This window comes from Anoxybacillus tengchongensis (assembly GCF_014201585.1).
Taxonomy (GTDB): Bacteria; Bacillota; Bacilli; order Bacillales; family Anoxybacillaceae; genus Anoxybacillus; species Anoxybacillus tengchongensis.
This window is the reverse complement of record NZ_JACHES010000014.1, coordinates 1-49,818: the sequence shown is the minus strand read 5'-3', so window position 1 is coordinate 49,818 and position 49,818 is coordinate 1. Positions and strand designations below refer to the sequence as shown.

Genomic DNA, 49,818 nt, shown 5'->3' with positions numbered 1-49,818 from the left:
CAGCGTTCGTCCTGAGCCAGGATCAAACTCTCCATAGAAAAGTTATCCTTAGCTTTTGTACACTTTTCGCTTCGTTCAGTTTTCAAGGAACATCTTTGCCGCTCTTTGAGCGACTTTTTTAATATAACATTTACTATTTTTCTTGTCAACAACTTTTTTATTTTTTATTTTTACATGTTACCTTTAATACGGACGCTTAGTAATATATCACATTTCATCATCTTTAAGCAAGATGTTTTTTTATTTTTTTAAGAAAAACTGAGTAAGGAAAAATACCTCACTCAGTTTTTCTCAAAATTATTTATGACGCATTTGAGGGAACAACAATACATCGCGGATCGATGGTGAGTTCGTTAACAACATAACAAGACGATCAATACCAATCCCTAATCCGCCTGTTGGTGGCATTCCATATTCTAACGCTTCAATAAAATCTTCGTCCATCTCATGCGCCTCGTCATTTCCTTGTTCTTTTTCTTTCAATTGCGCTTCAAATCGTTCACGTTGATCGATTGGGTCATTTAGTTCTGTAAACGCATTTGCATGTTCACGCGCAACAATAAATAGTTCAAATCGATCTGTGAAGCGTGGATCTTCTGGATTTTTCTTCGCTAAAGGCGAAATTTGAACCGGATGACCATAAATAAATGTTGGTTGAATAAGATGTTTTTCTACTTTTTGTTCGAAAAATTCGTTTACGATATGACCAAATGTCATATGTGGGGCTACTTCTACTCCATGTTCTTTCGCTAATTGACGTGCTTCTTCATCACTCATATGCTTCCAAAAATCAACGCCCACATACTCTTTGATCGCATCAACCATATGGAGTCGTTTCCATGATGGTGTTAAATCTACTTCATACTCTCCGTATTGAATTTTTGTCGTTCCAAGCACTTCTTGGGCAATGTGCGCGATCATATCTTCTGTTAATTTCATAATATCTGTATAATCAGCATATGCCTCATAAAGCTCAAGCATTGTAAACTCTGGATTATGGCGCGTTGAAATACCCTCATTTCGGAACACACGACCAATTTCATATACTTTTTCTAATCCACCAACAATTAAACGTTTTAGGTGTAGCTCAATTGCAATACGCATATACAACGTCATATCTAAAGCGTTGTGATGCGTAATAAATGGACGAGCGGCCGCTCCCCCAGCAATGGAATGCATCATTGGCGTCTCCACTTCTAAATATCCTTTTTGATCTAAATAGCGACGCATCGATTGAATAATTAAACTGCGTGTAATAAATGTTTTTTTACTTTCTGGATTCATAATTAAATCGAGGTAACGTTGACGATAGCGTTGTTCGATATCTTTAAGCCCGTGATATTTTTCAGGGAGTGGTCGCAACGATTTTGTCAACATTTCATACGAATGTGCCTTAATAGACAATTCCCCTACTTTTGTTTTGAATACGGTTCCTTGGACACCGACAATATCACCTAAATCTGATGTATCAAAAATTTCATACTGCTCTTCACCAACGTCATCTTTGCGCACATAAATTTGAATTTGTCCTGTTAAATCTTGAATATGCGCAAATCCCGCTTTCCCTTTGCCACGCTTTGTCATAATGCGACCAGCGATAGAAACATGAATTTGCTTTTCTTCCAACTCTTCTTTTGATAAATGACCGTATAACGTAAACAATTCTTCTGCGTGATGCGTACGCTCGAATCGTTTTCCAAATGGATCGATCCCTTTTTCGCGTAACTTATGTAACTTTTCACGACGAACCAACAGCTGATCATTTAATTCTTCATGCGACATAAGAATTCACTCCAATAACCGTTTATTTTTTTAAGAAATACTGCCAGCATAAGCTGCTGACAGTATGTTTTACGATTCTATTGCAACATGATGTTCTTTGGATTCAACTTCTTCGACAAAATTCATCAACAACGTCACAAGTTCATCACGCGTCTGGCATTCATTTATCGCATTGCGAACTTTGGCATTTCCACGAATGCCTTTTAAATACCATGCCGCGTGTTTACGCATCTCTTTTACAGCAATATATTCATTTTTCAAAGCAATTAAACGATCTAAATGCAAAATACACACTTCGATTTTTTCACGCACAGACGGTTCCGGAATGAGCTCACCTGTTTCCAAATAACGAACAGTACGATAAATCATCCATGGATTACCGAGGGCAGCACGCCCAATCATCACTCCATCGACACCTGTTTGTTCTAACATTCGTTTGGCATCTTGAGGAGTCTGCACATCACCGTTACCGATAACAGGAATGTTAACCGCTTCTTTTACTTGTTTAATGACGTTCCAGTCCGCTTTTCCTTCATACATTTGTACGCGCGTTCGTCCATGAACAGCAACTGCTTGTCCACCGGCCCGTTCTACTGCCTGAGCATTTTCGACAGCATAAATATGATTTTCATCCCAACCGATTCGCATTTTTACTGTGACTGGCTTCTCTACTGCATCAACAACGGCTGCTACCATATCGTAAATTTTATTTGGATCTAATAGCCATTTTGCTCCTGCATCACATTTTGTAATTTTCGGTACGGGACACCCCATATTAATATCAATGATATCGGCGTTTGTATGTTGATCCACATATTTAGCTGCTTGTACAAGCGTTTCTTTTTCCCCACCAAAGATTTGTAAGCTTAATGGCTTTTCACGTTCATCGATATAAAGCATACCCATCGTTTTTGGGTTATTAAATAAGATCGCTTTGTCGCTCACCATCTCCGCACAAACAAGTCCAGCACCGAACTCTTTTACAGTTAGACGAAAAGCCGAATTACATACTCCTGCCATCGGTGCAAGCACGACAGGGTTATTGATTTGTACATTCCCAATCTTGAACATTAACCCCCCTCCTTTCCTGAAGGCATAAATAGTTCCGCTACTGCTTCTCGACTCTTCCATATACGAACTCCTTGATCGGATAACTGTTCAACATACGAACGTAAAGGACGTTGAACAGATGGAATAATTAAAGATTCATCTATTTCAAACAACGGGATGAGTACAAACGCCCGTTCAAGCATACGCGGATGTGGAATAATAAGTTGCTCTGTTTCAATATTTTCATGATTATATAGCAAAATGTCAAGGTCTAACGTCCGTGGACCCCAATGCACTTCCCGCTTGCGACCAAACTGTTTTTCAATGTCCATCGCGGCTGCCAACAAAGCAAATGGAGATAACGATGTAACCACCTTGACAACCATATTTAAAAAGCAAGCTTGGTCAACATATCCAACGGGATCTGTTTCATAAATTGAGGATGTCGCTAAAACGGAAATATGTGTATGATCACGTAACGCCATTACCGCTTTGCGCAAATATTCAAAACGGTCACCGATATTCGAACCTAATGCAATATAAGAAATATGTTCCATTTATTAACGTCCTCTCGTAATTTCAACCGCCACATATGCATAGTGACCTTTAATTGGCGGATTTGGTTTCGTTACTTTGACAGTACACGATGACACCGTTGCATACGTGGATAAAATTTGCTCAGCAATGCGTTCCGCCACAGCCTCAATTAATTTAAATGGCTTTCCTTCGACAATATTTTGACATATGTCGTATATATGTGCATAGCTCACTGTTTCATTTAAATCATCGGTTATGCCTGCTTGTTTTAAATTTGTTTCGATGATGACATCAACATAAAAACGTTGGCCGAGTTTATTTTCCTCTGGGAACACTCCGTGATAACCGTAAAATTCCATTTGTTGAACGTAAATTTTATCCCTCATGCTGCACCCCTTTTCCTAGCATCGCATCCATCATTTTAGCCATTCTAGCAATCGGTAAAACATCATGTACCCGAACGATGTGCGCCCCTTTTGCAATACCGAGGCAAACCGTCGCTCCCGTTCCCTCTAATCGATCATATACCGGCAAGTCGAGTACATGCCCGATAAATGATTTTCGCGATGTCCCTAACAAAATGGGATAATGAAGAACTGCAAGTTCATCTAACCGACGCATCACTTCCAAATTATGCTCTACTGTTTTGGCAAACCCGATCCCTGGATCAATAATAATTTGTTCATCTTTCACACCAGCTTGTTTAACTATATGGATACTTTCTTTTAAATCGTTAATCATATCGGAAATGATATCTTTATATTTCCGATCGTGACGATTGTGCATTAATACAATTGGCACACCGTAATGAACAGCTACTTGAGCCATATTCGAGTCCGCTTTCGCTCCCCAAACATCATTAATTATCGTCGCCCCAGCTTCGATGGCTTGTTTGGCTACTTCCGCCTTATACGTATCAATTGAAATTGGCACATCCACCGCTTTAGCGACTGCTTCTACAATTGGAATGACGCGACGCAACTCCTCTTCAAGTGATACTTTTTCAGCTCCAGGACGAGTCGATTCTCCCCCAATATCAATGATGTGCGCTCCTTCAACTACAAGTTGCTTGGCACGTTCAACAGCTTGCTCTACATGATTATACTTTCCTCCATCAGAAAAAGAGTCGGGGGTAGCATTTAAAATCCCCATGATGATCGTTTGTTTTCTCAAATCAAGTTTATGCTTTCCGCAATAAATAATATCGCTCAATTGACGTACCCATCCTTTCTTTCATACCTTGTCCATAAATGTGTAGTAAAAGAGGCATACGCACGTTGGAGACGACTCGTCATTTCCCCACATTTCCCGGGATATACATCGCCATCTAGCCGACAAACGGGCACGATTTCTTGAATGGAATTTGTTAAAAATATTTCATCTGCTTTTTTGAGTTGTTGTAGTGAATAATATCCTTCTTGTACATCGACTCCCCATGAACGCAACAAGTCAATGATAAACAATCGTGTTACACCGTTTAAAATACCTGTTTCTAGCGAAGGAGTGTACACGGTGCCGTCTTTTGCCCAAAAAACGTTGGAGACAATACCTTCTGCTACAAATCCTTCTTTTGTAAGAAAAATACCTTCTACATTCGGTTGATGACCAATTTCTTGTTTACCTAAAATATTGTTTAAATAATGGTGAGACTTTAAACGAATCGGGCCTTCCGGTGTATTCCGTCTCACTTGTAATGTTTTACATACTTTTTCTTCTGAAAACGTCGGAATCGGTTTCATATACATAATAATCGTCGGATTTGTATACGGTTCTACTTGCAGTCCAACGTCTCCGATTCCAGCAGAAATATTTAGGCGAACATACGCATCACGATAACCGTTAGCCTTTAACAGTTGAGAAAGAATTGGCAACACATCATTTCGGGTGATGGAAAATGAAATATTTAACATATCAAGCCCATTTTGAATACGTGTCAAATGATCGTCAAGTAAAAACGGATGTCCATCGTATATACGAAACGTTTCAAACACTCCAAGCCCATACATAAACCCGTGATCAAACGGAGAAATGCGTGCATCTTCTTTTTTTACGATTTGTCCGTTGACATAAATAAACATATATCATCACTTTCATCTGTATAATGTAATAAAGTTTTTAAGCATTTCTAACCCATGCTCCGTCATAATTGATTCTGGATGAAATTGAACCCCTTCAATTGGCAATGTTTTATGACGAATAGCCATAATCTCTCCTTCTTCTGTCCATGCAGAAATTTCAAAGCAATCTGGTAACGTCTCTTTTTTTACAATTAACGAATGATAACGAGTAGCGACAAACGGATTAGGGATGTGAGTAAAAATGGTTTTCCCATCATGAAAAATCGATGATGTTTTGCCATGCATTAAGCGTTCAGCGCGGACAACTTCCCCCCCAAACACTTGTGCAATCGACTGATGACCAAGACATACACCAAAAATCGGAATCTTCCCAGCGAAATATTCAATAGCTTCCATGCTAATACCCGCTTCGTTCGGACTGCATGGGCCAGGTGAAATCATTAAAAAATGCGGTTGAAGTTGTTCAATTTGCTCAATCGTCACTTCATCATTTCGTTTGACAATTAGCTCTTCTCCTAATTGCCCTAAATATTGAACGAGGTTATACGTAAACGAATCATAATTATCAATCATTAAAATCATTTGGCTCACCTCATGCTTAATTGTACGTGCTCTTCTTCGCTCAGCTCTTTTGCCTTCCATAAGGCAAATGCTTTCTTTAAACATTCTTTATACTCGTGTTGCGGTTGTGAATCAATGACAATTCCTGCTCCTGCTTGCACATACGCAAGACCGTCTTTCGCAATCATGGTCCGAATCGCAATATTTAACTCCATATCACCATTAAATCCGATCCAACCGATGGAACCTGTATAAATGCCGCGGCGAACAGGCTCAAGCTCCTCGATAATTTCCATCGTTCGCACTTTCGGAGCTCCCGTAATCGTTCCGCCTGGGAAAGTAGCTGATATGACATCGAATGCATCTTTTCCGGCTGCAAGCTGACCAGAAACATGAGAGACGAGGTGCATGACATGAGAATATTTTTCAATAACCATAAACTCATCTACTTTCACCGTTCCGTATGCACATACACGTCCAAGGTCATTCCGTTCTAAATCAACAAGCATTAAATGTTCCGCGCGTTCTTTTTCATTTGCTAATAGTGACTGCGCAATTTGTTCATCTTCTTGAATCGTTTTACCACGTGAACGTGTTCCTGCAATCGGGCGCGTACTTACATACTCACCTTTCTTTTTTACAAGTAGTTCCGGAGAACCGCTTACGATTTGAAATTCAGGGAAATGCATATACGCCATATACGGCGATGGGTTTAATGTGCGCAATTTTTCATAAATCGTAAGCGGGTGTGTAAGTAAGCGTTTCGATTGTCGTACAGACAAGTTCACTTGAAAAACATCACCTTGCGCAATATACGACCGCACTTTTTCGACAGCTTCCATAAACTGTTTTTCGCTCATGGACACCGTTTCTTCTTTTTCGTAGTTCGGAATAAACGGACGGGAAACGCCGGAAACATCGGTTGTCCATAGTTGCTCGTATCGCTCGAGGCGCTCGCTCGCTTGTTGTTCTTCCCCTTCTACATAATGAGTAATGAAATAAAGGGAAGATTCACAATGATCATATACGAACACATCATCAAATACTAAAAAATATAAATCCGGCATATTCAAGTCATCACATGCAATAGAAGGAAGATTTTCAATATAACGAGCACAATCGTAACTAATATAGCCAATGGCCCCCCCTTGAAAATCAGGTCCTTCTTCTAACTTGTCTGTTTTCCATTGATTGAACCATTTTTTCAACGATTGCAATATGTTCCCGTCAAATGTTTCGGTACGATGCTTTTGCCATACTGTCAGTTTGTCGTCTTTACCAATGATCACTGCAAATGGTTGCAAACCGACTATGCTATATCGGCCGTCTCGCCCGCTTTCAAGCAAGACATGATGCAACTGTTGCCGCGATAAATCTTTATATTGCGAAAACCAATCGCGTTGTGCGTATGTGACTTTTTTGATCATTGCTCTTCGCCTTTGCTTGCTCAAAGATGCCACTCCTCTCCATCAGTCCATACGCTTATTGTACAACGAACATATAGAAACAATCACGAAAAAAAATTCGGCAAGAATGTCCTTGCCGAATTACTCCTCAAACTGATACAATGGTGTGCTTAAATAACGTTCACCGTTACTCGGGATAATAGCTAATACTTTCTTTCCTTTTCCTAATTTTTTCGCTACTTGCAATGCGACATGAATGGCTGCGCCTGATGAAATCCCTCCTAAAATACCTTCTTGGCGAGCGGCTAGACGAGCGGCAGCAAATGCTTCTTCTGTCTTTACAGTAACGACTTCATCGTAAATAGATGTATTTAAAATATCAGGAACGAAACCCGCTCCAATTCCTTGAATTTTATGTGGACCTGGCTTTCCACCAGAGAGCACAGGAGAATCGGCTGGTTCAACAGCATAAATTTTAATGTTTGGATACGCTTGACGCAACACTTCTCCAGCCCCTGTAATTGTTCCACCTGTTCCGATTCCAGCTACAAATGCATCTAGTTGGTCACCCATTTGCTCAACGATCTCTTTTCCTGTTGTTAAGCGATGCACTTCTGGGTTTGCTTCATTTTTAAATTGTTGCGGCATAAAATATCCGTGCTCTTGTGCGAGCTGTTCCGCTTTTTGAATCGCTCCACGCATTCCTTCGCTTCCTGGCGTTAAAACAAGTTCTGCCCCGTAAGCACGAAGTAAGTTACGACGCTCTAAACTCATCGTATCAGGCATAACGAAAATGGCTTTATATCCTTTTGCAGCGGCAACCATTGCCAAACCAATTCCCGTATTTCCACTCGTCGGTTCAATAATTGTGTCACCAGGCTGAATTTTTCCTGCTTTCTCGGCTGCTTCAATCATCGCCAACGCAATACGGTCTTTCACGCTGCTTCCTGGGTTCATAAACTCCAACTTTAAATATACATCTGCACTATCTTCATCAACGATGCGATTTAACTTTACTACCGGCGTTTGACCAATTAACTCTGTAATAGATTGTACTACACGTGCCATCTCATTCACCTCTAATCCCGAGTATTTTTATAGAATTTGTAACCAATTTATCAGTTATTTTCGAAATTGTCAATCATTTATTTTTGTTTTGCTAACTTTTTTAATTCTTCGAGATCTTCAGCTGAAAATGCATATGTTTCATTACAGAAATGACAGGACGCCTCGGCTTTTCCTTCTTCATCAATTATTTGTTGAATTTCTTCCGCCCCTAAGCTAATAATCGCATCAGCTACACGCTCACGCGAGCAACGACAAAAGAATGAAACCGGCATTGTTTCAAGAATTTTTACATTTTGCTCGCCGCCAAGCAATGCATATAAAATTTGTTCCGGTGTTAAGCCACTTTCAATCATTTTTGAAATTGGTGGGATGGTAGCTAAATTTTTTTCAATATGTGCAATTGTTTTTTCTTCTGTACCCGGCATGAGTTGTAAAATAAAACCACCAGCCGCTAATATCGTATAATCTGGATTGACTAGTACACCAACCCCAACCGATGATGGCGTTTGTTCAGAGGAAACGAAATAGTATGTAAAATCCTCACCAAGCTCCCCAGATACAAGCGGAACTTGTCCTGTAAAATAGTCACGTAATCCTAAATCTTTTACAACAGTTAACGTTCCATTCGTTCCAACTGCCCGAGCAACATCAAGCTTTCCGTTTGCATTTAATTCAAAATGAACATGCGGATTAGATACATAACCACGTACATGGCCTTTGGCGTTACTATCAACGAGAATGTGTCCAATAGGTCCGCCACCTTCAATTTTAATTGTAATTTGGCTATCTCCTTTTAACATCGCCCCCATCATCACACCTGCTGTCATCGCACGACCAAGTGCTGCAGATGCTGTGGGCCATGTTTGATGTCTTCTCTGCGCCTCCCGTACTGTTTCTGTTGTGCGCACGGCATATGCACGCACTTGACCACCGTATGCTAGCGCTTTTACTAAATAATCTGCCATCGCTGTCACTCACCTTTCTTGTTTCGCTCATATAACAACTGTAATCCTTTTAACGTTAAAAAAGGATCGACGATATCAATGACATTCGATTCATGAGCAATTAAAGATGCTAATCCACCTGTCGCAATAACTTTTGGAGGAATGACACTTTTTTCTTTCATTCGCGACACAATTCCTTCCACTTGTCCGACATATCCATATAAAATGCCTGCTTGCATCGCACTGACTGTATTTTTTCCAATAATGTCATCCGGACGGGCAATTTCAATACGCGGAAGTTTAGCGGCTCGAGAATAAAGCGCTTCTGTAGAAATCGTAATCCCTGGCGCAATAGCCCCTCCCATATATTGCTTATGTTCATTAATATAGCAATATGTTGTCGCAGTACCGAAATCGACAATAATGAGCGGCGCACCGTACAAATGAATGCCTGCTACCGCATTAACGATTCGGTCCGCTCCGACTTCTTTCGGGTTGTCGTACTTAATGTTCAACCCCGTTTTAATGCCAGGACCTACAATAAGCGGCTTAATATGAAAATATTTTGTGCACATGCGCTCTAATGCAAACATAATTGGGGGAACAACAGAAGAAATAATAATGCCATCAATGTCAGAAAAGCGCAAGCCGACATCTTGCAATAACATTTTGATCATCATTCCATATTCATCTTCTGTTTTGCTTCGGCTCGTTTCAATGCGCCAATGAAACTTAAGCTCATCCCCATCATATACACCTAATACTGTGTTTGTGTTTCCAACGTCTAATACAAAAATCATCACTCATCCCCACTTTTTCACAATTTGTTCCTTTTTTCATCATATCATAATCGTTTAACCCAACGGTAAAAAAAGATGCCTCTTATAAAAAGAGACACCTTTATTCTTCTTTTTTCGTTTGAATATTTACTTTTACTTCTTCTTGTTTATTGTCATTTCGATTTGGTAACGTACCATGTTCGAACAAATGTTTAATTTGCTCGGCATCAAGTGTTTCCACTTCAAGCAATGTATTGGCAATCAATTCTAATTTGTCACGGTTTTCCGTTAGTAAGCGTCTCGCCTTTTCGTAACATTCTTTAATAATGCGTTGCATCTCAAGATCAATTTCATATGCGATTTGGTCACTATAATTTTGCTCATTATGCAAATCACGACCTAAGAACACTTGACCATGAGACTGACCAAACTGCATTGGTCCAAGCTTATCGCTCATTCCAAACTCTGTAACCATACGGCGAGCAATACTTGTTGCGCGTTGGAAGTCATTATGCGCTCCTGTGCTAACTTCGCCAAATACGATTTCCTCAGCCACCCGTCCGCCAAGAAGCCCTGTAATTTTATCAAGCAACTCTGGTTTCGTCATAAAATAACGATCTTCTTTCGGTAACATGACCGCATATCCACCAGCTTGACCGCGTGGCACAATCGTTACTTTGTGAACCATTTCCGCATCCGCAAGCACCATACCAATGACAGTATGACCCGCTTCATGATAAGCGACAATTTTTCGCTCTTTTTCAGAAATAACCCGACTTTTCTTAGCAGGACCAGCAATGACGCGATCCGTTGCTTCATCAATATCGCTCATATCAATTTTTTTCTTGTTCCGTCGAGCAGCAACGAGTGCAGCCTCATTTAATAAGTTTTCTAAATCAGCACCAGAAAAACCAGGCGTACGCATCGCAATCGCTTTTAAATCGACTGACTCATCGAGTGGCTTATTGCGTGCATGCACGCGAAGGACAGCTTCGCGACCTTTCACATCTGGGCGATCAACCGTAATTTGTCGGTCAAAACGACCTGGACGTAAAAGGGCAGGGTCTAAAATGTCAGGACGGTTTGTCGCAGCGATAATGATAATTCCTTCGTTTCCGCTGAATCCATCCATTTCAACGAGCAATTGGTTTAATGTTTGCTCCCGCTCATCGTGGCCTCCACCTAAACCAGCACCACGTTGACGTCCAACTGCATCAATTTCATCAATAAAAATAATACAAGGAGCGTTTTTCTTCGCTGTTTCAAATAAATCACGTACACGCGAAGCACCGACACCGACAAACATTTCAACAAAATCTGAACCACTGATGGAGAAAAACGGAACACCAGCTTCTCCAGCAACCGCCCTCGCTAGTAACGTTTTTCCCGTCCCAGGCGGTCCGACGAGAAGAACGCCTTTTGGAATGCGAGCTCCGAGTTCGACAAATTTACGAGGATCTTTTAGAAACTCGACAATTTCAACAAGTTCTTGTTTTTCTTCATCCGCACCAGCAACATCTTTAAAGCGAACACGTTTCTTATCTTCGTTATACAGTTTCGCACGGCTTTTGCCAAAATTCATGACACGACTGCCGCCGCCTTGCGCTTGGTTTAGTAAAAAGAAGAACAAAATAAAAATAATGATAAACGGAATAATGGACGTAAAAAATGTCACCCATCCGCTCGTTTCATCCGCAGGCAACACTTCTACTTTTGCCTGTTTTGCCGCCTCATCAATTCGCTGAAGAACTTGCGGGCTGTTGGCTACGTAAGTTGTAAAAAACTGTCCTTCTGCGTACGTTTTGAGTTGTCCACGAATTTCATAAACTCCTCGCTCTGGCTTCAACGAGACATACTTTACATCACCGTTTTCTAAATGGGTAATGAACGCATCGTACGTCATCCGCTCCGCCCGTTGATTGCCGCCATTCAAAAAGCTGACAACACCAATGACGACAAGAAAAATAAGTAAGTAAAAGATTGTATTACGGAAAATGCGGTTCATCTCCTACCTCCTCCCACACTTAAAACACGCTATAGTCAATAGTATCATAGAAAAACGTTCCAAAACAAACGATGTGCATGAAAAAATTATTTGCTGTACACTTCTGGTTTTAACACACCGATGTACGGAAGATTTCGGTATTTCTCACAATAGTCTAACCCATAACCGACAACGAATTCATCCGGAACGATAAAACCGACATAATCTGCCTCAATATTCGCTTTTCGACCAGACGGTTTATCAAGCAAAGTTACAATTTTAATCGATTTTGCTTTGCGATAACGGAATAAATCGGCTAAATAGCTTAACGTTAAGCCGCTATCAATAATATCTTCAATAATGAGTACGTCGCGCCCTTCAACCGATGTGTTTAAATCTTTTAAAATTTTGACTTCTCCTGATGATACCGTTGCATTTCCATAGCTTGATACATCCATAAAATCAATTTCTAAATATGTATCTACATGCTTAATTAAATCTGCCATAAACGGCATTGCGCCTTTTAGTACGCCAACCGCAAGCGGAAAGCGCCCTTCATATTCTTTCGTCAATAATGCTCCCAACTCTTTTACCTTTTGTTGAATTTGTTCTTCCGTAATTAAAATTTTTTCCATATCTTGATGCATACCCATATTCTTTCCTCCTACATCATTCATTGCTTTTTATAGTGTAATACAATATAGCGATTTTTTGTAATATTTGTTGCTGTATAAGCTGATTTTTTTACACCCGGAATCCATATAATGTTTCCGTTTGCATCTTCGACGATTGGCCATTGTGCCCGCTCGCTCGCTGGAATTTTTTCATCAATAAAAATACGCGATACTTTTTTCGGATGCTCCATTCCTTTTACTTTCATACGATCTCCATCATTTCGCGTTCGTACGCGAAGGGGTAGCCTTAACTGGTCAGCATCAAATACAACATAATTATCGCCTTCAACGAAAGGATAGTGATCAACCAACTGACTGATCAGTTGACATCCATTTGGTAATACGAGCGTATCAGGAACATGGAAAAGAAATTCATATTCATTCGTTTGTTCCTGTTGAAACGTAAATATACACACCTCATATTGACGAATAACTTTTAATCCGTTTGGAAAATGAAGCATACCTGAAGGATGTTGCCGTTTTAAAAATTGTAACGCTTGATTTATATGTATAGAAGATAATGACGATGGGACATTCCCATAAAGATAGTTTAATATTAGTTGAATCCCTCGTCTTTGTAAAGGTTTTGGCATGCTCATAAACGAAAGGATATCTATACGGACACATCCTTCTTTTTGGTCGGCAACATGTTTCAACGTTTCTTTTGTCAATTGTTCTAAAAACGCTTCATCTTCGCTCATCATCTCGCTAAACTGTTGAATATGTTCATGAACCCGACTGTTTTCCTGTTTAAAAAAAGGCAAAACGAAATGACGGAAACGGTTGCGCGTGTAATCATCTTTTTCATTGCTCGGATCTTGGCGAGGATGTAACCCGTTGTTTTGACAATATTGATCGATTCGCTGTCGATCAATACATAAAAAAGGACGAATAATATATCCATTACTAAACGGTCGCTTTACCGGTATGCCTGCATATCCTTTCGTTGTGCTTCCGCGTACTAGTCGCATAAGTACGGTTTCTATTTGATCATCACCGTGATGACCTAAAGCAACGTAATGCGCATGATATTTCGACATCACCTGCTTAAAGAAAGTATATCGACAGTCACGTGCTGCCTCTTGCACACCCTTCCCTGTTTGCTCCATATATGCCGGGACGTTCAGTTGTGTTGCCTCACATATAATACTGCGTTGTTCGCAAAAATGTTTCACAAAATGCATATCTTCTTCTGATTGTTTTCCTCGCAACATATGGTCGACATGTGCGACAACAAGTTGAATATCGTAACGCTCCTTCTCGCTCCATAAAAAATGAAGCAATGCTAACGAATCTGGACCTCCCGACACGCCAACAACAACAGTTGTACCACGCTGAAGCAATTGATGCTTTTCGATAAATTCATGCACAACTTCTAGCATACTCTCCCTCTTAGTAACGTCGTTTTTTACAATGGTACCATATCTTATTGCCCACACTCAAAGCGAATGCAAAAAATTAAAGAATTTGAACATACAAATAAACCACATACATAAATAAAAGACAAACAAACAAGAACATCGTCTCTAATAAGCGGAATTTTTTCTTTCCTTTTACGCGCACCGTTCTTCCTTCTCGTTTTTCTTTCTGCTCAGTCGGCTGTTGCATACATTGCAGCAAATCTTTCCTCATTTCATGAGCACAAGTATACTTCCCATCTAATGCACGCCATAATATCTTCTCATATTTTTTTAAATAAGGATGAGAGGAGATCATAAGCCGTAGCTGCTCCCGCCCATTTTCTTTTCTTTCAAATCGTTTGGGATAGCACATATTCATCATAATCATCGCAACTGCAAATAAATCATACGAAGGCTCAGCTTTTCTCGTTCCCATGCCCCAATAACCTCGATCAAAAAACTCTGTAAATTCTTTAATCGCTCGCCCACGAATTGTCGTGCCACCTACATCAATTAATCGTACTTTTGGGACCGCCCCGGAAACAATTAAATTGTCTGGTTTTAAATCACCAAACACCCACCCTTTTTCATGTAATTTATGCAAATCGCCTAGTAGCTGTAATATAATAACGATTATCCATTCTTTCCCACGTTTCTGAATAAAAGTTAACAAATCATCCCCTTCAATATATTCCATTACATAAAATGAATAAATCTTTTTTTCATGTGGATGAAGCCAATCATCTACGTCTAATAAACAAGGCCCGAGGGTAATTCCCTGGACCTCCGAAAATCGTTTCAATACATTTACTTCCGACATCATGGTCGTTGCTTCGTTGCTTATCTTCAGCGCCACAAACGCTCGTCCTTCTTTCGCTAAATAAACAACACCATTCGCCCCTTTACCGAGCGGTTTTATAATTTCATAATGGCGTTTATGCCACTTCCCTTGTATGACAGTCCCTGTTCGAATGTTACATAGATTGTTCGATGTATACATCGTCATCACCGTCATGGGTAAATAAACCTTTTAATGAACGTCTTTTCTGGAATTGTTGTACCGCTTCGCGAATGGCTGGACCGGTTGGCGTAATACCACCAGATGTTAGTTTTGGAAATACACTTGAAATCGACTCCATTTTCGGCGTCCAATCTAAAATGCGATCCACCTCTCCCTTTTTCCCGGGAAATACAAAAACAGAAAATTCATTATTTCCCAAACGAGCATTTAAACTAATCGATAAATCTAATAACGCCTCTTTTACTGTTTGTAGCTTTGTTTTCATACTTCCACTTGTGTCTACTAATATTAAAACTTGTAAGTTAACGGTTTCCCCTAATTCTTCAACAACTTCCATCACTTCCACTCTTTTTTCTGGCGAAAGGTGCTCGATTGAAGCATGAGAACCTAAAATTTGTTTTAACTCGCGGTTAATGACCCCCTGCAACGTCTGTGTCATCGCTTTTCTTGTTACCATCTGTACGGTTTGCGATAATTGTTTAGCATATACGACTTGACTAATTCCACCACCTGATTGAGCTATACCTTCAATTTCACGTAATCCTTGCTCATCAATAATATCTTGGTCAAGCACGCCGATCACATTAACTGTAATTCCTTGTTCTTTTGCTAATGCCGCCATAGCAATTGGATCCTCACCTTGATTAGAACAACCATCTGTAATTAATAAAATTTGACGCAACGTTCCTTTTCGCATATGTTTATCCCCTCCGAAAAAAGTAGTATACTTCCATCATCGACGCTCAGAGGGGATTTTATACCTTTTATTTCATATATTGATATGCTGGAATGACTGCCCATTTCGGTGTGTTATGTTTAATACGTGCAACAACGATCGTCATATCATCTTCAATTTCCCCACCATTAACACGGATCACTTCTTCTAAAAGCAATTCAGATACTTCTTGCGGATCATTTGTCTTTAATTCTTTAATTTTTCGTTTCATCCATACATCATGGTTCTCAATGTGGGAAACACCGTCAAAAATACCATCGCTCATCATAATGAGCAAATCGCCCGCTTTTAATTGTTCCTCAATCATCTCAAACTCTACCCCAGTAATAATTCCTATCGGCAAATTGCTCGACTCGATTTTCATGACGTTGCTTCCTCGTTTAATAAAGCTTGGCGATGAACCAACTTTTAAAAATTTTGTTGTCGCATTTTGCAAATCAACAATCGCTAAATCTAGCGTTGAAAAAATTTCTTCTGTCGTTCGCAAAGCTAAAATGGAGTTGATAGATTTAATTGCAATTCGTTCTTCAATCCCTGATTGTAAAATTTTTTGTAATAGTTTGAGCGTTTCTTTACTCTCATGGTGTGCCCGTTCCCCATTTCCCATCCCATCACTAATAGCTAACGCATATTTTCCACCGCCAATTTCCATCATCGCATAACTGTCACCCGAGATGAACCCTCCGCCCTTTGCAACATATGCAACACCTGTATCAATGACAAACGCTTTCGAAGAACTAAACGCAACACGACAATCCCCATTTGGATAGACAGAACAATCTTCTTTTTTTACAATGATCGTCTCACCTAAAATGTCAGATAGCATCGGTGCGATAAGCTTTTCGCATTCTCCCCTTCCATCGCAATATGGGATGACCATCTCAATGTCAACACTTCCTTTGTCCAAACTATAAATTTCTACATCGTTCACATCAACACCGAACTGTTGAAGGGCATGCAAAATCTGTTCTTCTTGCACATAATAATTTTCACGCTCTTTTTGAATTTCTTTTGCGAAATCTTCCATCACTTGCGACACACCTAATAACTGTTCGGCCACAAGCCTTCTACTTTCTTTCATTTGTTGCTTTAATTTTTTATTTGCTTTATAAAATGACACGTCTTTCTCAATGATCTGAACAACTTTATTTGCTTTCACACAATGTTTATTCCATTCGCGAAGCAACTTTGCGTTCGTCATTTGATCGTTTTCACTCGTCTCTTGCATAATTTTCTTCATGTAATCATATGTTTTATCAAAGTGGTTGAGCCAACATTGATCTTTCTTAAAACATGTTTGACATGTTTTAGCAGCAACATCGCTTAAGAAATAGTCAATTTCGCGCTCTTCTTCCTCTTCATGAGTAAGTACCCCATATGAAGAAAAACTTTTTGATAGCGCTTGAAACACGTGAGAAAATTGCTCGACTCGCTGAGCGGTAACATCGCGAATTTTCCGTACATATTGTTGTTGCTCATTCGTATGTTCAACCGTTCCTGGCACATATTTCGCCATCTTGCTCGTTAAAGATTGTGGAGTCATAAGAAACAGCAAAACAGCAAATAGAGACTCTACGATATTCGGGACAATGTCCGCTATTCCTTGACTATAGAGAGTGATTAACAATGTTGCAACGATGAGGCCAAACGAAACACCTAACTTTCTCCCTTCTTTCAAAAGGCCACCGAGCAACCCAGCAAACGCAAGCAAGCTCATTTGGTACAAATTCGATACATTCGCTAAACTTAAAATGAGGCCTGTAACGACACCAACAGTTGAGCCAACGGTCGCACCAGCGACAAAAGCAAATAACAACAATAAATAGCGCGACGCAACATGTTCTAACGAAAGGCCATAAACCGACCAACCAACCATTCCGGTCAACATCGAAGAAATGAGGATGACAAAAGAAATAACTTCTTCTGGTTTTAACGTTTGTTTATACTTTTGATGATCAAACAACGGGACACATTGCAAAAAAATGAGCGTTAAAATAGAGGCAAGACCCGCTTCAATAAACATCGTCATTCCTTCGTATAGCGTCCATTCATGATCCCAGACGTAAATCATACCCATCTTCGCGAAAATGGAGGAAAAAAATACGACAACAGGCAATCTTTTCGGCAGAGCATCAATCCAGAAAAACAGCCGATAAAAGATAAGAAACATCACGATTGAAGCAACGATAAATAAAGAAGTGTAAAAAGAAACGGTCAACGATCCTGCAAATAAAGCGATAAACACAAATCCCAACTTATCGCGTCGAAGTAAATAAACTGCTGCAAAAAAAGGCAAAGCAAACGGTGTCATCTTTGTTAAAATGAGAGCTCGTCCAAGTAAAAAACCGATAACTAGAAATAAAAAGCCTTGTTGAAATAATAAATGACTTAAACGAACTGTAAACCGTTGAAACCATTGCGACAACGTTGTTCTCGTTCCACTTAAAGGTACTTCCGCCATTTGATTGACTAACTTCCGCTCTAATCTCTCCATGTTCATCCTCTCCCCTTTTCCATATATCTGTTTATTACTTGATATTATACAGACTGAATTATCAAAATTTTGTCAAAAAAAGAAGATGAATCATATAAATTTTTCGACGGGATATCACAAAAAATGGCTTATATAAACAAAAAGCACCAATTTCATGACGAAATTGGTGCTTTTATGACCCGTACGGGATTCGAACCCGTGTTACCGCCGTGAAAGGGCGGTGTCTTAACCACTTGACCAACGGGCCGCTTATGCAATTTGGTAGCGGCGGAGGGAATCGAACCCCCGACCTTACGGGTATGAACCGTACGCTCTAGCCAGCTGAGCTACGCCGCCACGCAACGACACTTGTAATGTTACTATGTTCCTTCGATAAAGTCAATAGTTTTTTCATAAAAAGCAAACGAAAAAGCATCCACTGACGAAATGGATGCTTGTATAAACTGCCTCATGTCCCATTCGGCAGCAAGTTAACCACGTCGAGCACCACGTCCTCCTCGTTTTGATTCGGTATGGCGTTTAAGGGATGCTAAACGATCTTCACTTTCTTTTAAGAAACGGCTAATTTTCTGCTCAAAGCTTTCTTTTGAAGCGCGATCGTTTCCTTTATTGCGCGGACGTGAAGCTTGTTCCTTTGCCTTTTTGATCGATAAGCCAATTTTTCCATCCTTCTCAACATTAATGACACGAACTTCGACAACATCGCCTACTTTAAGATGTTCATTGATGTCTTTTACGTAGCTGTCGGCTACTTCACTAATGTGTACTAAGCCTGTCGCGCCTTCTGGTAACTCAACAAACGCTCCAAATTTTGTAATGCCCGTTACTTTTCCCTGTAACTTGCTGCCTACTTCAATTGACATAAAAAAAGTGCTCCTCCTTAAAATCTGAAAAATCGTTTCTTTCATTATACATAATGAAAAAAACAAGTGTCAATAAGCCTTCTGCCTATCTTACTTACTCCTCAGGAGTAATAAAAATGATTTCTCCTTCTTTCGACAAAAAATATTGTTTTCGAGCCAATTCGGCAATATATTTATCATCATTTAATTTTTCGACTTCTTCTTTCAATCTTTTTTCATCTTGTTGCAGCGTGCGTAACTTTTCTTCTAACTGTTCTTTCGTTTTCAGTTGTTCATCAATTGCAGAAGATTGTACCATCATCGTATATAAAAATAGCGAAGAAGCGGCTAACGCCACCGTTGCCACAATACTAAAACGCACCATCTTCTTTTTACGACGTCGCGCCTTCTTATGTTCTTGTTTTTCTTGTTGAATGACATACGACGTTTGTATTTTCTTCACTTTACTTCTCTGTGGGGCGCCCATATTTTTCACCGCTCCTTCTTTCATTACCCTTTTTTTCTAAATGTATTCGCTACTTTCAAGAAAAACCCTTTTCCCATATGAAAGAAACGACCTACAGCTGCTTGAAAGCGAAAAGGAGTTCTTTCCCAAATGAAACGTCCGATCCATATAAATGGTCGCAATAAAAATTGTATACATCCATAGATTACTTTATATAAAATTTTACCAACTGACAAAACAACATGACAAGTAGTGATGAATAAAAAAATACAAAAACGGTAAAGAAGTCGGAGCGGAAGGATGATGATATAATAAAACATTCGGACGATTAGACGATATAACGTTACAAAAATGTGAATAATTTTTTTCAACAAACGAACGTATATACGTTGGAATAAAGCTTGATAAGTAGCATATCCACATAATATGGAAAAAAAAATGTACAAGCGAACTTGCCCATTGTTAATGACTAATAATGTGTAAAATACATATAACGCTTGCACGACCCAAAAAAGAATGTCTGCAATCCATACGATGAACCGATGACGCTCGGAACGATTGAATATGTGCGCGTATGTGTCAAAGCATGCCCCAATGATCATTCCGGTTCCGATCATCGCAAGCAAAGTTGTAAACTGCATATGCAAACTCATTTAAACAACTTGCTAAAGAATCCTTTAGCTTTCTCCGTATGATGCTCGTCTAAATAAATGATTTCAAAAATTTTACCTTTAATTGAGACAATTCCTTTGTCTACATCTAAGTTTTTCATTTGCAAATTTTGCCCTTTCACAGACAAAAAACCCATTACCGTTTCTAGTAAAAATTCTTCGTTATCGAAACTTTCTACTTGTTTTACACCGGTAATTTCTAACGTGCGCCGACTGCGCATGATAATGTCGTGTTCTTGAATCGGCCCTTTACTTCCCATGTTTTGAGTCATCAACGTCTCCCCCTCACAACGATCGTTTGTACAAGTGTATGAGGGGGAGAAATAGTTTAGAACAAGCTATTGTACTCGCTCTTCTTTTACAATTTCATATAGCGCACTCGCATCTTCTTTTTTGGCATGTTCTTGCAATTCAACCACTTTCACTGTCACATGTTTTTGGCCAAATTGAATCATAATTTCATCGCCTATTTTTACTGTTGAACTTGCTTTCGCTTGCTGACCGTTAATAAATACACGCCCTTGATCAGCGACTTCTTTTGCTAATGTTCTCCTTTTAATGAGCCGAGAAACTTTCAAAAACTTATCGAGTCGCATATTACAGCCCCTCCCTTTTCGCTTCTTCCCATATTTCATCTAATTGGTCTAACGAATATGTGTTCCATTCTTTTCCTAACTGTTTCACTTTCTTTTCTATATATTGAAAGCGACGATAAAATTTTTCGTTCGCCATCGCTAACGCTTCTTCAGGATTGACTTTATAATATCGGCATACATTGATCAACGCAAATAGTAAATCCCCGAATTCTACTTTTAGTTTTTGTTCATCCATGTGATGAGCTTCTTGCTTTACTTCATTCATTTCTTCTTCCACTTTCAGCCACATCGACTCTACTTCCGACCAGTCAAACCCAACTGTTGCGGCTCTTTTTTGATATTCATATGCGCGCAACGTACCTGGTAACGCCTTGGCAACATCGTCAAGCAATGAATGCAATACATGTTCCTTTTCTGCCTGCTTGATTGCCTCCCAGTTACGTACGACCTGTTCCGCATGCTCGACATGAACATCTCCAAATACATGCGGATGACGGCGAATCATTTTTTCTGTAATGGATCGGATGACATCATCAATCGAAAACATTCCCTCATCTTCGCCAATTTGGGCATGAAGCATAACTTGCAATAATACATCGCCAAGCTCTTCAATCATATTTTCATCATCTTGCCGATCAATCGCATCAAGAAGCTCGTACGTTTCCTCAAGCAAATACTTTTTCAGCGATTCGTGCGTCTGTTTCCGATCCCAAGGGCAACCGTTAGGCCCACGCAACGTCGCGATCACACGTCTTAACGTAGTAAAATCATGATATAACAACTCATCATCTTCTACTTTTGGCACATAAACACTCGTTAAATTGCTTACGGTTATAACCCGATCTAGTTCGTATAGTGGAACTTTTTCGATGCGTTCTTGCTTGCTTCCTGCCGCATAAATAATAAAAACCGGATAATCGTGTGGTAATTTTTCTAATAAGGCTAATTTTACATCGGAAGCAATAAATGAATCATATACTTGGCAAAAAATGATATGATTTCTTAATTGAATTTCGTCCGGTTGAAACGAAGTAGCATCAATGAATTGAAACCCTTCAATCGGATCGAGACGAACAGCGGTAAATAACGCATCAAGAAAACTTTGTCCCCCCTCTACGCGAACAGAAATATGATCTTGTTTTTCAAGCAATAGCTTTACTGTGCGCTCAGCAACAAGCGGATGTCCTGGAACAGCGTATACAACATCCCCTTTTTTCACTTCTTCACATAAATATTCCACAATATGTTCGTATACTTGTTCAAACTGATCATATTTTTCATACACCTCGTCAAACGATTGAACGTGTATTCCTTCCTCCTCTAGTTGTGCGACAACAGGATGATCTTTTGTTCGTAAAAAGATGCGATTCGCCTGCTTTAGTGTACGGTACACCCCGAAAGACAACTGGTCTATATCTCCTGCCCCAAGACCGACGATTGTAATTGTACCCATGACTATCCAGCCTTTCTTTGTTTCATATTTATTAAATAACGCCCAAACGGAAAAGCTAATAAGTCGTTTTCCGCAAAAACTTCTTTTTTAACGATCATTATAATATAAACAAACGCCCCGATAAAAACGCCAATGACCGCTTGAAATGACGAAAATAAGCGCCCTTGATGAACTGGCAACTTGTTCGTCAATATGATATATCCAGCTAAAACTATTGCCATCATCATTGCAGCCTTTATCGTTTGAATGATTATAGAACGCGAAAGCAGAGGACGAGACATTCGCTTTTGTACATAAAAAAAGGCGATGGCGCACATGACAACATATGCAATAAATGTCGCTACAGCTGCTCCGATTGTATGCCATAAAGGAACGAACACGACATTTAGCAACCATTTTGCTATCATGCCGATACAAACGACGAGAAGCGGGCGAAATACATCTCCAAGTCCCTGCAAAATAGCAATAAACGTTAATGTTAAAGAAGTAAAAAGAATAGAAATAGATAAAATCGTCAGTTCGATTGCACCAACATGATCTTTAAACAACATCATATTCGCTTGTTTTAATATACAAACTAAACCAACTGCAGCCCCCATTCCGATGACAAACGCCAAGCGAACAGCCGTATATATTGCATGTCGTTCCTTTTGTTCGCTCGATAACATCGGCACAAGCGCTAATGAAAAAGATGTGGCCACTACGGTCCCAAGTTGAATAAATGGTTGACCGCGATCATAAATCCCCTTCGCCGTTTTAGCTAGCTCATGCCACCCCCCTTGTTGCAATAACGGGAGAAGCGTAAGTGAATCAACGAGCTGCATTAAAACGAGAACCATGTTAGCTAAACAAATTGTTACGCCATGAACGGCTAAAAATAAAAGCACTCTTCTTTTTTCTTTTATTGGAAGCCATAGCCGGGTATGAACATTCATTCGCTTTCGCAACATATATGCAACGAGTACAACGAGGGCCGCAAAACTCCCCATAAGTGAACCAACCATCGCCCCAGCCCCTGCTTCATAAACGGTAAATCCACGATGAAGCAAAAGGGAAGCAAGGAATAAAATAAAAAACACACGTACGAATTGTTCCACTACTTGTGAAACAGCTGTCGGAACCATCTCCCCTACCCCTTGGAAATAGCCTCGAGAAACAGAAGTAAACGGGAGAAGTAAAAAGGCAAATGAAATGGCTCGAATGAGCGAAGCTAATTGGTGATCCCCCATGACCATCGCTAGCGATGAAGCCCCAAAATAAAGAATAGAAAACATAATAACACTCATACATGATAAAAAATAAAAAGAAAGCCGAACGACAGCAAACGTATATGTTGATTGTTTATTTTCAGCAATAAGTTTTGAAATCGCAACTGGATAACCATACGTTGACAAGGCGATAAAAATGCCATAAAAGGGATAAACTTGTTGATAAATATAAAATCCAATATCACCTACAATATTTTGATACGGAATTCGGTAAAAAGCACTTAATATTTTTGTAAATAAGGCAGCGACCGTCAACACAAGCGCACCGCGCAACCAATCCCTTTTTTCCATATACTTCACCTTTTTTCGATTACATATAATTATACATCAAAAAAAGGTAGCGAGATGCTACCTTTATTGTTCCATTTGCCGAGCAAGGAAGCTCGCCGCAGTTTCTGCTGCTTTATGCTCTACTTCACCAAGCGTCTTATCTTTCGAGAAAATAATGACTGCTCCGATTGGATCTCCTCCAGCAATAATTGGTGCAACCACGTATGATTGCATATGTTCCTCATGACCTTGGGCAAATGATACACTTTTTTCTTCTGTATGCAAAATAGACTGACGATCTTCCATCACTTTCTCAACAAGCTCACTTACGCTCCTATTTAAATACTCCTTTTTCGATCCGCCTGCTACGGCAATAAATACATCGCGATCACAAATGAGAACAGGTTGTCCTAAACTGTCAAAAAGAGCCTCAGCGTACTCTTTTGCAAAATCACCTAGCTCACTAATCGGCGAATACTTTTTCAAAATGACCTCGCCATCTCGGTCAACAAATATTTCAAGCGGGTCTCCTTCACGGATGCGAAGTGTTCTGCGAATTTCTTTCGGAATTACAACTCGTCCTAAATCATCGATTCGTCGAACAATACCTGTTGCTTTCATCTATCGATGCCTCGCTTTCATCTAGTGATTAAAAATGGCACTGGTGAAGCAGTTGAATAATTCACCATTGTTGTGATTAGTATCCGTCACAAGCGAAGTTATATACACAGTGAAGGGGGATTTTTTTTAAAAAGTGAAAATCCCCCATCTTCATCATTGCCACTTATTTATAAACAATAAACATGAAGCAATCAATTATTTTTTAGCATATTTTAACCCTTTTAGCAACTCATAAACGATCATTAACCATTGTTGCGGTTTCATTCCTTTTACATGAACGACAATTTTGAAGCAATCTCCATCCATGCCGAAACCAACATCTCTTCCATACGGCTCACCGAGCTTAAACAATTGACTAACATCAATTTGCTTTGTCGTTTCTTGTGAAAATAAAATTGTAATTTCTTGCTTCGTCTGCTTAATGGACTGAATGAGATGCTGTTTCGCGTATATTTTTATTTCGGCAATTTGGAATAAATAGGCCACTTCGTCCGGATAATCACCGAAGCGATCTAACATTTCTTCCCGTAATTGCTCGAGTTCTTCTAACGAATCAAGCCCACGGAATCGCTTATACATCTCGATTTTTTGTTGTTCGTTTGTAATGTAATGCTCTGGGATATACGCATCAATTTCTAAATCAATCTCCACTTCAAACGGCTTTTCTTGCTTCGTTCCTCGTCGTTCTTCAATCGCTTCTTTCAACATTTGAGAATAAAGTTCAAAACCAACGGAATCAATAAATCCATGTTGTTGCGCCCCTAGCAAGTTTCCTGCACCTCGAATAGACAAGTCGCGCATTGCGATTTTAAAACCGGAGCCTAGCTCTGTAAATTCTTTAATGGCTTGCAATCGTTTTTCTGCTATTTCGTTTAACGCCTTATCTTTTCGATACGTAAAATATGCATACGCAATGCGATTAGAACGTCCTACACGCCCTCGCAATTGATATAGTTGGGAAAGACCCATTTTATCTGCATCATAAACGATCAACGTATTCACATTTGGAATGTCAACACCTGTTTCGATAATTGTCGTGCTCACTAATACATCATACTGACCTTCTAAAAACGCAAGCATGACCGCTTCGAGTTCATGTTCGGACATTCTTCCGTGTGCATATGTCACGCGAGCATCTGGTACGAGCGCTGAAATTTCTTCTGCCTTCCGATCGATGTCTTCAATGCGATTATAAAGGAAAAACACTTGTCCTCCGCGCGCCATTTCCCGTTCAATCGCTTCTCGCACAATGATCGGGCTATATTCCATCACATATGTTTGTACAGGAAAACGATTTTCCGGAGGTGTTTCGATAACAGATAAATCGCGGACACCGATAAGCGACATATGCAACGTACGTGGGATCGGTGTAGCGGTTAATGTTAATACATCGATATTTGTTTTTAGTTGTTTAATTTTTTCTTTATGAGCAACACCGAATCGTTGTTCTTCGTCAATAATTAATAACCCTAAATCTTTAAATGATACGTCTTTAGATAAAAGCCGATGTGTTCCAATAACCATATCAATCGTGCCGTCTTTTAAGCCTTGAATGGTTTCCGCCTGTTGTTTTTTTGTACGGAAACGGCTTAATAAACCGATGTTAATCGGATAACCCTGAAAACGTTCACGAACTGTTTCGTAATGTTGTTGCGCTAAAATCGTCGTTGGTACGAGAAATGCAACTTGTTTTCCATCCATAATTGCTTTAAATGCTGCTCGCAACGCTACTTCTGTTTTTCCGTAACCAACATCTCCACATAACAACCGATCCATCGGACGTTCGCTTTCCATATCGCGTTTAATTTCACGAATTGATCGAAGCTGATCTTCTGTTTCTTGATATGGAAACGCTGCTTCAAACTCTCGTTGCATTTCATTATCAGGTGAAAACGCATACCCTTTGCTCGCTTCACGCTCAGCATATAACTTCATTAAATCTTCGGCAATATCTTGAACAGATGACTCGACTTTCTTTTTTACTTTCTTCCACTCTGTTCCACCTAATTTATAAATTTTCGGCTCTTTTCCTTCTGAACCGACATATTTTTGAACGAGGTCCATTTGATCAACAGGAACGTATAACGTATCATTCCCTTGGTATTGAATATGAATGTAATCTTTATGAATGCCGTTAATCTCTAACGTTTCGATTCCTAAGTATTTTCCGATCCCATGATTGACATGAACGACATAGTCACCAACTTTTAAATCTGTATAACTTTTAATTCGTTCGGCGTTCGACAACTTTTGACGCCGTAAAGGACGCTTCATTCGCTTTTTAAATAGCTCTTCTTCTGTAATAACGGCTAGTTTTTGCATCGGCAATTCAAAACCTGCAACTAAACTAGACGAAACAACTTGACATTTCCCATGCAGCAATACATCGTCTTTCCCCATTTGGACGGCATCAATATCATAATCTTCTAACGTCTGTTTCAGTTTTTTCGCCCGTTCTTCATCTCCTGCTAGTAATACAACAGCATAATTCCCTTTTTGCCATCGCTCGATTTCTGCCTTCAACAATTGCATCTGACTATAAAACACTTGCATTTGTTTGCAAGATACATTGACAATATTTTGAGGATGTGTATATGGAATGTGACGTAAAAATAAAGATAAATAAATCGTTGATCTCATCCGCTTTTGCAATACTTCGGGGAACGAATGAGAAATCGAGACACTTTGCACAATTTTTCCTTCTTCTAATAAATTCGTGTACCATTCTGCCTCTTCTTGCTCCAGTTTTTCTGCTACTTCTTGAATACGACTCATTTCATCAATGATAATAACACCGTTTTCTGGAATATAATCTAGCAAACTTGCAGCCGAAGGATAGAAGAATGAGAAATATTTATACATTTCTTCAATTGATTTTCCGTTTTTTAACTGCTCCAATTCAAATGACACATGTTCAAATAAACGATTTTTTGTTTTTTCATTGTGAATATGTTGGAGCGTATGATGAAATTGTGCCTCTAACTGTTGAATTGCCTGATTTATATTTTGTTGTTCAACGATCAATTCTGTTGCCGGTCCAATTAATATTTCGTCCATTTCAGCAATTGAACGTTGATCGTCGACTGAAAACGTCCGAATCGACTCGATCTCCACATCAAATAGTTCAATACGATAAGGAAGCTCGGCTGTAAGCGGATAAATATCAATAATGCCTCCTCGGACGCTAAATTCCCCGGGAGTCGAAACAATAGATACACGTTCATATCCCATTGCAACAAATTGTTTCAAGCAATGTTCCACATCCATTTGCTCACCGACGCGAAAATGAAGTTGATAACGTTGCCATACATCTTTCGGTGGCAATAGTCGTCGGAGGGCAGCAATAGGAGTAATGACAATGCCTTTTTTTCGTTCACACCAATAGTTTAATACTTCTAAACGTTGCGCCCTTAATTCTGGACTAGCTACAGCTAGTTCAGCTGCAATTAATTCATTGACAGGATAAAGAAACACTTCTTCCTCATCAATTAATTGAATGAGGTCGTCATATATTTTTTGTGCTTGAAATAAATTGTGCGTCACGATGCATAAAGGACGTTCAGTATTCTCATACAAAGAAGAAATGAAAACAGAACGGGCAGAGCCAGATAAACCGGTTACAAGCTGCTCCTTTAGCCCATTGCGAATCCCTTCTGCAACCGATTGCATCTCCACATGATTAATAAAATATTGCCGTAACCCTCTCAAAAAATTCCCTCCTCCCCAAACATAAATACAAAAACGCTTTGGGTCCCCCAAAGCCAATCATTGAATAAATTTCTCATATTGATGAAGATCGGGATTCCGATCTAACGCCTCTTGACAATCTTCGCAAATCGACTTTACACAAATTTCCCCTGTCGGAAGATATTGAATCATATCTAACCTTTCTTCTTCTGTTAGTCGATGAAAGCCCAATTGTTCACTCTCTAGCTCAAGCGCATCAATGGTTCCAATTTTCACGCCACAATGACGGCAATAATAGTGTAATGCCATACTTGTCCCTCCCAAATGGTTGTTTTAATCGAATACATTTTGAACCATTTAGTCGGGAATTATTCATTACTTGTTGAATTCGTTCATCACTTGCGCAAACGGAATTTGCAACGATCGTTCGCATGCATCCGCCGCCTTTTGAACAGCTTGTTCGATTTGTATTTTTTCTTCAGCTGTCCATCGACCTAATACATAGTCGCTTACTTTCATCCCATTTTTCGGTCGATCAATGCCAATACGAATGCGTTTAAATTGCTCTGTTTTCAAATGATGAATAAGTGATTTCATACCATTATGACCGCCGGCACTTCCCTTTGGACGCAAGCGAACGGTTCCCGTTGGTAGATCTAAATCGTCATAAATAACAATGACTTCATCGACGCTAATACCATAATAATCAACTAACGGTCGAACACATTCGCCTGATAAGTTCATATATGTAAGCGGTTTGCATAATATAACCTTTTCACCTAAAACAATGCCGCTTGCAAATATACCTTGGAACTTTGTTTGGTTAAGCGCAAGCCCCCATCGACGGGCGAGCTCGTCTATCACCATAAATCCTACATTATGTCTCGTTTGCTCGTAATCTTTCCCAGGATTACCTAAACCAACAAACAGTTTTGTCATTTCTCCTGCTCCTTCTCTCCATACTGCAAAAGACGTAACCAATGATGGCTACGTCCGTCACGGCGTTGTTTCCCGTCCCTCTTCCGATTCTGGTCTTCCCGACTCTTGTTCTTCACCGCTATGAATTTCTTCTTCTTGTTTTGGTGGCAAGATGGACGCAATCACTTCTGTCGGATCGTGATTGATTTCATAAGCACCGTTTGTTTGAATATGTGAAACTGTAATAACATCGCCTACTTGCAAATTCGTTATATCTACATCAATGGATGGCGGGATGTTTGACGGTAAGGCTCGAATGGATAATTGATGCATTGCCTGTTGCAATACGCCCCCATCTTTGACGCCAGCTGCTTCACCAATGAGATGAATAGGAACGTGAACATCTATTTCTGTTTTGGCATCAACAGCTAAAAAGTCAATATGAATAATATCTTGACGAATCGGATGTTTTTGCATATCACGAACGATGATACGAATGTGATTGTCATTCATTTTTGCGTCTAAAAGACCCGTACCGCCTGTAGCCCGAAACTGCTTCAAAAACTCAGCCGCATCAACAAAAACCGGTTGGCTATTCGTCGCTTTCCCGTACAAAACAGCCGGAATATGACCTTGCTTCCGCATTTGTTTCACATAAGAACGTCGATGGTCTGGACGTAATTGAAGTTGTAACAATGAAATCACCTTCCTATTTTAGAATCGCTCATAGCTTCCCCTAAAATAGGAAGGTCTAAACATCATTAATCGAACAACGCGCTAATCGATTGTTCTTCGTGTACGCGAATAATTGCTTCACCGATAAGAGGAGCAACGGACAGTTCAACAATTTTATTCGTTTTCTTTTCTTCAGGAATGGCAATTGTATTCGTGACAACAAGCTCTTTAATTTTCGAGTTTTGGATTCGTTCAATCGCTGGACCTGATAAAACTGGGTGCGTACAACACGCATACACTTCTTTTGCCCCATGCTCAGCTAATGCATTTGCTGCTAAAGTAATTGTACCAGCTGTATCAATAATATCGTCCACTAAAATCGTCGTTTTTCCTTGTACATTCCCAATAATGTTCATAACTTCTGCTACATTTGGTTTTGGACGACGCTTGTCAATAATGGCAATCGGTGCTTTTAAACGATCTGCCATTTTCCGTGCACGCGTCACGCCACCATGGTCTGGAGAAACGATAACGATATCATCAAGCTGCTTTTCTTTAAAGTAATCTGCTAAAATCGGAACTCCCATTAAATGATCGATTGGAATATCAAAAAATCCTTGAATTTGCGGCGCGTGCAAATCAAGCGTAATGACGCGAGACGCACCAGCTGTTTCTAACAAATTAGCAACTAATTTTGCCGTAATCGGTTCACGAGAACGCGCTTTGCGATCTTGACGAGCATATCCGTAGTACGGCATAACAATGTTTATTGTTTTAGCAGATGCTCGCTTTAATGCATCTATCATAATAAGTAACTCCATTAAATGCTCATTCACAGGGGCGCTTGTTGATTGAATAACATAAACATCGCATCCCCGAATGCTTTCCTCAATGTTAATTTGAATTTCCCCATCACTAAAACGAGAAACAGAGCACTTTCCTAATTCTACACCAATTACTTTTGCGATTTCTTGAGCTAAGATCGGATTAGAATTTAACGAAAATAACTTTAAATTAGAATTCAAATACTGAGACATGGGTCAATAAACCTCCATTAGGATTTTTTCTTCGCTTGTAAACGTTCAACATAATTTTCTTTATTTGTTTGTCGAGCACGAGCAATAGCTAGAGCTTGGCTTGGTACATCGTCGGTAATTGTTGAGCCGGCCGCTACATACGCCCCACTTCCTACTACAACAGGAGCAATCAAATTCGAATTACAACCAATAAACGCGCCATCTTCAATTTTTGTCACGTATTTATTCATACCGTCATAATTTACTGTAATGGTGCCACAGCCAATGTTGACATCCGCACCTACCTCAGCATCTCCAATATAGCTTAAATGCGATGCTTTACTTCCATTTCCAAACGTCGCTTTTTTAATCTCAACGAAGTTTCCAATTCTTACATCATCGCCAATTTTAGATAGCGGACGAATGTGAGCAAACGGTCCGACCGTTACTTCTGAACCTACTTCACTATCATGTACAACCGAATGCCGAATCGATGTGTTATGACCAATACGACAATTTTTAATTTCACTATTCGGTCCGATCATGCAGTTTTCACCGATCACCGTATGCCCCTCAATCCATGTCCCTGGATAAATGATTGTATCCTGTCCAATGCTTACATCAGGTGCTATATACGTATGCTCAGGATCGATGATTGTCACACCATTTGCCATATGTTTGCGATGAATGCGCGCCCGCATAATTTTTTCTGCTTGTGCAAGCGCAATGCGGTCATTTACACCTAGCGTTTCTTCAAACATCGGTGTTTCATATGCTGAAATGATTTCGCCTTGTTTTTTCAAAATTTCGATCACATCTGGTAAGTAATATTCTCCTTGCGCATTGTCATTTGATACTTTCGTAAGCGCTTCAAATAATGCACGATTATCGAAACAATACGTCCCTGTATTAATTTCCCGAATCTTTCGCTCTTCTTCTGTTGCGTCTTTATGTTCTACAATTTTTTCAACATGTCCATCTTTATTACGGACGATGCGACCATATCCTGTTGGATCCTCTGCAAGGGCGGTTAAAATCGTTGCTTTCGCTTTCGTTTGCAAATGATGATGTAAAAGCGCTTCCATCGTTTCTGAGGTGATCAATGGCGTATCCCCGCAAACAACGAGAGTCACACCATCTTTATCAGCTAAATGAGGTGCTGCTTGCATTACGGCATGCGCCGTCCCAAGCTGTTGTTCTTGAATGACGTATTCACTTTGATTGCCAAGCTGTTCTTTCACTCGTTCTGCTCCAAAACCAACAACGGTAATTAGTCGATCTACATGCAATGTAGAAATCGCATCCACTACATGTTGTACCATCGGCTTGCCACAGACAGGGTGCAACACTTTATACAGCTTTGAACGCATACGCGTCCCCTGCCCAGCCGCTAAAATGATCGCATATCGTTTCATCGTAAGGCCTCCATACCTCTCTTTATCCATATTGAATATATATCAATTATGTATGTATTTCAAGGAAACATTGTCATCTGCCAAAAAAATTCATCATTTTCATCATATGTTCTTTACGAATAGAGTAAACATGATTTTCCATATAAAAAGGACCCTTTTTTAAGCGAAAGGGTCCTTTCTTATGATTACGAAGCACCTGCTTCTTCAAGCTCTTTTTCCAACTCACCAGCACGGTGATATTCAGCTAAAACAGCCTCTTGGATTTTCCCGCGGGTTGTTGAGTTAATTGGATGAGCGATGTCACGGAATTCCCCGTCAGGAGTACGCTTGCTTGGCATAGCGACAAACAAGCCGTTATTGCCTTCAATCACACGGATATCATGAACGACGAATTCATGATCCAACGTAATCGAGGCAATCGCTCTCATACGTCCTTCGGTATTCACGCGGCGTAATCTCACGTCAGTTACTTCCATTCTGTTCACCACCTTTTCCCTATATAAGAACTTAAGTGAATTTATTCCACACTGTTTTTTATTTTCCTGCTAACATGAAAAAAATTTTTTACGATTGTTTGACAAGTGCAACCACTTCAATTTCAATTAACGCATCTTTCGGTAAGCGCGCAACTTCAACAGCAGAACGCGCTGGTTTATGATTGCAAAAATATTGTCCATATACTTCATTCATCGCCGCAAAATCGTTCATGTCTTTTAAAAATACTGTTGTTTTCACAACCGTTTCTAAGGACGCTCCTGCCGCTTCAAGCACTGCTTGTAAATTTTTGAACACTTGATGCGTTTGTGCTTGAATATCTCCTTGTACCATCTCTCCTTCTGGTGTTAAAGCAATTTGACCAGAGCTGTAAAACATGTTGTTAACAATAATGCCTTGTGAGTATGGTCCAATCGCTTGTGGAGCTTGATTTGTGTGTACAACTTTCATGCCTCTTCCTCCTGTATGTAAAAATCGTTTTATTTATTTGACAAAATGAAAGTAGTTTCCTTCTTCTACTGTAATTTGTTTTTCTTTTACATTAACCGATGTCAGTTTCACAAGGGAAACGTATTCATCGACAAGTCGTTCTTCTGCTTCTTCCGACTCGACGAGCACACCGATACCAACAACATTGGCACGAAATTCTGCAAGCAAACTAATCATGCCATTAATCGTTCCGCCCGCTTTCATAAAATCATCTACAATTAATACGTTGGCTCCTTCTTTTAAACTTCGCTTCGATAGCACCATCGTTTGAATACGTTTCGATGAACCAGATACGTAATTGATACTGACCATTGACCCTTCCGTCACTTTACTGTCGCGACGAATAATGACGACAGGTACATTTAAAAAGCTCGCAACAGCATAGGCTAGGGGAATCCCTTTTGTTGCAACTGTCACAACAAAATCAATTTGTTCATGCGCAAACGCAGAAGCATACAATCGTCCAATTTGGTTAACGATGCGCGTATCACCAAGTAGATCAGTCATATATAAATAACCTCCTGGCAATAAACGATCAGGATCTGCTAGGCGTGTACATAATTGTTGAATAAATTGTTTCGCTTCTGCTTCTGACATTTTCGGTACGTATTGTACTCCCCCTGCTGCCCCAGGAAGCGTGCGCAACAAACCGATCCCTTGTTGTTCAAATGTCTGCTTAATAATAGCCAAATCCTCGCTAATTGACGATTTCGCTGATCCGTATCGTTCCGCAAAAAAAGTAAGCGGGACGAGCTGATGTGGATGGTAAAGCAAATAATGCGTCATATCTACAAGCCGACTACTCCGCCTTAATTTCATGTAATAACCTCCTTATTGTTCGTGTCTTTCTCCAATTAATCGAACAGCATATACGTGTTCACAAAAACCGCGCAAACCGTTATATACTCGTTGTAAACGTGAATCGTGTTGAACGAGTCCAAATACGGTTGGTCCGCTTCCACTCATTAACGATACATCTGCACCGAAACGTTTCATTTGTTCTTTAATTTGCGCTACTTCAGGATGCATGTTTAATGTAACACTTTCTAAAACGTTCCCAGCAAGCGCACAAATTTTTTCATAATTTTTCTCTTTAATCGCCGCAACCATACCATCTACGTCTGGATGATGAACAGATTGTAATTGTAAATTTCGGTATACATCTGCTGTTGATACACCGATTGTTGGTTTTGCTAAAATGACCCAACATGGTGGAGGGGCCGGAATATGCTCAATTTTTTCCCCCCGTCCTCTCGCAACCGCTGTCCCCCCATATACGCAAAATGGAACATCCGATCCGATCTCCGCTCCAATTTCTGCAAGTTCGTCTAAACTTAAACCTAGTCCCCAAAGTTTATTCAATCCGCGCAACGTTGCCGCTGCATCGCTACTTCCACCTGCAAGACCTGCCGCAACAGGAACATGTTTCGTGATAGAAATCGCCACACCACGACGAACACCTAGCTTTTCTTTCAGAAGTTTAGCTGCTTGATATGCTAAATTTCGTTCATCATCTGGCACAAAGCGATTGTGTGAAATAATTTGAATCGTATCACTATACAAATCCGTTAACTCCACACGGTCAGCTAAATCAATCGTCGTCATCACCATATTTACTTCATGGTAACCGTCTGAACGCTTATGTAACACATCTAGAGATAAATTAATTTTCGCTGGTGCTTTCACTAACAACCTCAAACTGTTCACCTACTTTTCCGACTTCAAACTCCTATCGACATTTTACCACAAAAAATAGTGAACAAATACGTGCCTTTTCCATACACATAAAAAAAGAGACCACCGATATTGGTCGCCTCCTTAACCATCATGAATGTGAGCTGCTCATCGCTACTTGTTCATCATCTAAAAATGTCAGCTGTACCGTTTCCGTCAACACGTCTGCATAACTATATGATACACGTTCAAAAGCGTTTTCTTCTTGATCCAGTTCAACAACAAATACGGACGGATATGTTTGGGCTAACACGCCGCAACGCTCGATTGTCTTTCGACGCCCACCGTTCGCTTTTAACGTCAATCTTTTACCGAGATTCGAATCCAACACTTTTTTAATTTCCGACAATGTTTTTCCCATCGTATCCACCTCACTATTAAGTAGTATAACAAACGAAATGTAATAAGTCAAAAAATAAGAATTATATCAACAAAGAATATTTTATGTCAATACTTTTGTCTTTATTATGGACAATAATAAAAAAATTATGTACAAAAAGTGTTAAAAAATAAAATGATATTCTTGTCTTTTTACCACGATGGCAAAAAGACAAGAAGTATGTTATGTTTGCTCATCTATCGTCCGAAATGGCATTCCCGTTCGCAAGACGCCTCGCGTTTCGACACCGCCCAGTCCCTTCTCCCCCGTTAATGTATTTCGTAGCACATCCCATACGTTGACACGATCCATAAAAGGAGTGAAGCTAATGCGTGAAACGATATATACAGGGTCAAGTGCATGAATATTGACACGCGCAGGGGAGCTTGCAAAGTTAGCACCTGCTCGAATAAGTGATTCAAAATGAGATTGACACGCTCCAGCGAAAATCACAAGTTGGTCGAGATTCGGGATTTTTTTTCGGGCCTGCTTCACCGTCTGTACGAAATATTTCGAATGACGATACGCTTTTAAATCATCGATCGCTCCTTTTGATTTTGAATACGCATCATGCCCAGTTACAACTAAAATATCAGGACGAACTTGTTCAAGTAGTGGAATAATGCGATCAGGCATGTCTGTTTCGTGGCAATGGACACCATATACCGGAACTCCAATTCGCTCATACAACTGCATACATTTTCGTAAATAAAGCGGATCACCGTCTATATGAAGCACTCGGCCAGGAAGTTGAAAAAAATCCATTTTTACTTCGTATCCACCTGTTGATTCATATTCGCTTTTTTCCCGTAACAAACGATAATCTTGACGCAACAATTTGTAACATTGCTCAATATGTTGTTTTTCTTCTTCTTTCCGTCTCTTTTTTTCACGTTCATCAATAACAACTAAATCGGAAAAAGGAGCATCAGCTATGAGTCGAACATCTTCTCCATATAAGATCGCTTCTTTTTCTCCCTCTTTTTCTTTAATATCAATAACTCGAAACAAAACATCACATTCATACGATTTCCGCGCAACAATGTCCCCAACTTGAATCATACACGTCCGCCCTTTCGTTTGTTTTGTTTGTAACATATGCAACGAAAGGATAGAACGTGTTAAGAAAAGCGCAAAGCGCCCCCAATTTCGCCTAAAGGCAGCCCGCATCCTGCGGGCAACGGCGAAATGTCGCCATCCTTGGCTCCACGAAGATCGCACAAGCCTCACCGAGGAGGCTTAGCCACCGAAAGAAAGGGGCGGAGCGAATCACACCGATGGCGCTTGGAGCTAGACAGCGTTCCACCTAATCCTGAAATTTTATACTTTCTTACCTTTTTTTAAAAAAAAGAGGCATTATGCCTCTTGATAAAAAATGTGATATAGTTGTTCGCTTAATGTAGCAAATTCGGCAATGTTGAGCGTCTCTCCTCTACGTTTTGGATCAATACGAGCATTTTCAAGTGCTTTTTCAATTTGTACTTTTTTCTCCTTGCCATTTGGCAATTGACTCATTAAATTATTTAAAATCGTTTTCCGTCGTTGTCCAAAACTCGCACGAACGACCGTAAAGAAAAAATCTTCATTTGTAACAGAGACAGCAGGTTGTTCGCGCTTCAATAACCGAATGACTGCAGAGTCCACATTCGGTTTTGGCATAAATACAGTTCGTGGCACATGCATCACTGTTTCTGCGTGCGTATAATATTGCACAGCAATCGTCAAGGAACCGTAATCTTTCGTTCCTGGTTTTGCTGCCATGCGCTCGGCTACCTCTTTTTGTAACATAACGACCATACCGCGAATAGGAAGACGATCAGTCAACAGTTTCATAATGATCGGTGTTGTGACGTAATACGGTAAATTAGCAACAACCATAATATCGTCAACATCCATAAATTGTTCTGCAATAACTTGTTGCACATCTGCTTTTAAAACATCTTGATGAATAATGGACACGTTCGGATATGGAGAAAGCGTATCAGCTAAAATGGGAAGAAGCCGTTGATCAATTTCAAATGCGACTACTTTTTTCGCTCGTCGCGCTAGTTGCTCTGTAAGCGCCCCGATTCCCGGTCCAATTTCAATGACACCTGTTCGCTCAGAAAGCTCAGCAAAATCGACGATACGATGTAAAATATTTGGCTCAATCAAAAAATTTTGTCCAAGACTTTTTTTAAACGAAAACCCATATTTCTCTAAAATTTCTTTCGTGCGAGTCGGTGTAGCAATATCTTTATACATGTTGTTCCTCCTGCATGACGTGCTTCATCGCTTCTATAAATTGTTCTCTTGAAATTTGAAACATTTGTAACCGTTTATGCAGCTGTTTTCCATTTGTATATCCGATTTTTAATAATTGGCCTAACCGTTCACGGCGAGCGCGTGCTAGTGGACCACCGATTAATCCTGCATCGACAAGCTGTTGGAATGAAATTTCTTCTTTCGGATCAATCATTTCTTCATACACGCTTAATAGCGCTGTGCGGATCGCTTCAACAGAAGCATGCTCAACCCCTAGACCTTTACCGTGTTTCCCTCGCGCTTCTTCACGCGTTAAAAATGCATGTTTGCATCCCGGAACACGCTCAGCAATTGTTTTCCGAATTTTTTCACCCGGATAATCAGGATCCGTAAAAATAATCACCCCTCGCTGTTGTTGTGCTAAACGAATACGTTCGATCGTTTCATCATTAATGGCTGCTCCATTCGTTTCAATCGTATCAGCATCTACCGCACGACGAATCGCTACTGTATCATCTCGCCCTTCGACAACGATAATTTCCTTAATTTTCATAAAATCCTCCATCTTTCAGTTGTTCTTCACCCATTATAACGAAAAAAACAGAGGATCGTGAAATCCTCTGTAGTTATTTTATAATTTTTATTTTCACACGTTTTGTTCCCCAGCGATATGCAGCTGATTGATCTGGGAAAAATACATCGATTTTATATCCCTTCACATTTGCACCTGTATCGGCTGCAACAGCGTATCCATATCCTTCTACGTATACTTTCGTTCCAAGCGGAATGACCCGCGGATCAACCGCAATCACTTTTGCGTTTGGATTTGAACGCAAATTGACACCCGTTGCTGTTGTGCCAGAACATCCACCACAATATGCTGTATAAGCTGTAGCAATCACGTAAAGTTCTTCAGCTGCCTCATGACTTCCACGAGAAGCTAATATTTTCGGAGCTTGTTTCGTTCCAATTGCAACAATACGATTTTTGCTTGGCTTAATTGTCTCTGTTTTAATAAGCTTGCGCGATACTTCTTTGCCGTTTTCTAAAATGACTTCATATTGCTTAGCGACAAGCCCTTTTTCTCCTTCGCTAACTACTTTTTGTTTACCTTTTTCTAGTTGTGCATCTTTCTTTTTCACAATGATATAATTGACTGGTTCTTCCACTACATCGGTGACTTTTTCAACTCGAACAATGTTTATTTTTGTGTTTGGTTGAATCACTTCATTCAATTTTGGTTGAACGCGATCCATCTCCCGCAATGTAATATGTTGTTTAGCTAAAAAGTCAGCGACCGTAGTCGAAGTAGACCAAACTTGTTGCTGTTTGCCGCCGTCATTTAATGTAATCGGGAATGCTTTGCTTACAACAATTTTCATGTTTTCTTTCACTTTTTCATCGACGTTCGGTAATACTTGATCATATTCACGGAGCTGGATTTGCTGAACGTGTAACACATCTTTCACCGTTTTAGCTGTCGTTCTTAATTTTTTTTCTACCCCATCAACGACTAACACAATCGGTTTGCTTTCTTCCCACTTGACTGTTAAATGATCAACAATTTTTGCTTGTGGGGAGGGAGAGATAAAATCTTCTTGTTTCAGCTCAATGTTTTGTTCTTTTAATAGTTCAGCGACTGTATTCGCATGCGTGCGTACTTTCTGTTCCTTTCCGTTTGCATATAACGTAACTGTTTCTTTCGTCCATTCATAACTGGCATACCCCGTCATGCTAGATAAAGCTAAAAATCCTCCTGTGGCAAGCGCAATCTTTTTCTTTGATGCCGATTGCAATAATGTTTTTACATACGTAATCAAAATAAAAACGCCTCCTTTTCCGATAGATAACCGCGACGATCCTCCCTTTCTATGAAGCTTATTATCTATTATTAAAAATATTCTTTCATAAGGGAAGAAAGACTTGTCGACAAGCCTATTGTATGCTTGTGAAAAAAGATGTAGAACGATCAAGTTTCATCTTTTCTTTAGACAAGTCTTCCGATCAATCGACACGTTTCTCTATCAAATAATGCCGAATAATCGCTTGGCGTTGTCGGACGTTTTTTGAGCAACTTCTTCAAAAGATAACCCTTTTAATTCGGCGATCGCTTCAGCAACATACTTTACATAGCTTGGTTCGTTCCGCTTTCCCCGAAACGGATGTGGCGTTAAATATGGACAGTCCGTTTCAATAAGTAGCCGATTAAGCGGAATTTCTTTTGCCACTTCTTTTGGTTTTTTTGCGTTTTTAAACGTAACAGGACCGCCAAATGAAATATAAAAATTCATATCGATGCATTGACGTGCCACTTCTATACTTCCGCTAAAACAATGCATCACGCCTCCGACTTCCTCTGCATGCTCTTCTTGTAAAATGTGAACAATATCGGCTGTCGCATCGCGATTATGTATAATTATCGGCAATTTTACCTTTTTCGCTAAACGAATTTGTTTTCGAAATACTTCTTTTTGTACTTCTTTTGGCGATTGATCCCAATAATAATCTAGTCCCATTTCACCAAGTGCGACGACTTTCGGATGTGATGCTAAACGTTCAATCATAGTGAGATCTTCATCCGTCATATGAATTGCATCAACAGGATGCCATCCGACAGCTGCATAAATAAAAGAGTATTGCTCAGCTAATTTTATTGCCCGCTGAATGGTCGGGCGATCAAAACCGACAACGACAATATGTGACACACCTTCTGCACGTGCTCGCTCAATGACTTGTTCAACATCTTCGTTAAATTGTGTCGCATTTAAATGTGCATGTGTATCAAATAACATATGACCCCTCTTTTCTTCCGATGTTCAGTTTACCATACAATATCGTTACATAAATCACAGCTATATAACAATTGCATTACAAAATAGAAACAAAGAGGTGTCTTTGCAACACCTCTTTACTTTACTTTTGCTCCGTTTGGAAGTGATTCATCCACTGTTGCCAATGATAATACACCATCTTTTTCTCCTGCTAAAATCATGCCTTGTGATAACTCTCCGCGCAATTTCACAGGTTTTAAATTTGTCACGCAAATAACTTTTTTCCCGATCAAATCTTCAGGTTTGTAATATTTCGCAATGCCGGATACAACTTGACGTTTTTCATATCCTAAATCAAGTTGCAGTTTAAGCAGACGATCTGCTTTTGGAATCGGCTCAGCGTGAACAACTTGTGCCACACGCAAATCTACTTTCATAAAATCGTCAATTGTAATTTCTTCACTTGTTTCCTCGCTTTGTTCTTGTTTTTCTTCTGTATTTGCTACTGTCCCTTTCATTTGTGATTGAATGTATTGTACTTCCTCTTGAACGTCTAAACGCGGAAACAGTGGTGCACCTTTCGCAACCGTTCGCTCCTGTTGTGAAGCGCCAAACGTTTGTAAACTATCCCAACTCATCAGCTGTTCATCTTGAATACCAAGTTGGGCAAACATCTGTTTTGGCGTTGCCGTTAAAAACGGCCGCAATAAAACAGCTACATAGCGGAGAGATTCTGCTAAATGTGACATAACGGAAGCCAATTGCTCACGTGCAGCTTCGTCTTTTGCTAGTACCCATGGTTGTGTTTCATCAATATATTTGTTCGTGCGACTAATGAGCTGCCAAATAGCTGTTAGAGCTTGGGAAAATTGCATTTGTTCCATCGCTTCCTCATACTGTTTTACCGTATCATATGCCGTTTGCACAAGCTGTCCGTCAAATGATGTGTGCGTGCCGCTATATACAGGAATGCGACCGGCAAAATATTTTTCGATCATCGCTACTGTCCGATTTAACAAGTTTCCTAAATCGTTCGCTAAATCGTAGTTAATGCGTTCGACAAAACCTTCTGGTGTAAACACACCATCTGACCCAAACGGCACTTCACGAAGCAAATAATAGCGCAACGCATCCAATCCATACCGATCAATTAACGTAACGGGATCAACGACATTTCCTTTCGATTTCGACATTTTTCCGTCTTTCATAAGCAACCAACCGTGTGCAAACACTTTTTTCGGAAGCGGAAGATCTAAAGCCATCAACATAATTGGCCAATAAATTGTATGGAAGCGAACAATCTCCTTGCCAACGAGGTGAACATCAGCCGGCCAATACGTTTTATATTTTTCATCGCTGTCTGTTCCATATCCCAACGCAGTAATATAGTTTGACAACGCATCAATCCATACATAAATGACGTGCTTCGGATCTCCAGGAACAGGGATGCCCCAGTCAAACGTCGTTCGTGACACAGCTAAGTCTTCTAATCCCGGTTTGATGAAATTGTTGATCATTTCATTTTTCCGCGATTCTGGCTGAATAAATTGTGGGTTTTCTTCATAAAACGCTAATAAACGATCGACATATTTGCTCATGCGGAAAAAGTACGATTGTTCTTTTACTTTTTCTACAGAACGCCCACAGTCTGGACAATTCCCTTCAACTAATTGTCGCTCGGTGTAAAACGATTCACACGGGGTACAATACCATCCCTCATATTCGTCTAAATAAATATCCCCTTGTTCTAAAAGGCGAGCAAAAATTTTTTCAACAACTTGTTTATGACGTTGTTCCGTCGTACGAATAAAATCATCATAAGAAATATCAAGCTTTTTCCACAGTTCCTTAATCCCTGCAACAATTTCATCGACGTACTGTTGTGGAGTAACCCCTTTTTCTTCTGCTTTTCGCTGAATTTTTTGACCATGTTCGTCCGTTCCTGTTAAATACATCACGTCGTAGCCACGCATCCGTTTATATCGCGCCATTGCATCACCAGCAACTGTCGTATAAGCATGACCGATATGTAATTTATCGCTAGGATAGTAAATAGGTGTAGTAATATAAAACGTCTTTTTCGTCACTTTTACCCCTCCTTGTTGCACGTGTAGTAGAAACGCTCCCGCCCAAAGGACGAGAGCGATTACATACTTGTATTCTTGATCAATACATCTATTCCTCTTATCTCACCAAAATATACATAAAAATAGAGAGCGCTGTCAACTATTCGACATGAGATTGTCGGTAAACAGCTCACTTGTGTCGAATTTTGTCGAAAAAATAACGAGGATTTTGTCGAATTTATGTTGAATTTTGTCGAATAATCCTTATAATAAGGTTTGTATCGTCTTGAAAAGTAGTTAAAAACTGTTATGCATCTCTTGTAAAATCATTTGGTTTTTGTCATTTCAACTATAATTTTGTCGAATTTTATATGCAACGACATGTAAAACATACATTTTTTTTTATTGTTGCATATAAAAGGATTGACGCTTAATGGAAAAGTTGTTATGATAAATCCATAGAGATTTTGTCGAATATTGACGAAAAAAGATGAAAAAAGGAGAGGAGAAAGAATATGAAATCAACAGGTATTGTTCGTAAAGTCGATGAATTAGGTCGTGTTGTTATTCCAATCGAATTGCGCCGTACATTAGGAATCGCAGAAAAAGATGCGTTAGAAATTTATGTAGATGATGAACGCATCATTTTGAAAAAATACAAGCCAAACATGACTTGCTTAGTCACTGGGGAAGTATCTGATGACAACTTTAAACTTGCTGATGGAAAAATCATTTTAAGCAAAGAAGGCGCAGAAGCATTATTACAAGAAATTCAAAACCTTCTTCAACAATCAAAATAAAAAGTTTCTCTAGATTTTTCTAGAGAAACTTTTTTACTTATGATACGCTTCATATATATCCCGTTTTGGCAATTGTCGATCTTTCGCTACTTGTTTAATTGCTTCTTTCGAAGTATATTGTTTCGCTTCCATGTAATAATTGACATGTTCAACAATCGTTAAATCATCCCACCATACTGATTCTTCATCTGGCATATGATTCCCTTCCACAAGAAGGCAAAACTCTCCTCGTACTTCATGGTGTTCTGCCCAATGGATCACTTCTTCAATCGTTCCACGAATAAATTGTTCGAATTTTTTTGTTAGTTCTCGCGCCACAGCCATTTTTCGATTTCCAAATATATCATGCATGATCGTTAACGTTTCTTGAAGACGATGCGGTGCCTCATAAAAAATAAGCGTATCCTTTATATGTTTTAATTGTTCAAGCTCTTGCTTCTTTTCTTTTTTATGACGGGATAAAAATCCGTAAAAATAAAAATGAGTTGTCGGTAGTCCAGAAGCCGTTAGCGCCGTGATAGCTGCATTCGCCCCGGGAAGGGGCACAACTTTACATTGTGCTTGTAACGCTTCAACAACAAGTTCGTGACCTGGATCGGAAATAGTCGGCGTTCCTGCATCACTCACTAAAGCGACGTGTTTCCCTTGCAAAAGAGAGGCAATAATATGCTCACCTCTCGCTTGTTTATTATGTTCATGGTAACTTACAAGCGGCGTATGAATATCGAAATGACTGAGCAATTTTTTCGTTTGACGTGTATCTTCGGCCGCAATGAAATCAACCGTTCGTAACGTTTCGATCGCGCGCAACGTCATGTCTTCTAAATTGCCGATTGGCGTCGGGACAATGTATAAAATCCCTTTTTCATCTTCACCGATAAAACTTTTTTGTTCGTTCATATCGTCTCATTCCCCATATAAAATATGTTTTAACTCGCTCGTATACTCCCCGTTTTGTTCGTATACAATGAGGGGAGGTAATATTTTCAATCCTTTATTTCCGTCTTTCATTCCTTCAATTAAAATGGTATTTGCTTCTTTCCCTTCCTTTGGATAAACAAAACGTAAACGCTTCGGCTCTAAACGGTATTGTCTCATCAATGTCACGATATCTAACAACCGCTCCGGCCGATGGACAAAAGCAGCTTTCCCACCTTGTTTGAGCAATTGACTGCTGACGCGGATAACATCCTCTAGCGTGCAATAAATTTCATGACGTGCAATAGCAAAATGTTCATTTTTATTGATCTCTTCCTCATTTGGCGTTGGAAAATAAGGAGGGTTACACGTCACGACATCAAATTTACTATGTCCAACATAAGCCGGCATATGTTTAATATCTCCGTGAATGATTTCAATTTGCTCTTCTAATTCGTTGTATTGCACGCTTCGTTTCGCCATGTCATAAATCTTTTCTTGAATTTCCACACCTATAATTTTTCCTTTTGTTCGTTTACTTAATAGCAACGGGATGACGCCATTCCCTGTGCATAAATCAACTAAATTACCTTTTTGAATCGGGACATATACAAAATTCGCTAACAACACCGCATCAAGTGAAAACGCAAATACAGATGGGCTTTGAATAATTTTCATATCTTCTGCTAACAAATAGTCAAGCCGTTCGTCTTCACGCAACATATTTCATCCCTCTTTCTACAACAAAATAGCCTTCCAGACCATTCGTCAGAAAGGCTATTTTTTATTTAAAAATGACAAACAAAACAAGCAATCTCCATGGGTCCGCAAACTGCCGTAATGTACATTACAAATGTGAAAACCTTCTTGATACAGACGAGCTAAGTTGTCATATCCTTCACCGATATCAACTAATTTTGCCTTCGTTTGTTTTTTGCCTTGTTCCACTTTTTGCTCAGATAATTGTTCGAGACGTCTACGCAAATGGTCATTTTCAACTTGAAGATGATGATTTTCTTCGATTAGCTCTCCAAGATAACTTTTCAGCTCCCCTAGCTGTTTATACAAATGAGCAATTTGCTCCTCGATACTTGTTACAGATTGAAAAATCTCTTTTTTATTCACGCGCCATCCACCCCATCACTCTGTGGCTTGAGTAGGAAGAACTTTTTCTTTTATCAATTCGTCAATTGTATACTCGACCACCCGTTCTTTTTCAACTAACTCAACTTGTAGCACTCGTTCTAAAATATTTAGTCCAACCACTTTCCCTAATCCAAGGGGAGTTTCAATCATTTCTCCTAAATCAGGTAGCTGTTCTTTCGCAGTCTCATATTCGTCGTTTTCATATTTTAAACAGCACATTAATCGACCGCATAATCCTGATATTTTTGTCGGATTTAACGATAAATTTTGATCTTTCGCCATTTTTATAGAAACAGGATCGAAGTCGCCTAAAAACGTCGAACAACAAAGCATACGCCCACACGGACCGATACCACCTAACATTTTCGCTTCATCGCGAACACCAATTTGTCTTAACTCAATTCTTGTACGAAAAATAGCTGCCAAATCTTTGACAAGTTCACGAAAATCAACTCGTCCATCAGCAGTAAAATAAAAAATGATTTTATTACGATCAAATGTATATTCCACATCGACGAGCTTCATCTCTAGTCCGTGTTCTTCTACTTTTTTCAAACAAATGTCGTACGCTTCTTCTGCTGCTTTTTTATTTTCTTCTACAACAAGTTTGTCTTTTTGATCGGCCAAGCGAATAACTTTTTTTAACGGTAAAACAATATCTTTTTCATCGACTTGTTTTTTAGCTACAACAACTTTTCCAAATTCAATACCACGAACCGTTTCAACAATAACATAGTCACCGTTTGAAATTGGTAAGTCTCCCGGATCGAAATAATAAATCTTTCCTGCTTTTTTAAAACGAACGCCTACAACTTCATACAAACGCAGATCCCTCCCGCAACTGCAATACTAACTGTTCCATTAAAAGCTGCGGATTCATATTCGTATGCAACCGCGCTTTTGCCTGTAAAATCGCTCTCATATGTTGAGCAATTTGCTTTTCAGAATAAAGAAAACGCGACTGCTGAAATTCAGTCATGCAATCATCATATGCAATTTGTTGTTCTTCTCCAAGTAATACATATAACAAGTCTTTATATAAATATAATAATAAGTCTAATCCTATATTCATTTGCTCTTTATTTGTAAAATGAGTGAGCCAATGTTGCTGAATGACAAGCAACGCTTGTACATATTGCTTGTTTAATGCTTCATATAATTGTACCACTATTTTTCGTGCTTGTGCAAACCAATCATCTTGGCTTAGCTGAAGTGCTTCTTCCAAACTGTTCGTTACTCTTGCAGCCAATATAGCTAACCCCCGCGCTACACCTTGTTGTTGTAAATAAGCGTATATTCGCTCTGTTGGCAATGGATGAAAAGAAATCACTTGGCAACGTGAAACAATTGTCGGAAGTATGCGATGAAGCTGCTCTGTTAACAAAATCGCTACCGTTTTCGCTGACGGTTCCTCTAAAAATTTCAATAAACTATTGGCTGCTTGAACAGTCATTTGATCAGCATGTTCAATAATATATAATTTACGGCTCGATTCAACAGCCGTTTTTGTAAACTCCTCTTGTAACTGTTCAATTTGTTGTTTTTTGATGGAGTTTCCATCTGGGGAAACAAGATGAACATCTGGATGATTACCAGATTGAATGCGTCGACAGTTGACACATGCTTCACAAGGCTCATCATATACATTTGCTAAACAAAAAAGGCGTTTAGCAAATAAAAGAGCCGCTTCCTTTTTGCCTGTCCCTTTTTGTCCTTCAAATAAATAGGCGTGAGCCACTCTTTCTTTTCTAATGCTGTTAACGATCATTTTTGCTACATGCGGTTGATTTGTTTCAAGCGTTTTCCAAGACATAACAACCCCCTCACTTTCTAATCAAAGGCTCAATCAGTGCCCATACGTCTTCAAACACTTTTGTTACCGATTGGGTGGCATCGACTTTTTTTATACGGTTTGGAAAACGTTCCATTAGCATCATATATCCGTCACGTACTCGTTCATGAAACGCTAGCTCCTCTAAATCAAGTCGATTAACTTCACGCAATCCATTTTCGCGAATGCGCGCTAATCCAAGCGCTGGGTCAATATCGAAATAAATCGTTAATGTAGGCATCCAATTCTCAACGGCAAACGCATTAATAGCTAATATCTCATCTATCCCTAAACTACGCGCTACACCTTGATAAGCTAGAGAGCTGTCAATAAAGCGGTCACAAAGAACTATTTTCCCCTCTTTCAACGCAGGAATTACTTTTTCAACTAAATGTTGTCGTCTCGCTGCAGCATAAAGCAAAGCTTCTGTTCGGGCATCCATTCGTTCATTATGAGGATGTAAAATGATTGCACGAATTTGCTCAGCAATATCGATTCCTCCTGGCTCACGTGTCGCCACAACATCAACATGTTGTTCCGTTAAATAATCCTTTAGCATGTGGACGATCGTTGTTTTCCCTGCCCCCTCGGGACCTTCAAATGAAAAAAATAAATAGTTCATATCATACCTCCTGGAACACTTCGATGTAATCTCCGTCTATATCTGTTTGAAAATAGGCATCCGTTTTCTTCAAATGCTGAATGAGCTCAATATGCTGCTTTGTTACAATTTCCCCGATAAGTAAAATAGGAATCCCGGGTGGATAAGGGACAACCATTTGAGCGCAAACACACCCAATTGCATCGTGAAGCAAAATTTTTTTTGTTTGGCGACCTTTCGTCCATTCGTAACTTACCGCATGGCAATGCTTCGGTAACTGGAATTGCACTCGTTCATTTTTCGGCTTGCTACGAATAGATTGCAACGCACGCTTTATACGATCTGCGATGGCTGGTAGTTGTTTCATTTTCGCAAGCGGATAGACAAGCAATACATTATACGGATCAGCCATCTCTGTAAATATTCCATTTCTTTCTAATAATTGTTGTAACTCATATCCTGAATGTGCGCTACGTGTTTGTAACGTAATCTTTAATAAGTCTGTTCGAATAAGCGGATGTCTTGATTCCACAACATGAATCGCTTCAATTGTCCGCAATTCTTGTTTAAACAATTGAATTTGAACAATTATTTCATCAATCGTTTCACGCGTTTGTCGTGCTACATAAGCGCGTGCCAAATCGAGTGAAGCCATGATTGGATAAGACGGGCTACTCGTCTGGAAAACTTGCAAAAAGTATCTCAACATACGTTCATCGATAAGTTCGCTATTAAAGTGTAGAAAAGATCCCATCGTCATGGCTGGAAGTGTTTTATGGGCCGATTGTACAACAATGTCGGCTCCACACTCAACAGATGATTTTGGAAAAGGTTCTCCGAGCACAAAATGAGCACCATGTGCCTCATCAACTAAAACTGGTACTCGATAAGAATGTGCTAATTGAACGATTGTTGTTAAATCAATAGCCATACCGTAATAGTTTGGATTTGTTAAAATGAGTGCAGCAGCATCTGGGTGCTCGCGCAACGTATTACAAATTGTTTCAAAAGACACAAAAGACATCACTTGAACATCTTCATCAAATTCTGGGGAAATAAAAATTGGTGTTGCCCCAACAAGATGTAGCGCATGCAAAATGGATTTATGACAATTACGTTGTACAATGACTTTTTTATTTTTTTCACACGCGGCTGCAATCATAGCCAAATTACCAGCCGTAGAACCGTTAACTAAAAAATATGTGCGTTTTACCCCATACAAATTTGCCGCTAACTGTTGCGCTTGTTCAATTGCTCCTGTTGGATGATGTAAATCATCTAAATGTGAAAGCTCAGTTACATCTAAATGCAACAATGGCGCAAAAGAAAAAAGAGCTTCTTCATAAAACACAGCTCCATATTTATGCCCTGGCACATGAAATGAAATAGGTTGTTTTGAGGCATGTTCGCATAAAAGCGTATATAAAGGTGTGTTTGTCTGATCCATCTTTATCCGCTTCCTCACTCATGTTGTTTTATACATTTATATTAAAATAAAACAGGCCCTAATCATAGTAGGGGCCTTGAGTTATGAATATATTTTATTCTCTCCTATTTTTTTCAACCGATCAACGTAAAATTTATATTTCTCATCATTTGTTTCAGTTTGAATGAGATCGTTATGACAATTCATACATATGAAATGATGAAAAATATAAATTCCATTTTTATTTTGTTCGTTACATATCATACAAGTTTTACTATAAGACATCCGTTCTCCACCTCCCGCTAACAGTTTTCCCAGTTTCATATAACAATATACTTAAAAAACGATCATTTGGTGCGGGAAGGTAAAAAAAGATAAAAGACCAAGACAATTTAGTCTTGGTCTTTCTATTTGCCCGGCAACGTCCTACTCTCGCAGGCGGTGTCCCGCCAACTACCATCGGCGCTGGAGAGCTTAACTTCCGTGTTCGGGATGGGAACGGGTGT

At 39.6% G+C, this 49,818-nt stretch carries 50 protein-coding genes, 2 tRNA genes, 1 rRNA gene and 1 pseudogene; 1 reads left to right on the top strand and 53 read right to left on the bottom strand.

What is annotated here, in order from left to right:
* Positions 1–297: 297 nt before the first annotated feature.
* The 44 genes and pseudogenes from lysS to metG form a co-directional block, all read right to left on the bottom strand.
* On the bottom strand, positions 298–1,782 hold the full coding sequence (gene lysS, locus HNQ82_RS12975) for a lysine--tRNA ligase (protein WP_183250171.1): 1,485 nt from the start codon (positions 1,780–1,782) through the stop codon (positions 298–300).
* Between the two features lie 69 nt (positions 1,783–1,851).
* Positions 1,852–2,853: a tRNA dihydrouridine synthase DusB gene (dusB, locus tag HNQ82_RS12970; RefSeq protein WP_032101683.1), complete on the bottom strand. Its 1,002-nt coding sequence runs from the start codon at positions 2,851–2,853 to the stop codon at positions 1,852–1,854.
* Complete coding sequence (gene folK / locus HNQ82_RS12965) at positions 2,853–3,389, bottom strand: 2-amino-4-hydroxy-6-hydroxymethyldihydropteridine diphosphokinase (protein ID WP_055441853.1); 537 nt, start codon at positions 3,387–3,389, stop codon at positions 2,853–2,855. The genes dusB and folK overlap by 1 nt, the downstream gene beginning before the upstream one ends.
* Positions 3,390–3,392: 3 nt before the next feature.
* A complete protein-coding gene (gene folB / locus HNQ82_RS12960; protein ID WP_183250168.1) occupies positions 3,393–3,755 on the bottom strand; it encodes a dihydroneopterin aldolase in 363 nt (120 codons plus the stop codon).
* The gene (gene folP, locus HNQ82_RS12955; RefSeq protein ID WP_246349061.1) at positions 3,745–4,521 is read right to left on the bottom strand and encodes a dihydropteroate synthase; all 777 of its coding nucleotides are present in this window, start codon (positions 4,519–4,521) and stop codon (positions 3,745–3,747) included. Before folP ends, folB begins: the two co-directional genes overlap by 11 nt.
* Before the next feature lie 56 nt (positions 4,522–4,577).
* Positions 4,578–5,447: an aminodeoxychorismate lyase gene (pabC, locus tag HNQ82_RS12950; RefSeq protein ID WP_183250164.1), complete on the bottom strand. Its 870-nt coding sequence runs from the start codon at positions 5,445–5,447 to the stop codon at positions 4,578–4,580.
* Positions 5,448–5,459: 12 nt separating this feature from the next.
* Positions 5,460–6,029, bottom strand: coding sequence for an aminodeoxychorismate/anthranilate synthase component II (gene pabA, locus HNQ82_RS12945; protein ID WP_032101688.1), 570 nt, complete (start codon positions 6,027–6,029; stop codon positions 5,460–5,462).
* A gap of 5 nt (positions 6,030–6,034) precedes the next feature.
* Positions 6,035–7,435: an anthranilate synthase component I gene (trpE, locus tag HNQ82_RS12940; protein WP_183250175.1), complete on the bottom strand. Its 1,401-nt coding sequence runs from the start codon at positions 7,433–7,435 to the stop codon at positions 6,035–6,037.
* 120 nt (positions 7,436–7,555) lie between these two features.
* Positions 7,556–8,482: a cysteine synthase A gene (cysK, locus tag HNQ82_RS12935; RefSeq protein WP_055441859.1), complete on the bottom strand. Its 927-nt coding sequence runs from the start codon at positions 8,480–8,482 to the stop codon at positions 7,556–7,558.
* A 77-nt stretch (positions 8,483–8,559) separates the two neighbouring features.
* Complete coding sequence (hslO, locus tag HNQ82_RS12930) at positions 8,560–9,447, bottom strand: Hsp33 family molecular chaperone HslO (RefSeq protein ID WP_183250162.1); 888 nt, start codon at positions 9,445–9,447, stop codon at positions 8,560–8,562.
* A gap of 5 nt (positions 9,448–9,452) precedes the next feature.
* Positions 9,453–10,226, bottom strand: coding sequence for a type III pantothenate kinase (locus HNQ82_RS12925; protein WP_032101691.1), 774 nt, complete (start codon positions 10,224–10,226; stop codon positions 9,453–9,455).
* 100 nt (positions 10,227–10,326) lie between these two features.
* Positions 10,327–12,210: an ATP-dependent zinc metalloprotease FtsH gene (gene ftsH / locus HNQ82_RS12920; RefSeq protein ID WP_055441861.1), complete on the bottom strand. Its 1,884-nt coding sequence runs from the start codon at positions 12,208–12,210 to the stop codon at positions 10,327–10,329.
* Between the two features lie 86 nt (positions 12,211–12,296).
* Complete coding sequence (hpt, locus tag HNQ82_RS12915; protein WP_032101693.1) at positions 12,297–12,842, bottom strand: hypoxanthine phosphoribosyltransferase; 546 nt, start codon at positions 12,840–12,842, stop codon at positions 12,297–12,299.
* A 20-nt stretch (positions 12,843–12,862) separates the two neighbouring features.
* Positions 12,863–14,245, bottom strand: a complete 1,383-nt coding sequence (gene tilS, locus HNQ82_RS12910; protein ID WP_183250160.1) for a tRNA lysidine(34) synthetase TilS — start codon at positions 14,243–14,245, stop codon at positions 12,863–12,865.
* Positions 14,246–14,321: 76 nt separating this feature from the next.
* The gene (locus tag HNQ82_RS12905; RefSeq protein WP_183250173.1) at positions 14,322–15,269 is read right to left on the bottom strand and encodes a serine/threonine protein kinase; all 948 of its coding nucleotides are present in this window, start codon (positions 15,267–15,269) and stop codon (positions 14,322–14,324) included.
* Positions 15,238–15,993, bottom strand: a pseudogene (locus tag HNQ82_RS12900) (VWA domain-containing protein); the annotation flags it as partial. The gene HNQ82_RS12905 and the pseudogene HNQ82_RS12900, both read right to left, overlap by 32 nt.
* Before the next feature lie 55 nt (positions 15,994–16,048).
* Positions 16,049–18,514, bottom strand: a complete 2,466-nt coding sequence (spoIIE, locus tag HNQ82_RS12895) for a stage II sporulation protein E (RefSeq protein ID WP_183250156.1) — start codon at positions 18,512–18,514, stop codon at positions 16,049–16,051.
* 175 nt (positions 18,515–18,689) lie between these two features.
* Positions 18,690–18,761 (bottom strand) — tRNA-Glu (locus HNQ82_RS12890).
* Between the two features lie 12 nt (positions 18,762–18,773).
* Positions 18,774–18,850, bottom strand: a tRNA-Met gene (locus HNQ82_RS12885).
* Between the two features lie 134 nt (positions 18,851–18,984).
* Positions 18,985–19,377: a S1 domain-containing RNA-binding protein gene (locus tag HNQ82_RS12880; protein WP_006323664.1), complete on the bottom strand. Its 393-nt coding sequence runs from the start codon at positions 19,375–19,377 to the stop codon at positions 18,985–18,987.
* 94 nt (positions 19,378–19,471) lie between these two features.
* Positions 19,472–19,843 (bottom strand): FtsB family cell division protein, encoded by a 372-nt coding sequence (locus tag HNQ82_RS12875; RefSeq protein WP_055441864.1) that lies wholly within the window; start codon positions 19,841–19,843, stop codon positions 19,472–19,474.
* 23 nt (positions 19,844–19,866) lie between these two features.
* On the bottom strand, positions 19,867–20,463 hold the full coding sequence (gene yabQ / locus HNQ82_RS12870; RefSeq protein WP_246349053.1) for a spore cortex biosynthesis protein YabQ: 597 nt from the start codon (positions 20,461–20,463) through the stop codon (positions 19,867–19,869).
* 8 nt (positions 20,464–20,471) lie between these two features.
* Positions 20,472–20,765 carry a sporulation protein YabP gene (gene yabP, locus HNQ82_RS12865; protein ID WP_183250153.1) on the bottom strand — a complete coding sequence of 98 codons (294 nt, stop codon included), beginning with the start codon at positions 20,763–20,765 and terminating at the stop codon, positions 20,472–20,474.
* Between the two features lie 66 nt (positions 20,766–20,831).
* Positions 20,832–21,089, bottom strand: coding sequence for an RNA-binding S4 domain-containing protein (locus HNQ82_RS12860; protein WP_032101700.1), 258 nt, complete (start codon positions 21,087–21,089; stop codon positions 20,832–20,834).
* A 1-nt stretch (position 21,090) separates the two neighbouring features.
* On the bottom strand, positions 21,091–22,542 hold the full coding sequence (gene yabN / locus HNQ82_RS12855) for a bifunctional methyltransferase/pyrophosphohydrolase YabN (protein ID WP_183250151.1): 1,452 nt from the start codon (positions 22,540–22,542) through the stop codon (positions 21,091–21,093).
* Between the two features lie 2 nt (positions 22,543–22,544).
* Complete coding sequence (locus tag HNQ82_RS12850) at positions 22,545–24,101, bottom strand: putative polysaccharide biosynthesis protein (protein ID WP_183250148.1); 1,557 nt, start codon at positions 24,099–24,101, stop codon at positions 22,545–22,547.
* A gap of 63 nt (positions 24,102–24,164) precedes the next feature.
* A complete protein-coding gene (spoVT, locus tag HNQ82_RS12845; protein ID WP_183250146.1) occupies positions 24,165–24,701 on the bottom strand; it encodes a stage V sporulation protein T in 537 nt (178 codons plus the stop codon).
* Between the two features lie 195 nt (positions 24,702–24,896).
* Positions 24,897–28,409 (bottom strand): transcription-repair coupling factor, encoded by a 3,513-nt coding sequence (mfd, locus tag HNQ82_RS12840; RefSeq protein ID WP_183250144.1) that lies wholly within the window; start codon positions 28,407–28,409, stop codon positions 24,897–24,899.
* 57 nt (positions 28,410–28,466) lie between these two features.
* Positions 28,467–28,697: an anti-sigma-F factor Fin gene (fin, locus tag HNQ82_RS12835; protein WP_183250142.1), complete on the bottom strand. Its 231-nt coding sequence runs from the start codon at positions 28,695–28,697 to the stop codon at positions 28,467–28,469.
* A gap of 66 nt (positions 28,698–28,763) precedes the next feature.
* A complete protein-coding gene (gene pth / locus HNQ82_RS12830) occupies positions 28,764–29,327 on the bottom strand; it encodes an aminoacyl-tRNA hydrolase (protein WP_183250141.1) in 564 nt (187 codons plus the stop codon).
* Between the two features lie 57 nt (positions 29,328–29,384).
* Positions 29,385–30,011 carry a 50S ribosomal protein L25/general stress protein Ctc gene (locus HNQ82_RS12825; RefSeq protein ID WP_183250139.1) on the bottom strand — a complete coding sequence of 209 codons (627 nt, stop codon included), beginning with the start codon at positions 30,009–30,011 and terminating at the stop codon, positions 29,385–29,387.
* A 56-nt stretch (positions 30,012–30,067) separates the two neighbouring features.
* Entirely contained in the window at positions 30,068–31,018 is a 951-nt protein-coding gene (locus HNQ82_RS12820; protein ID WP_035021116.1) for a ribose-phosphate diphosphokinase, read from the bottom strand.
* 17 nt (positions 31,019–31,035) lie between these two features.
* The gene (gene glmU / locus HNQ82_RS12815) at positions 31,036–32,412 is read right to left on the bottom strand and encodes a bifunctional UDP-N-acetylglucosamine diphosphorylase/glucosamine-1-phosphate N-acetyltransferase GlmU (RefSeq protein ID WP_183250137.1); all 1,377 of its coding nucleotides are present in this window, start codon (positions 32,410–32,412) and stop codon (positions 31,036–31,038) included.
* A 185-nt stretch (positions 32,413–32,597) separates the two neighbouring features.
* Positions 32,598–32,888 carry a septation regulator SpoVG gene (gene spoVG / locus HNQ82_RS12810; protein WP_003398210.1) on the bottom strand — a complete coding sequence of 97 codons (291 nt, stop codon included), beginning with the start codon at positions 32,886–32,888 and terminating at the stop codon, positions 32,598–32,600.
* Positions 32,889–32,976: 88 nt separating this feature from the next.
* Complete coding sequence (locus HNQ82_RS12805) at positions 32,977–33,357, bottom strand: RidA family protein (RefSeq protein WP_032101709.1); 381 nt, start codon at positions 33,355–33,357, stop codon at positions 32,977–32,979.
* A gap of 33 nt (positions 33,358–33,390) precedes the next feature.
* On the bottom strand, positions 33,391–34,215 hold the full coding sequence (gene purR / locus HNQ82_RS12800) for a pur operon repressor (RefSeq protein WP_032101710.1): 825 nt from the start codon (positions 34,213–34,215) through the stop codon (positions 33,391–33,393).
* A 12-nt stretch (positions 34,216–34,227) separates the two neighbouring features.
* Entirely contained in the window at positions 34,228–35,094 is an 867-nt protein-coding gene (gene ispE / locus HNQ82_RS12795) for a 4-(cytidine 5'-diphospho)-2-C-methyl-D-erythritol kinase (RefSeq protein ID WP_183250135.1), read from the bottom strand.
* Between the two features lie 127 nt (positions 35,095–35,221).
* Positions 35,222–35,491, bottom strand: coding sequence for a biofilm formation stimulator Veg (veg, locus tag HNQ82_RS12790; protein ID WP_004888526.1), 270 nt, complete (start codon positions 35,489–35,491; stop codon positions 35,222–35,224).
* Between the two features lie 201 nt (positions 35,492–35,692).
* Positions 35,693–36,571: a sporulation peptidase YabG gene (yabG, locus tag HNQ82_RS12785; protein ID WP_183250132.1), complete on the bottom strand. Its 879-nt coding sequence runs from the start codon at positions 36,569–36,571 to the stop codon at positions 35,693–35,695.
* Between the two features lie 294 nt (positions 36,572–36,865).
* Entirely contained in the window at positions 36,866–37,753 is an 888-nt protein-coding gene (rsmA, locus tag HNQ82_RS12780) for a 16S rRNA (adenine(1518)-N(6)/adenine(1519)-N(6))-dimethyltransferase RsmA (RefSeq protein ID WP_183250130.1), read from the bottom strand.
* The gene (gene rnmV, locus HNQ82_RS12775) at positions 37,746–38,318 is read right to left on the bottom strand and encodes a ribonuclease M5 (protein ID WP_183250129.1); all 573 of its coding nucleotides are present in this window, start codon (positions 38,316–38,318) and stop codon (positions 37,746–37,748) included. Before rnmV ends, rsmA begins: the two co-directional genes overlap by 8 nt.
* Positions 38,319–38,379: 61 nt before the next feature.
* Positions 38,380–39,573, bottom strand: coding sequence for a resuscitation-promoting factor (locus tag HNQ82_RS12770; protein ID WP_183250127.1), 1,194 nt, complete (start codon positions 39,571–39,573; stop codon positions 38,380–38,382).
* Positions 39,574–39,777: 204 nt separating this feature from the next.
* A complete protein-coding gene (locus HNQ82_RS12765; RefSeq protein WP_183250125.1) occupies positions 39,778–40,545 on the bottom strand; it encodes a TatD family hydrolase in 768 nt (255 codons plus the stop codon).
* Positions 40,546–40,661: 116 nt separating this feature from the next.
* The gene (gene metG, locus HNQ82_RS12760; RefSeq protein ID WP_183250124.1) at positions 40,662–42,611 is read right to left on the bottom strand and encodes a methionine--tRNA ligase; all 1,950 of its coding nucleotides are present in this window, start codon (positions 42,609–42,611) and stop codon (positions 40,662–40,664) included.
* A gap of 494 nt (positions 42,612–43,105) precedes the next feature.
* On the opposite strand from metG, the gene abrB reads away from it, so the two are divergent.
* Complete coding sequence (gene abrB / locus HNQ82_RS12755; RefSeq protein WP_183244424.1) at positions 43,106–43,390, top strand: transition state genes transcriptional regulator AbrB; 285 nt, start codon at positions 43,106–43,108, stop codon at positions 43,388–43,390.
* A gap of 33 nt (positions 43,391–43,423) precedes the next feature.
* Here the strand turns inward: abrB and rsmI are convergent, their stop codons facing one another.
* The 9 genes from rsmI to rrf form a co-directional block, all read right to left on the bottom strand.
* On the bottom strand, positions 43,424–44,290 hold the full coding sequence (gene rsmI, locus HNQ82_RS12750; RefSeq protein WP_183250122.1) for a 16S rRNA (cytidine(1402)-2'-O)-methyltransferase: 867 nt from the start codon (positions 44,288–44,290) through the stop codon (positions 43,424–43,426).
* 6 nt (positions 44,291–44,296) lie between these two features.
* Complete coding sequence (locus tag HNQ82_RS12745) at positions 44,297–45,031, bottom strand: tRNA1(Val) (adenine(37)-N6)-methyltransferase (RefSeq protein ID WP_183250120.1); 735 nt, start codon at positions 45,029–45,031, stop codon at positions 44,297–44,299.
* A 54-nt stretch (positions 45,032–45,085) separates the two neighbouring features.
* Positions 45,086–45,433, bottom strand: a complete 348-nt coding sequence (gene yabA, locus HNQ82_RS12740) for a DNA replication initiation control protein YabA (RefSeq protein ID WP_183250118.1) — start codon at positions 45,431–45,433, stop codon at positions 45,086–45,088.
* 15 nt (positions 45,434–45,448) lie between these two features.
* Positions 45,449–46,276, bottom strand: coding sequence for a PSP1 domain-containing protein (locus tag HNQ82_RS12735; RefSeq protein WP_032101721.1), 828 nt, complete (start codon positions 46,274–46,276; stop codon positions 45,449–45,451).
* On the bottom strand, positions 46,269–47,267 hold the full coding sequence (gene holB / locus HNQ82_RS12730; protein WP_183250116.1) for a DNA polymerase III subunit delta': 999 nt from the start codon (positions 47,265–47,267) through the stop codon (positions 46,269–46,271). Before holB ends, HNQ82_RS12735 begins: the two co-directional genes overlap by 8 nt.
* 10 nt (positions 47,268–47,277) lie before the next feature.
* The gene (gene tmk, locus HNQ82_RS12725; protein ID WP_183250115.1) at positions 47,278–47,907 is read right to left on the bottom strand and encodes a dTMP kinase; all 630 of its coding nucleotides are present in this window, start codon (positions 47,905–47,907) and stop codon (positions 47,278–47,280) included.
* A 1-nt stretch (position 47,908) separates the two neighbouring features.
* Positions 47,909–49,333, bottom strand: a complete 1,425-nt coding sequence (locus HNQ82_RS12720; protein WP_183250113.1) for an aminotransferase class I/II-fold pyridoxal phosphate-dependent enzyme — start codon at positions 49,331–49,333, stop codon at positions 47,909–47,911.
* Positions 49,334–49,414: 81 nt separating this feature from the next.
* Positions 49,415–49,576 (bottom strand): sigma factor G inhibitor Gin, encoded by a 162-nt coding sequence (locus HNQ82_RS14715; protein WP_281380833.1) that lies wholly within the window; start codon positions 49,574–49,576, stop codon positions 49,415–49,417.
* Between the two features lie 149 nt (positions 49,577–49,725).
* Positions 49,726–49,818: ribosomal RNA gene (rrf, locus tag HNQ82_RS12710) — 5S ribosomal RNA — on the bottom strand; the annotation flags it as partial.

Bases quoted from the DNA above. Each gene is read 5' to 3' on its own strand.
- lysS (WP_183250171.1), bottom strand. From the start codon at position 1,782: ATGTCGCATGAAGAATTAAATGATCAGCTGTTGGTTCGTCGTGAAAAG.
- dusB (WP_032101683.1), bottom strand. From the start codon at position 2,853: ATGTTCAAGATTGGGAATGTACAAATCAATAACCCTGTCGTGCTTGCA.
- folK (WP_055441853.1), bottom strand. From the start codon at position 3,389: ATGGAACATATTTCTTATATTGCATTAGGTTCGAATATCGGTGACCGT.
- folB (WP_183250168.1), bottom strand. From the start codon at position 3,755: ATGAGGGATAAAATTTACGTTCAACAAATGGAATTTTACGGTTATCAC.
- folP (WP_246349061.1), bottom strand. From the start codon at position 4,521: ATGGGGATTTTAAATGCTACCCCCGACTCTTTTTCTGATGGAGGAAAG.
- pabC (WP_183250164.1), bottom strand. From the start codon at position 5,447: ATGTTTATTTATGTCAACGGACAAATCGTAAAAAAAGAAGATGCACGC.
- pabA (WP_032101688.1), bottom strand. From the start codon at position 6,029: ATGATTTTAATGATTGATAATTATGATTCGTTTACGTATAACCTCGTT.
- trpE (WP_183250175.1), bottom strand. From the start codon at position 7,435: ATGATCAAAAAAGTCACATACGCACAACGCGATTGGTTTTCGCAATAT.
- cysK (WP_055441859.1), bottom strand. From the start codon at position 8,482: ATGGCACGTGTAGTACAATCTATTACAGAGTTAATTGGTCAAACGCCG.
- hslO (WP_183250162.1), bottom strand. From the start codon at position 9,447: ATGGCAGATTATTTAGTAAAAGCGCTAGCATACGGTGGTCAAGTGCGT.
- HNQ82_RS12925 (WP_032101691.1), bottom strand. From the start codon at position 10,226: ATGATTTTTGTATTAGACGTTGGAAACACAAACACAGTATTAGGTGTA.
- ftsH (WP_055441861.1), bottom strand. From the start codon at position 12,210: ATGAACCGCATTTTCCGTAATACAATCTTTTACTTACTTATTTTTCTT.
- hpt (WP_032101693.1), bottom strand. From the start codon at position 12,842: ATGGGTATGCATCAAGATATGGAAAAAATTTTAATTACGGAAGAACAA.
- tilS (WP_183250160.1), bottom strand. From the start codon at position 14,245: ATGCTAGAAGTTGTGCATGAATTTATCGAAAAGCATCAATTGCTTCAG.
- HNQ82_RS12905 (WP_183250173.1), bottom strand. From the start codon at position 15,269: ATGACGATGTATACATCGAACAATCTATGTAACATTCGAACAGGGACT.
- spoIIE (WP_183250156.1), bottom strand. From the start codon at position 18,514: ATGGAGAGATTAGAGCGGAAGTTAGTCAATCAAATGGCGGAAGTACCT.
- HNQ82_RS12880 (WP_006323664.1), bottom strand. From the start codon at position 19,377: ATGTCAATTGAAGTAGGCAGCAAGTTACAGGGAAAAGTAACGGGCATT.
- HNQ82_RS12875 (WP_055441864.1), bottom strand. From the start codon at position 19,843: ATGGGCGCCCCACAGAGAAGTAAAGTGAAGAAAATACAAACGTCGTAT.
- yabQ (WP_246349053.1), bottom strand. From the start codon at position 20,463: ATGCAGTTTACAACTTTGCTTGCGATGATCGGAACCGGAATGATCATT.
- yabP (WP_183250153.1), bottom strand. From the start codon at position 20,765: ATGACTCAAAACATGGGAAGTAAAGGGCCGATTCAAGAACACGACATT.
- HNQ82_RS12860 (WP_032101700.1), bottom strand. From the start codon at position 21,089: ATGCGACTCGATAAGTTTTTGAAAGTTTCTCGGCTCATTAAAAGGAGA.
- yabN (WP_183250151.1), bottom strand. From the start codon at position 22,542: ATGGGTACAATTACAATCGTCGGTCTTGGGGCAGGAGATATAGACCAG.
- HNQ82_RS12850 (WP_183250148.1), bottom strand. From the start codon at position 24,101: ATGGAAAAAAGGGATTGGTTGCGCGGTGCGCTTGTGTTGACGGTCGCT.
- spoVT (WP_183250146.1), bottom strand. From the start codon at position 24,701: ATGAAAGCAACAGGTATTGTTCGACGAATCGATGATTTAGGACGAGTT.
- fin (WP_183250142.1), bottom strand. From the start codon at position 28,697: ATGGCATTACACTATTATTGCCGTCATTGTGGCGTGAAAATTGGAACC.
- pth (WP_183250141.1), bottom strand. From the start codon at position 29,327: ATGACAAAACTGTTTGTTGGTTTAGGTAATCCTGGGAAAGATTACGAG.
- HNQ82_RS12820 (WP_035021116.1), bottom strand. From the start codon at position 31,018: ATGTCTCAGTATTTGAATTCTAATTTAAAGTTATTTTCGTTAAATTCT.
- glmU (WP_183250137.1), bottom strand. From the start codon at position 32,412: ATGAAACGATATGCGATCATTTTAGCGGCTGGGCAGGGGACGCGTATG.
- spoVG (WP_003398210.1), bottom strand. From the start codon at position 32,888: ATGGAAGTAACTGACGTGAGATTACGCCGCGTGAATACCGAAGGACGT.
- HNQ82_RS12805 (WP_032101709.1), bottom strand. From the start codon at position 33,357: ATGAAAGTTGTACACACAAATCAAGCTCCACAAGCGATTGGACCATAC.
- purR (WP_032101710.1), bottom strand. From the start codon at position 34,215: ATGAAATTAAGGCGGAGTAGTCGGCTTGTAGATATGACGCATTATTTG.
- veg (WP_004888526.1), bottom strand. From the start codon at position 35,491: ATGGGAAAAACATTGTCGGAAATTAAAAAAGTGTTGGATTCGAATCTC.
- yabG (WP_183250132.1), bottom strand. From the start codon at position 36,571: ATGATTCAAGTTGGGGACATTGTTGCGCGGAAATCGTATGAATGTGAT.
- rsmA (WP_183250130.1), bottom strand. From the start codon at position 37,753: ATGTATAAAGATATTGCTACACCGACTCGCACGAAAGAAATTTTAGAG.
- rnmV (WP_183250129.1), bottom strand. From the start codon at position 38,318: ATGGAGGATTTTATGAAAATTAAGGAAATTATCGTTGTCGAAGGGCGA.
- HNQ82_RS12765 (WP_183250125.1), bottom strand. From the start codon at position 40,545: ATGTTATTTGATACACATGCACATTTAAATGCGACACAATTTAACGAA.
- abrB (WP_183244424.1), top strand. From the start codon at position 43,106: ATGAAATCAACAGGTATTGTTCGTAAAGTCGATGAATTAGGTCGTGTT.
- rsmI (WP_183250122.1), bottom strand. From the start codon at position 44,290: ATGAACGAACAAAAAAGTTTTATCGGTGAAGATGAAAAAGGGATTTTA.
- HNQ82_RS12745 (WP_183250120.1), bottom strand. From the start codon at position 45,031: ATGTTGCGTGAAGACGAACGGCTTGACTATTTGTTAGCAGAAGATATG.
- holB (WP_183250116.1), bottom strand. From the start codon at position 47,267: ATGTCTTGGAAAACGCTTGAAACAAATCAACCGCATGTAGCAAAAATG.
- tmk (WP_183250115.1), bottom strand. From the start codon at position 47,907: ATGAACTATTTATTTTTTTCATTTGAAGGTCCCGAGGGGGCAGGGAAA.
- HNQ82_RS12720 (WP_183250113.1), bottom strand. From the start codon at position 49,333: ATGGATCAGACAAACACACCTTTATATACGCTTTTATGCGAACATGCC.
- HNQ82_RS14715 (WP_281380833.1), bottom strand. From the start codon at position 49,576: ATGATATGTAACGAACAAAATAAAAATGGAATTTATATTTTTCATCAT.